This is a genomic window from Pseudoalteromonas sp. RWi3 (genome assembly GCF_054960735.1).
Genome location: NZ_JBHNYL010000002.1, coordinates 1 through 57671, shown reverse-complemented (window position 1 = coordinate 57671; position 57671 = coordinate 1). Strand labels below are relative to the sequence as shown.

Sequence of the window (57671 nt, the reverse complement as noted above, 5' to 3'; positions counted from 1 at the left end):
GAGCCTGATCAGCAATAGAGAAGCCAAAGCCAAATGGTGTCAATTTAACGCCAGACTGTGGCTGCACTGCAAAACTATAATCAGTAGCGTCATTAAATTCACTGATAGCGGCAAGATTGTTATCACCTAAGCCTTGGCGTTGCTGATATAGGCTAAACGCTGCATCCCTTAATTGAATTTCTGTATTAACAGGACTTTGCGTTGTGCCTCTGGCAATCATATTTTGATCAGCATCCACCACTAAAATAAAGCCTTCACCTGGATGTTCTGATGTATTGTTATTTTCATAATCGCTGCTAGATAACCACAGTAACAAACCCGGTGAGTATTGCTCTTTTTGCAAGCCGCTATCTATGCCTTCGTAGTTTCTTAACTGTAAATAATAATGTTTGGCTGTATCGTAAATATAAGCACCTACACGTGAAAAGCCTGCTAACTCAAAGTTAGTCTTTAGTTCAGCATTATCTTCCCAAACCACTTCCCCCTGCTGTATTAATTTTAAGTCATCAAACACAATACCAAAATAATTAACATAGCTATCAGTTACATATCGAAACTCTAATGTAACTGTTTCGCCAGCGTAAGCAGACAAGTCAAATTGATGTATTAGATAATTGTTAGGAAGCTTTGAATTGCTATTTGATAAAGAATCACCCGTTATGTAGGGCCCTAAATTAGAGTAATATGGGTTATTAGTCTTTGTGTATTGTGATGAAATCGCCTCACCATTTACAATCACCTGAGCATAGTCATAATCATCTTCAATACTATAAAAAGCGGTTAACTCGAGTAACGTTTGTTCACTCGTTGCGGGAATAGTAATTGACTCCCTCATAGTATTAATTAAGTTATTTCCACTGCCTGAGTAGTATTGAAACTTACCCTCAACAGCTGGAAAAAACGATTTTAATTTAGCAGGGAGTTTAACTTTAATTTGATTCAGGTCGTCGGTGGTCGCACTCGTGTGATGTAACAGCTGGTTTGTTTGCGCATTCACTTCGCTTAGATCAAACGTAAGTTGATTTAACCAATTACCACCGTAACGGTTTTGCAGATATTCCAATGCATAGGGACTAAACATTACGGGCTCAGAACCCCTAGGGTTTCCCGCCCAACTACCCCCTGACATCACTGACCACGATGCAACCGGTTCTCCAATATCTGAGTTATGTAAGTCATACTCATCTGGTAAACCTAAATCATGACCAAACTCATGCACAACAACACCAATACCAGCGTCGAGTGGATTAATTGTATACCCAAACAGATCGATAGGACTGTTTGGCAAGTCACTCGGCTGAAACTGTTCATTATAAACATAGAAACGATGTGACCATATCGCATCTGACCCTAGTACTCCGCCTCCGGCCTCTTCACCTACGCTTGAATGAAAAATCATTACGTGGTCAATGATGCCATTGGGTTCATTTGTAATGCCGTCGCCATCAATATCATCTAAATCTGTTAAATCGTATTGCGATAAATCAATATTAAACTGATCAACTGCTTTTTCGACGGCTTCTTTAACTAGACTTGGTGCATCAATGTCTTTATCATCCCCGACCCTTTCGCCGTAAGCTTTGGCATTTTTGTCCGCACGTACCCAACCAAATACTTCACCAGTGAAGGAAAGCGTATTACCTGAGGCTTGTTGATAATACTGATAAGCGCTATTGAGAGTTTGACCATCCGGTCCTTCATAACCTTGCGTTGAGAATAACATGTGTTGGTAATGCTGTTTATCATACAAAGGGTAATACATCGCTGTATCTGATTCCTCTAAGCCATTTTCATCGTAGGGTAAATCAGGGAAATCGACCAAAATAACCAATACCTTTACAGTAGTTGAAATGTCATTTGGTGTTAGTGAAGAAACAAATGGTTTATTAAGATGTTGTGTTTTTTTTAGCGAGGGTGAAATGCTCTTTTGCAGCTTACTTGGATAATAAGGCGTTGGGGTGCCTATAAAGCTTGAAATTGCAGCTTCTTTATTCTGCAGCTCATTCAGCTCACCTCGCTTGTTTAACCAATAAAGAATTCGTTCTTTATTAACTACCCCTATGTCCGTTGGGCTGGATTGTTGAGCTTTAGCACTTGCATGCGCTGCAAACAATGAGAGAACGGTGATTAATATCACATACAAACGTTTCATAAGAATTCCTACTACAGATTATAGCGTAATAGTAGCAAAGTTAAGCCATGTTCACATTAATGAAACGTCGCCATTAATGTTAATATGCATAAAGACTGCATATAAAAATAGCATTTCTAATTTTTAATTTAAAATATATTCATAAAAAGTTCAATAAAGAATTTTTAATGCAAATTAAACACGTTCTTAGGTTGACATTGCTCTGTAAAAGCCTTAAAAATAACCTATTAGAATATAAAACCATATATACGTTATTCGTATTGGTTTATAACCAGCTTATTTTCATAAAAAGAAACTTAAAATGAAACATCAAATTCGCTTTGTAAACGTACTCGTACTGGTCTTAGTCTTAAGTCCAGCGGGGATGTATTAAAAAGTGAAAACGCTTTTTAAAAACCCCCGCTAATAACGGGGGTTTTTTTATGCATTGAAATACGACTTGGTAAATAAAATACCATAAGAATACTAGGTACATAGAGGAATGAGGATGAGTACACAGCAATATAATGGTTCTGAGCTAGTTGTTCGGGCATTAAAAGAGTTAAAGGTTAAATATATTTTTGGCTACCCAGGCGGATCCGTTTTAGATTTATACGATGCGCTATTTCAACAAGATGATGTTGAACATATTTTAGTGCGTCATGAACAGGCAGCAACACACATGGCTGACGGATATGCCCGTGCAACAGGAGAAGTAGGTGTCGTACTGGCAACCTCCGGACCTGGCGCTACAAACTGTATTACAGGCATAGCAACAGCCTACATGGACTCAATCCCTATGGTGATTTTGTCAGGTCAAGTACCTACCAGTTTAATAGGTGATGATGCATTCCAAGAAACCGATATTGTCGGTTGTTCACGCCCTATAGTGAAACACAGTTTTAACTGTCGAAGCGCAGAGGAAATCCCGGTTATATTGGCAAAAGCATTTTATATTGCCAGCACGGGACGACCAGGCCCCGTGGTTGTTGAACTGCCAAAAGATATGCTTAACCCTGTTGTTAAATATGATTTTAAGTTCCCTGCATCTACAGAGTTACGTACATATAATCCGAACACAAAAGGTCACTCTAAACAGATACGTAAAGCTGTAAATGCCATTCTTGAGGCTAAGAAGTTAGTTATTTACTCAGGTGGCGGTATTGTTATATCTAACACATCAGAGCAACTAACACACCTGGTAGAGTCATTAAATGCACCGATAACAAACACTTTAATGGGCTTAGGTGGGATATCAGGTGTTCACCCTAACTTTATTGGTATGTTAGGCATGCATGGCAGTTTGGAAGCAAATAAAGCAATGGCTAATGCTGATGTTATCTTGGCATTAGGTGCTCGTTTTGATGACCGAGTAACAAATAATGTTAAAAAGTTTTGCCCCAATGCAACAATTGTCCATGTTGATGTTGACCCCACTTCTATTTCTAAAACAATAAAAGCACATATCCCTGTTGTAGGATGTTTAGCCACAGTCCTTGAACAACTGCAAACGGCAATTGATAAGAGCCCAATCAATATTGACCGTAGCGCGCAAGAAGATTGGTGGCGACAAATTATAAGTTGGCGCGAGCAAAAATGCTTAAGCTACAGCACCGAAGGTGAAAAAATAAAACCTCAAGCGGTAATTGAAGCAATATATAAAGCGACTAACGGCGATGCATATATCAGTTCAGATGTGGGTCAGCACCAAATGTTTGCTGCTCAATACTACCCTTTTAAAAATCCGCGCCAATGGATTAACTCTGGCGGCCTAGGCACCATGGGGTTTGGTCTTCCTGCTGCTATGGGGGTCAAGTTAGCATTCCCTGACAAAGAGTCTATTTGTGTCACCGGTGATGGCTCGATTCAGATGAATATTCAAGAGCTCTCAACCTGCTTACAATACAATCTTGCTGTTAAAGTTGTTTCATTAAATAACCGTTCTTTAGGCATGGTAAGACAATGGCAAGATATGATGTACAGCGGACGACATTCATCATCATATATGGATTCACTCCCTGACTTTGTTAAATTAGCTGAAAGTTATGGTCATGTGGGTATTCGCGTAGACACTCTGGATCAATTACAGCCGGCTATTGAAAAGGCTATGTCTATAAATGACAAACTAGTATTTCTTGATATCTGTGTTGATGAAAAAGAGCATGTTTACCCAATGCAAATAAAGCTTGGTGCAGTAGATGAAATGTGGTTGCGTAAAGGAGTAAAAGCATAATGCGTCGTATCTTATCAATTTTATTAGAAAATGAGCCTGGGTCACTATCACGTATAGTAGGCTTATTCTCGCAACGTGCTTATAACATAGATAGTTTGACAGTAGGCACAACGGACGACCACTCACTGTCACGCATTACAATTACCACACTTGGTGATGACAGAATAGTTGAACAAATTACAAAACAAGTTAATAAACTTGTTGATGTTCTTAAAATCATTGATCTTACAGAAATGGCGCACATTGAGCGTGAATTGTTGTTAGTTAAAGTTTTCGCTCAAGATGAAACTAAACGTGCTGCTGTAACTCGTGTCGTGGATGTGTTTCAAGGTGCTATTTTAGACATGGGTAGAAACAGCTATACTTTGCAACTGGTAAGTAGCACAGACAAAATAGAGTCTTTTCTAGATACATTACGACATGAAACTGATGTAATAGAAGTTGTTCGTTCTGGAGCCGTTGGTATTGGCAGGGGAGACAAAGCGCTTAAAGCTTAACAGATACTAAAAAAGGGCTTAACAGCCCTTTTTATTTATTCAGATAACTCTATTAAGGGTTAACTTGGTCTTTAAGACCTTTGCCTGCTTTGAAGCTTGGGATAGTGGCAGCTGAAATCTGAATCTCCGCACCTGTTTGTGGGTTACGGCCTGTACGTGCAGCACGCTCTTTTACAGAGAAAGTACCAAAACCAACTAGTGCAACTGAATTACCTTCTTTTAATGAAGTTGTCACTGCACCAGTGAATGCATCTAGTGCACGTGTAGCTGCTGCTTTAGAGATTTCTGCATCAGTAGCGATTTTTTCAACTAATTGAGCTTTATTCATTTGTTAAATTCCTATTCGTTATTATTTTGCCTTCGCAAAACCTATCTTTATGCATTTTTAAACTGATGGCAACAGCAAATTGCCATTTTTGCGTAAATTATTAAAAAATGTGCAAAATTTATAACTATTGTCGTCAAAAGGCGACAATTAACAACAACTCAAAGCCAAACAATACCTAAAAGTCGTCATAATAAACCTAAACACTATTCAACTTTTTCTATAACAAGGGTTACTTCACCAACCTCGATGCCAAACTTATCAATTGAAGTACGGTTTATCAACCGAGAATCAGTTACCTGATACATCCAATCATCAAAATTAACCTCAATCTGGCTACCATCGACTAAAAGCTCTAACGAATAAGTCCAATGAAATACACTGCCACTACTCGCGCCTTTAGCAATACCCAATACATCACTGGCTGTTCCAGTTAAAGTATTGTCGTCGTTTAGTGTAATAGTCCACACACGTCGCTGAGTTTCACCATCGTCGTAAATAAAGTCTTCCTCGATGACACCAACATTGCCCTCCCAGCTAGCATCCATATCAACAACGAGTTTACGGGTTAACTCCCCTTTAAAGTCTTGTACTACACCGTACGCTTTTAATTTGCCATTAAAAAACTGTTTAAAATTAAACTCTGGGGAGCTACCTTTATAATGATCAACATCAGGAGCCGCACAGCTGGCTAAAAATAAACATAAAATGAGTAAAATAGCAGTATTAAGTAATTTCATTTAGACTTCCCTATTAATTGGTTGCGCATTGCGGGCTCTGATGTATCGGGTGATAGCCAGATAGCCATAAAGTCATCTGCAAAAGTAGCGTCTTCTATTCCACCTAATTTTTTATCATTGTGATAAAAAGTGCCATTGCCTGCATCGTCTGTTCTAAAAGTAAGTGTTTCGCCCTCTTTAATATCAGGCCATAACTGAAGTAATGCATCATCGTATTTATTAATTAAATCTTCTTTACCCAGATGCGCCCACTGCTCATTTGTTGCTTTAACAATGTCTTTCGCAGCAAAGTCGCGTAAATAAGTCAAAGATAGTTCAGAGGGATGTTGCCCAAACTCATAACGCCCTGTGGGTGATGAGAGTTTGGCGTCATAGACATCCCAAAAGTAATACTCAAAACGGCTTTCTCCTACTAACTTAAATTCAGAGCTAGCAGCAGAATTAGCAAATGTTCCGAGTGAAAATAAAGACAAAAATATAAGTAATACACGCATAAAAAATCCTTTATTTGACAGTGGAAAAATACTTCTAATTTTGTGGGGAAACAGTTGAGTTGTTTATCTTCGAGCTAATTAGTTTATTTGTGGCTAAAATACAATTAAACATTACAGCCCATAATAGGCCATAAACAATCCAGAAAAACCAAATTGGCTGGATAACTGTAATTACCTCAAATCTGGCGCCTGCCCAGTAGCTTGCCGGTGCAAATACAGCGCATACAAAAATACTTAAATACCAAGGTAAGCGAGTTAAAAATTGCATTGATGTGTTAATAGTTAATATGAGAGCGCTCCACAGTAGCGCAAACCAAAGTGGGAATGGATAAGCTTTAAAACCCAACAACTCAAATTTAACCATTACAAATTCAAAAACTAAGGCAATAGCAAGCCCGAGTACCAACAAAATCATATCCTGCTTTTTTTGTTGTGATAAAAAAAGCATCAAAATAATTATGCCGAAAATTGGTAATAATGCTTTACTTTCAAGGAGTAAGGCCAAAAACCAAACCCCTTGAAATAAAACAAAATTAATAATCGAGCGCAATGCCATCACCTGAATGGGTAAAACGTGGCTTTCTAGCAACTAAATGTACAGTACTTGTTACTCGCGTTCTGAATGCCCCTTCACAATAAGCAAGATAAAATAACCACAATCTATAAAAGCGCTGATCAAACTTTGCTTTATCAATTTCAGGCCAACTTGCGATAAAACGCGAACGCCAGTCAGCTAACGTTCTTGCGTAATGCACACCGATGTCTTTAACACTGTGAACAACCATATCTGATTGATGTTTTATTTGCTTGTTCATTTCGTCAATGCAAGGTAGGCAACCACCTGGGAAAATATACTGCTGAATAAAATCAGAATTTTTTAAATAATGCTTATAACGTTGATCTGCAATGGTGATTGCTTGAATCAACATAGCACCAGAATCTTTAAGCAAGTCATTACATTTTTTGAAAAAGCTGGGTAAGTATTCATGACCAACAGCTTCGATCATTTCAATCGAAACCAATTTATCAAATTTACCCTCTAGTAATCGGTAATCTTGCTTTAGTAGCGTTATTTTATCTTTTAATCCTAGCTCATTTATTTTCTGCGCCACATAAGCGTGTTGCTCATCCGAAATAGTTGTCGTAGTAACATGACAACCATAATTCGATGCTGCGTGTATTGCAAAAGCGCCCCACCCTGTGCCTATCTCAATGACTTTATCACCTTGCTGTAAATCCACTTGCTGGCAGATTAAATCAAGTTTATGGCTTTGTGCTTGTTCGAGAGAAGCATTTTGTGAAGGATAAACGGCACTTGAATAGAGCATTTCAGTGCTTAGAAAAGAAGAATAAAGATCATTGCCTAAATCGTAATGGGCAACAATGTTTTTCTTAGAACCATCTTCAGAATTTTTATTCCTAATGTGGTTAAATCTAAAAAAGATGTTGCTAAAGAAAGCGAATTTTTTCTCAAAGGCATCTAATTGTGATTGGTTTATAGCAAAAATCTCAATCAGCTTTGTTAGGTCATCACATTCCCAATGACCCAAAATGTAAGACTCACCAGCACCAACACTGCCTGAAAGCGCAAATGACTTATACATTGCCTGATCATTAACAATCACTTTAACCGCTAGTTTTTTTTCATTATCATCGCCAAAATGAATAACTTCGTTGCCATCAATTAAAGATATACGACCAGTTTCGATGCTATTAAATGCACCAAACACCAGTTTTTTATAAATTTTTATAAGCCATCCACTGGGTTGACTGTTTGACAAACTGGATACTTTTTCCATTACATCACCTAACTAGTTTGAAGCAGACTTAACTGCCGCTTCCTGAATGACCGATAAATGGCACTCGTTTACAAAACAACTTAAATGCATGAACATAAATACCTCTAAAAATAGTCCAAGTCATTGCAGGGAACTGTTTAAAAATAGCAGATACGTTTTGTTTAGTTAACGATTGCCGTTTTAGCCTAAGTGTTGCATCAAACAACACGTTATTGTCTTTTTTATTCTCAATGTGGATTAAAACACTGTCATCATTGATACGCGTTGCCCAGTGGTAATCCATATCTAAATTCATAAAAGGTGATACGGAAAAAACTTTTTTAAAGTTCACTTTCTTTTCAAGTTCTACTAAGTAGTAGTGCCGTTCGTTCCACGGCGTATTACTTACTTCAGCAACCATATAGTTTAGCTGCCCATCGGGTTTTTCATACAAAAAGAAATTAACCGGACTAAAATAAATACCTAAACAACGAAGCTGGCCAAGCATATACACATTTGCAAACTCATCGTTTACACCTAATTCATTAATTTTATCTAGTGCACGTTTGACTATTTCTCCATTAAGCTCTTCTGTGCCATCTTTCAAATAGTCAGACTGCTTAAATTTTAATGCTTTAAATCCTGATGTGCCCAGTTGTGGGTGAATACCATTAAGCAATGATGGTTGTGATAAATCAACCCACATCATGTAGAGCGGGTACTTAAACTCATGAGATTTAACAGCAAACCTGCGGTGACGCACATCGCCTGTAAAAACAGCACTATTCAAATTCAACACCTAATTGTCGAGCTACATCGACTGCACTTCTAACCCCATCTTCATGGAAACCGTTATACCAATAAGCCCCACAAAAATAAGTGTTATTTTCACCATCTATACTGTGCTTTTGTTGTTGAGCATCAATTGAGGCTTCATTAAAGACTGGGTGGTGATAAGTGAATTCACGTAAAATTTTACTTTTATCAATACCTTGCTTGTGGTTCAAAGTTACACAAAATTGCGTGTCGCTTTGGATACCCTGAAGAATATTCATTTGGTAAGTAACCACAGCGGCTTTATCTGTGCTGTCGTTCAATAAATAATTCCAGCTCGCCCACGCCGCTTTTCGCTTAGGTAAGATTGATGTGTCAGTGTGTAAAATCACTGAATTTTCAGAATAAGGAATAGCGCCAAGCACCCTCTTCTCATCGATACTAGGGGATGATAATAACCCTAAAGCCTGATCAGAATGGCATGCAAAGACGACCTTATCAAACTGCTGTTGCTCACCATTTTTTAAATGGATAATAATTTTATCATCGAGGCGCTCAACTTCAGCGATATCACTATTAAGTTTTATCTTCTGTTCAAAACCATTAATAAGAGGCGCAATATATTCTCTTGAACCGCCTGGGATTACATACCATTGGGGTCTGTTAGTGATATCTAATAAACCGTGGTTAAAGAAGAATTTGACAAAAAATTCAACCCCAACATTACTCATTTCTTTTATGCTGGTAGACCAAATAGCGGCCCCCATAGGGAGTATGTAGTGGTATCGAAAGAAGTCATTAAAACTATGCTCATCTAAAAGCTGTCCCAGCGTTTTTTTCTCGTATACATTTTTACTGTGTAGTGATTTACATAACTTATTAAAACGGACAATATCAGCTAATAATTTGTAAAAGCGAGGACGCAAAATGTTGCGCTTTTGAGCAAATAAGCTTGTGAATGTATGTCCGTTATATTCAAAGCCTGTTTGTTCATTGTGAACACTGAAGCTCATTTGGGTAGGTTTGCGGCTGATGCCAATTCGACTGAGTAACTTTTCAAAGTACGGGTAGGTTCTATCATTAAATACAATGAAGCCCGTATCGATAGCATAATTAGTCCCTTCAATATCAACATCAACAGTTGCAGTATGACCACCAATATAGTCGTTCTTTTCAAATACCGTAACATCGTATTGTTTGTGTAGTAGATGAGCACAGCTTAAGCCTGAAATACCAGAGCCAATAATTGCAATTTTTTTCAACGAGATAATCCTTTTGCTAATTTAAGCCATAATGGTAATGGCAAAATGCGCATGCATTTTAAAATAAGTGTAAATCGGTAGGGAAAGTGAACCTCTTTGCGACGCTTTTTAACACCAGATATAATGTAATCAGCTGCTTTTTCTGCAGAAACAGCCATCGGCATAGGGAAATCGTTTTTGTCTGTAAGTGGCGTTTTAACAAATCCAGGATGGACCAAAGTGACATCGACATCATTCAAATCGACAGCTAAACTTTTAGCTAAATAACTTACACCCGCTTTAGAAGCGCCATAGGCCTCTGAACGAGGCAAAGGTAAATAAGTCACACTTGAACTGACAAGCACAAGTTGACCACCCGATTTTATTTTTGGCAGTAACGCTTCTAAACAATACCCGACAGACAAAAGGTTTGTGTTTATGACACGAGTAAATAAACTGCTATCAAAATTACGCGCATCATTTATATACTCGCAATTACCCGCGTTTAAAATTACACGGTCAAATTGGGTATAAGCTATTGTCGCACTCTTAATGTCTTGTAAATCAGTCGCATCAAATTTGCATGGCTCGATATTTTGATGTGTCGCAAGCTCTGCCAGCTTATCGGTATTACGACCACACGCAATAACAGTATCGCCTTGCGCTGCATACTGCTTAGCTAACTCCTCACCAATCCCAGATGTGGCGCCTGTAATTAACGTTATCATGACTGCGTTGCCCTTTTGTCTATAAGTTTAATAACAGCACCAACCAAAGGAATGTTACGATACAAAAGTGCTCCTACGTCAAAGTAATCCTGATGCTTAACTATTTTATCGCCATCAAACACAAGGTGACTGTGTCCATTGACGCTAATCTCTTTGCCATTTGCTAGCTTTGGATGTCTGTATTTCATTATCCAATAGACAAACGCATCATCCCCAGAGCAGTGGTGGCTCGTAATGTCAAAACCACACTCTAGAACATTACTATATAAATCTGAGAAGTAATTGTGTAAATCATCAAGACCAGTAACCTCATGAAGAGGATCTGAAAAGTGAATGTTAGGCGCATATATATCACTTAATAGGTGAAGATTATGCTTATTCAGCTGTTGATATATATTAACGAATGATTCAACTCTTTGCGTACTCATTTTATTCCTTCGTTATACCTTAAACGCGGCTAGTGCTCTTTCTCTTGCAGCTTTATGATCCACTATCGCCGGCCAGTAATCGGCTTCTCGACCAATACTCGCTAAATATTTATGCGGAAAATGAACGTGCTTATCAGGAACATTTTCAAACTCTGGTATATACTTACGGATAAATTCGCCTTTCGGATCAAATCGCTCACTTTGCGTTATCGGGTTAAAAATTCTGAAATAAGGCTGAGCATCACATCCTGTACTCGCAGCCCATTGCCAGCCGCCATTGTTAGATGCTAAATCACCATCGATAAGGTGCTTCATAAAGTAACGCTCACCTTTGCGCCAATCAATCAATAGGTGTTTTGTTAGGAAGCTTGCCACAACCATTCGCAAGCGGTTATGCATCCAACCCGTCTCGTTCAGTTGGCGCATCGCCGCGTCCACTAATGGATAGCCTGTTTTACCTTCACACCAAGACTGAAATTCGGCCTCACTCGTACGCCACTTAACCGCGTCGTACTTTTCGTTAAAGTTTTTATATTTATTTAACGACGGGAAAGCGACTAATAAGTGGCGATAAAACTCGCGCCAAACTAATTCATTAACCCATGTAAATAAATTACTTTTTGCACTGGATAGCACATCAACATGACGTTGTTGCACAAGGGCAATAAGCTGATGGGTGCTGACAATACCCAGTGCTAGGTATGGACTCAAACCGGATGTGCCTTTTATTGCAGGAAAATCACGTGTTTCTTTATAGTTCGTAAGTTTCTCATCAATAAAACGATGGATAACCTGACTTAAGGCCTCATCATCAACTGGCCACTTATGTGAACTACCGTCACCTTTAAGCAAATCGTTATCTTGGAATTGAACCGCAGAAAACGTGTTAGGCATTTCTTTAAAATAAAAATGGGTGTCATGATGCTGTTTTAACCATTCGTTTTTGAATGGTGTGAACACCTTATACATCTCACCATTTTTTGTGGTAACAGAACCAGGAGGGGCTATCAAATCACCATCATACATATGAACAGACACATCTAGCTTATCCGCTTCACAAATAAACTGTGTGTCACGATTGTGCTCATTTATTTCGTATTCTGCATTAGCGTAAATGTGCTTTACGTTATTTGATGATAAAAAATCTGACAGATCCTTTATGCAAGACGTGTAATTAGTACTTTCGATGACATGAAGTGTAATACCATGTTCGCTTAATAACTTACCTAAAAATGTTACACGCCTTTTTAGTAAATCAATTTGTATTGGCGCAACCTTATGCTGCTCCCATTGACCTGGGGTAACGAAAAAAAGGGCATTTTTACAGCCTGCTTCGATTGCATCGTATAGTGCAAAATTATTAAAAAGGCGCAAATCGCGCCTAAACCAAAAAATTGTGTCCATTAAATTCCGAAACGTAATTTTAGATCATTAGGATAGGGGTTAAAATAAACTTGCTGTTCTAAATACTCATTAGGGTGAACTTTTAGGTGATGTTTAACCAAGGTTAAGGGTACATAAAGTGGGACAATGCCTTCTCTGTATTCATCAATGGCATCACGTAATTCTTTCTTTTCTACCTTTGAAAGCACTTTTTTAAAATAGCCCTGTAAATGCATCAAGGTATTGCTGTTATTTTTGCGTGATGCGGGCTTCTTAAGCGCAGTCATCAAACCTAAAATGTATTTATCTGCAAGTGCTTCATAATCATCACCGTCGTATGTCCCTAGTAGATTGCCTAGGTCTTTATAAGCCTGATAATTATGCGCCATTAATAAATATTTGTATTTTGCATGAAACTGCGTCAAACGGTGCACAGTAATTGGCTGCTCTGTAAGTAGCTGCCAATTTTTAAACGTATAAATGCGCATAACAAAATTTTCGCGCAAATGCATATCATTTAAACGGCCATTTTCTTCGCATGGTAATAATGGGTTGTGCGCCATAATTTGTTCTGCAAAAAAACCAACCCCCTCAGAAGTGTTACCTGTACCCGCTTCGTTATAAATTTTAATACGCTCCATTCCACAACTTGGGCTTTTAGCGCAAAAAATGAAACCGCTTAAAGTAGACGCCTGCTCCATAGCGATTTTTTTTCCATACTCAGTAAGCTTTGGGCCTACATCACCTGTACCATCAGGTCTGCAAACTTTAATGGTGTCGCCCACTCTGACTTGTCTGATAGTAGGCCTAGGTATCGGTAAACCTACTGCGACCTCTGGGCAAAAACGTTGATATTCTACGTACTTCCCAAGTTCGTCCATGCAAAAGTTAGATCTTTTATGACCTGTGTCAAAACGTACTTTTTCACCCGCTAGGCATGCACTAATGCCTAGCTTTATAACCTGTTCTTGCATACCTATCCTAGTATATAAAATTGCCTATTGGATTGAGTAACTTACTTAATCCTTTATTAAAGTGTAGAGCACTACTGACAACAGTAAAGCACAAACATCCTTCTTTCGTAATTGGCGTATGGTTGTGACGACCATCGAGCATCATAAAATCACCTGGTACATACTTTCCAGTTTCATCGCTAAATTCACCATCAAGCAACAGTGTTAACTCAAAACCTGTGTGTGTGTGTTCAGGTATCTCTCCGTCTGCCGCAATATGTAGCAAGCTTGAACGTAATGGGCCATCATCTATAGCAACACGAGAACGAGATAACTTACCCATTTGCATAAACTTGCTATGTGGAATACGCGATAAGCTACGAGGTAATTGATAATCTTGCTCGTTTATACTAATCAATTGAGGTTCAACCTCGTACATGTCATCAACTGACTCGTCCATTGTAATGGCATCAAGCAAGTCTGAGATCCCTTCAAGCTCATCTTCAACTAAAAAGTCATTGATAGACTCCTCAGCAAAAACTTGTTCAGCATTTTTAGCCTCAATTGCAGCAACTTTGCTTTTACAACACGGACACATGTCAACGTGTATGGCAACTGCTACGCTGAGACTTGCGGGCAAATCTGCTGAAACAAATTGAGATAAAATTTCATCTGTTGGATGGTGTTTAATCATGACTTTCTCCCATCTCGTTGCGAAGTTTTTGTAGCGCTAAACGAAGTCTGGATTTTACTGTACCAACTGGTATGCCTAATTGATCTGCCAGTTGCTCTTGCGACATATCTTGAAAATACACGCCACGGACAACATCTCGTTGAGCTTGGGGTAGTTTTTCGAGGTAGTTTTTAATTTGTTTATCTTCTAAGTGGTCACTGAACTCATAGTTTTCAGTCTCGCTTTGTTCAATCAATGGCCAAATATCTTCACTTATGCAATCTTCCTTTGTGCTTTTCATTTTTCTAAGCATATCAAATGATGCATTTCGCATGACTGTGTAAACCCAAGTCGTAGCAGCGCCTTTGTCATTGTTATATAAGTGCGCTTTTCGCCAAACTGAGGTTAACGTTTCTTGCACAAGCTCCATTGCTTGAGCCTCAGAATTAAACTGTTTTATGCCAAAGCGCTTTATCTTTGGAGAGAAGTAAGAAAACAAATAAGCAAATGCTTTTTTGTCTCTGCTTGATGCAACTGCAAATAATGAATCTGCAAGTTCTTTGCTCGGTGTATCCGCCATGGCAGTGAAGTTACCTGTTTTAGGTTTACAACGCGTAGAAGGTTGTTGACTTACCATTGTTAGTTCCCCTTAATATTCACTTCTATCCAATACGTAGAGATAAATAATAAGATCACATTTTTAGGTAAATTCGTTATTAATTACAGTATGGAGGAAATTTTGAATATTCGCAAAGCCTGAATTGAACGCAAGCTGTTGTTTTTTATTATGAGATATTGGAATTAGTTCAAGCCAACGAGCTATAACCCATGGAAGTTCATCAAAGCACGTGGACTTATAAAGTGAAGCGAGTTCATGGTTTTCTGTAAACAATTTTTCAAGTGATTCTCTAAGGATTTGATCGTCAGAATTCAATGGTCGAGTATCACTAAGCCAGCCTGGCCCCTGTAATGGTGCAGTTTCGCCATAGCGCAATTTATTTTTACTGAAAGTAACATTACTAATTGTAACAACTGACTGAGCGCGGATATCAATCAGCAAATTGCCTTTATCGTCCTGATCAAAATCGACTATTTTTACAAGGCAGCCTGTTTCAGGAACATTACTGAATGTATGCGAATCATAATCACAAAGAACAAATTGGGCATCATTTTTTAGCGCCTCTTTAACCATATCCAAATAGCGCGCTTCAAATATCCTAAGTCGCGTATACCCACCAGGTAAAATAAACACAGGTAATGGGAAGATTGCACGTATCATATTGCCCTACTACATTAATTCAACTATGCATTACTTTACGTGCATTGCAGTGTATAAGATCAACATCAAAAATTGTTTTAATCTATCAGCCTACATTTAACCATTGAACGATATTTCTTAACAGTTCAAATGAAGCATAAGCACTTAACAAGCTAAGAACAGGTGCTAACATTAAAACAAATAATCCTAGTTCACTGCTCATCTTATTAACCCTCTACTTTTGCTGTTTCAACTGAAACAACTTGCTCTTTAGTATTGGTTTTAGCCACATTCGTTACATTATCTGCCTGCTCTGAGATCAGGTTATTTAACATATTTTGTGAATCAACAAATAATGATTGCTTTAAGTTATTTTGCAATTCATTACTGGTTTTTTCTATATATGAAGCAATATTATTTGATAGTGTCTGTGTAAGGTCTAATTGACCATCATTTGCACTTACTTGTGTAGAGCCAACAACCAATAGTGCCGCAACAGATAGTTTCATTAAGCTTTTCATAATGGTATTCCTTATTGAGTTATTAAGTTAGTCGCTATTACTTAATCAAAGGTTGTGCCAACTGAAAAATAAAAATTAACTTATTGATATATAAAGATATAAATAAATACACTTTCAGTGAAGATTCAGGGTATGGTTTTTTTAACCATCACAGTTAGTTAAATTAACCAAAATTTTGTCTCTTATTTTATATTGAAAATTTCAGCGTACACTTGTACACTGAAACTATATTTTCCCCTCAAAGAGTGTGATATGAGTGTTATCCCTTCTTATTCAAAAAAAGAAGAGCAATTAAATGTAGTTACGCACGGTGCTGGTGTTATTTTTTCGATTTATGTGCTTTGGCAGCTGCTAGTAAAGTCTGAAAACGTGACCCAAGGTGTGAGCGCAGTAGTTTATGGTGCGAGCCTTTTTTTATTATTTTTAGCATCAACCCTCTACCACAGTAGTTCCACTGAGCGAGCGCGGGCTGTTTATAAAAAGTGTGACCATTGTGCTATTTATATTTTAATTGCGGGCACTTATACACCATTTTTAGTGCTTTCTTTGTCTGGTTTAGTCTCGGTTTTAACTTTGGTATTTATTTGGTCTTTAGCTTTAGGTGGGGTTTGCTATAAATTATTTGTAAAAAATCAAAATAAAAGAGTGTCACTAACCACTTACTTATTAATGGGATGGTTCGCTATCGCTATTGTATACCCACTCTATTTAAAAGTGGATATCAATGCACTGTGGTGGTTACTCAGTGGTGGGCTATTTTATAGTTTAGGCACCATTTTTTACAGTGCCAAACACCGCCAATTCAGCCACGCAATTTGGCATGTATTTGTGATGTTAGGATGTGTTTGCCATTATATTGCAATCAGCCAATACGTTTATTAACAACTTAATTTATTGCCACTGATATATCCGCATATTGACTTTGCCATTTTTAAACACAACCCCTTCAGCGAGCAATAACTGATATTGTTTTATGTATTGCGCTGTACCTTCTGCAAAAGAGATTTTCCCTTGGCTATTTATAACGCGGTGCCAAGGGATAGTTGAATCTTTGGGCATTAGTTTTAATAGCCGCCCGACCAAACGAGCATTATTAATAAGTCCAGCCATCGCTGCAACCTGCCCATAACTTGCAACACAACCTGGTGGAATGTTTGCGATTACAGTAAAAATTTTTTCTTCTTTGGTTGCCTGATTATCTTTCATTTTTAAACTGTTCACTTGCTTGTTTAAAACCTTGCCATATTGCTCGAGCAACAGGGCCATGATGCGTTGCATGCTGCCTAAAAACGCGAATTTGTGCGCTGAACATGTGCTCTCTGTCTAGCACTTCAACCTGTTGTAATAAACCTGCGTCTAGCTCTGCTTGGCAGTGACCTATACTGATCATTGCCCAACCGGCCCCTGTGACTAAAAAAGATTTTAAAGTAGCAATGTCGTCAATTTTCATAATTGCTGAGCCTTTCGAATAAGAAAGTCGCTCAGAGTCAAAGCTCATTTCACTTTCAAACATTGCAAGGCAAGGATAGTGCTGAAGTTGCTCGTAGTTAATTTGTTTTGGTACTAAGTTATTTGCACACACAATGCCAATATCTAACTTTCCGATGGGTAGACTTTCTAAATCACCAGTTGCATGAAAAAGGTCAAACCAAGGCCCTATTCCTAAATCAGCTAGACCTTTATTCACTTGCTCTAAAGACGCAAATCGCTTACCGCTGCTTACGCTAAACTCAGTACTTTGAAACTCAGTAAATGCTTCACAGATAATATCGTTATATAACGGCGCATGACATAGCTGTTCGTAACAGATTTTAAAATTTGACTCATTTCCTAATGCAAGCTCATTCGCTAACTGACTTAAATGCGATTGAGCAATCAATAATTGAACCGCTTCCCGGTGAAACAGCTTTCCTTTTTCAGTGAGAGTTAATCTGTATTGTGTACGATCGAGCAACTCAAAACCGAGCTCTTGCTCTAGTTTTTTTACAGCAAGCGTTAGCGCGGGCTGCGTTTTGTGCAATTTATTTGCAGCTTTAGATAAGCTTTGCGTTGAAACAATCGCATCTAACATTTTTAGCTGAACAAGGTTCATTTTGCATCCTTGTTAATAACCATAATTTTTATTTATGATCTTTTTAAAATTTAATAATTTTTATTTTATATGTTTGCGGCGTATGCTGCATCTAATTTATGTTTTCATAGCCACGGAGAAGACCATGAAACTGTTGTCAGTTTTGATTTTATCATCACTCATGCTTAGTTTAGTTGCGTGTAAAGAAGCAGCCAAGAATACGACAATAGAGCAGCCTGTTCGCCCAGTGAAATTATTTGCCATTGGCGTTAATTCGGATGAAACAATACGTAGCTTCCCCGCTGAAGTTGTTGCTAATCAGGGTTCTTATTTGGCCTTTCGGGTAAATGGCGAATTACTTGAATTTCCCGCCTTAGCAGGTCAACATGTAGAAAAAGGGCAACTGCTCGCAAAACTTGATCCAGAGGACTTTAAACTCCAGTATGATGAACGTAAGGCTCGTTTTGAACTAGCTCAGTCACAGCTACAGCGGGTAAAAAAGTTATTTGATAAATCCATCACCAGTCAATCAGAACTTGATCAGGCACTAGCAAATAAACAAGTTGCTGAATCAGCATTAAAAATAGCTAAAACTAATCTCGATAACAGTGAATTACGTGCACCATTTAGTGGTACCGTTGCAAAAGTATTTGTTAAAAATTACGAGAATATTCAAGCTAAACAAAACATCTTGCGCTTAGAAACACGCGATTTAATGGATGTTGTTATTCAAGTACCAGAGAAGCTTATCGCTCGTATCGATAAAGACGCGAACTACCAACCAACCGTTGTATTTGATGGCTACCCTGATAAATCATACACCCTCACAATCAAAGAGTTTGATACACAAGCTGACCCTGCCACATTGACATATAAAGTGGTGTTTTCATTGCCAGTGCCAAAAGATTTTAACCTGCTTGCAGGAATGACTGGCCGAGTTGATATCGATTTAAGTAAAATTACACATTCACAATCGAGTTATATTTTATTACCTGTAGAGGCTGTTTTTTCTGAGCCAACAGAACAAGCTAATAGCAGCTATGTTTGGGTGTATGATCAACAAACAGGCAAAGTTAATAAGCACGCTGTTAAAGTGGGCCAATTGCATAAGAGTGGTATAGAGGTACTTTCTGGGCTTGAACAAGGTCAAACCGTGGTAGCTGCTGGTGTGCATTATTTAAAAGAAGGCATGCAAGTTCGCCCATGGCAAAAAGAGCGAGGCCTATAAAATGAGCTTTGCAGAGGTTGCTATCAAGCACAAAGTGGTTAGTTGGATGTTTGCACTGCTTTTATTGATCGGTGGTGCAGTATCTTACTTAGGCCTTGGTCAGTTAGAAGACCCTGAGTTTACACTAAAAAAAGCCATGGTGATTACACTCTATCCGGGGGCATCACCGCAGCAAGTTGAAGAAGAAGTCACTTTTCCCATTGAAAACGCTATTCAACAATTACCCTACGTTGACTACGTAACAAGTATTTCATCACCGGGTAAATCGCAAATTTCCGTTGAAATGAAAAGCACTTATCGCAAACAAGATTTACGCCAAATTTGGGATGAACTGCGCCGCAAAATTAGTGACAATGCATCCTCTTTGCCAAGCGGTGTATACCCAAGCACCGTACTGGACGATTTTGGTGATGTATATGGTGTAATGTACGCAGTCACGGGTGATGGTTACTCTTATGATGAACTCAAAGATTACGTTGATTACCTAAAGCGCGAACTAGTACTCGTTGAAGGCGTAAGTAAAGTGACCGTTAGCGGTGAACAGCAAGCTCAAGTAATGGTAGAAATATCAACACGAAAACTTGCTCAACTGGGTATTGCTCCCAATCGAATTTACCAATTATTACAGTCACAAAATACTGTATCAAACGCAGGTAAAGTGCGCGTTGGTGATGAGTCTATTAGATTGCACCCCACCGGCGAATTTAATGATGTGACAGAGCTTGAAAATTTACTTATTTCAAAACCTGGCGCAAGTGAACTTATTTATTTAGGCGATGTAGCAACGGTATATCGCGAATACGCCGAAGTACCCAATAATGTAATGCGTTTTAATCAGCAACAAGCCTTATTAGTCGGTGTGTCGTTTAGTACCGGCGTTAATGTGGTGGATGTTGGCGATAACATTCAAGCTCATTTAGCATCGCTAGAATACCAACGCCCACATGGCATGGAGATTAATACTGTATATAACCAACCCGTTGAAGTAGAAAAGTCTGTAAGCGGATTTATTATCAGCTTAGTTGAAGCCGTTGCCATCGTTATTATTGTTTTGCTGGTGTTTATGGGGCTTAAAAGTGGCGTTTTGATTGGCGTAATATTATTGCTTACCGTGTTGGGTACATTCATTTTTATGAAGCTGTTCGCTATTGATTTACAGCGCATTTCACTTGGCGCCTTGATCATCGCATTGGGTATGCTGGTCGATAACGCCATCGTTGTCACCGAAGGTATATTAATCAACTTAAAGCGCGGGCAAACCAAAGTTAAAGCCGCGGCTAATATTGTGCAGCAAACAAAATGGCCTTTACTCGGCGCAACTGTCATTGCAATCACTGCTTTTGCACCTATTGGTTTAAGCTCTGACGCCAGTGGTGAATTTGCTGGCAGCTTATTCTGGGTGTTACTTATTTCATTACTTTTAAGTTGGATAACAGCTATAACGCTAACGCCATTTTTTGCTGATTTAATGTTTAAACAGTCTGAGTTTAAAAACCAAAATACCGAAGAAGACCCTTACCAAGGCTTTATCTTTAATATTTATAAAAGCCTATTAGGCAATGCAATGCGCTTTCGTAAAACGACCTTGCTATTAATGGTGGTATTACTGGTAGGCTCGGTATTTGGCTTTAAATTCATTAAACAAGCATTCTTTCCTGCATCAAACACCCCCATGTTCTACGTAGATTATTGGCACACACAAGGCGCTGATATTCATGCGACAATGGATGGAGTAGCAAAACTTGAAGCCTTTTTACAAAAAGATGAACTGGTAGAAGAAGTTACCTCAACCATAGGCCAAGGCGCGCCACGTTTTATGTTGACCTATGCACCTGAAAAATCATACCCAGCTTATGGACAATTAATTATTCGGGTAAAAGACCGAGAAGCCGTCTCCACTATGATTGCCAAAGTTCGTGACTATGAGTATAGCCATGTGTTTGATGCCAAACTTAAAATCAAGCGGATGGAAATTGGCCCATCGACCGACGCAAAAATAGAAGCACGCTTCTCTGGTGCAGACCCCGTCGTGCTTCGAAAACTTGCAAAAAAAGCGAAAGAAGTCTTAAGCCAAGATGCTGGCGCGTTTAATATTCGTGATGATTGGCGAGAGCGTTCAAAACTAATTCGTCCTCAGCTAAACGAGCAAAAAGCACGCCGCTTAGGTATTGCTAAAACAGACTTAGATCAGTTATTACTAACTAGTTTGTCAGGCAAGAAAGTTGGCGTTTATAAAGACGGTACCCAGCAATTACCGATCATTGCCCGCTCCCCTGCAGAAGAACGTTTGAATGTAGAAAGCCTACGCGACTTACAAATATATAGCCCGGTACTTGGCGTGTTTGTGCCCGTTACCCAAGTGGTTGATGACTTTGTTGTTGAATGGGAAGACAGCCTAATAATGCGCCGCGACCGCAAGCGCACCATCACCGTTATGGCCGACCACGACGTCATTGGTGATGAAACGCCTGCTAAACTGTTTGCTCGCGTAAGAGGTGGTATTGAAGCTATAAAACTCCCTCACGGCTATGAGCTGCAATGGGGCGGCGAATATGAGTCAGCAACAAAGGCACAAAAAGCCATATTTGGTTCACTGCCTCTTGGCTACCTCGCCATGTTTGCAGTAACTGTGTTGTTATTTAACTCAGTTAAAAAGCCACTCGTTATTTGGGCCACTGTGCCATTGGCCATCATTGGTGTTAGCGCGGGTTTATTATTGATGAATGCAGCATTTAGTTTTATGGCCTTGCTTGGCTTACTGAGCTTAAGCGGCATGCTGATCAAAAATGGCATTGTGTTAGTCGATCAAATAAACCTCGAACTCAGCGAAGGGAAAGCCCCCTACCAAGCTGTATTTGATTCCGGTGTAAGCCGTGTCCGTCCTGTGGCTATGGCTGCTATCACTACTATTTTAGGCATGATCCCACTGTTATTTGATGTGTTCTTCCAGTCAATGGCGGTCACCATCATGTTTGGTTTAGGCTTTGCCACCATACTCACGTTAATCGTGGTGCCAGTGCTTTATACCGTACTATTTAGAATTAAAGTACCGAAGAAAAACTAACAAAAAAAAGGCCAAGTAATTCACATTACTTGGCCTTTTCAAAGTTTAGCACGTTACTTTTTTAAACTGAGTGTGCCTGTTCTGCGTTTTGCCGTTGCACGAGGTTTATTAAAGGACTTATTAGCAATTGCTGGCTGTTGTGACTTAGCTTTTTCAACATGCTTTTGAAAGTCACGTTTTTTAACATCCGCTGTGCCCTGTTTGTTTTCATCAAGTGAGCGTTCTTCTGTTTTACCAGAGTCTGCAATTGAGTCATTGATTAACGCCATTTCTTGCTGTGTTAAATGACGCCATTGCCCTACTTTTAATCCTTTTAGCGTCACGTTCATAATACGCGTGCGCTTTAATGTGACTACTTCATAGCCAAGGTATTCGCACATTCTACGTATTTGTCGGTTCAACCCTTGGGTCAAAATAATGGTGAACTCTTTAGCGCCGGTTTGAGTGACTTTGCATTTTTTTGTCACTGTATCGAGGATGGGAATGCCACCGGCCATCTTATTTACAAACTGACGGTTGAGGGGTTTATCAACAGTCACTACGTATTCTTTTTCATGATTATTACCGGCACGAAGGATTTTATTAACGATGTCGCCTTCGTTGGTTAAAAAGATAAGCCCTTCAGAGGGACGGTCTAGACGACCAATAGGGAAAATTCTGTCAGGATAATTAACTGCTTTAACAATATTACTTTGAATTTTACGCTCAGTAGTACAGGTAATGCCAACGGGTTTGTTGTAAGCAATGTACGCGCGTTTAGGCACTTTTTTAAGTGGTTTACCGTCAACTAATACATTATCAGTGACCGCAACTTTTACACCCATTTCAGGGCGTTGACCGTTAACAGTGACACGACCGTCTTCAATATACTTATCAGCTTCACGTCGCGAGCAAAAACCAGTGTCACTTATAAATTTATTTAATCGTTTTAAATCTGTCATGGTCAATTCGTTTTAATTTTAAAGGCCGATATTGTATACCCAAACCACCCTAAGATGCGAGTTACAGTTGGAATTAAAAGCAATTTAGACAAGGCATTGATTGCAAATGACAGTGGCTCTATTGTTAAAATCAAGACGCAATATACATCGCTTTTAAACCAACCCTGAGGGCGTTTCACAGACACTTACTTTATCGTTGTTAATTATTAAAAGGAACTAACATTGTTGCAAAATTACGCCTTGATATCATCCCCTGTGAAACGCTGAGCTAAGCATCTTGGGTTGGTCATAAGCTAGGGCTAAAGTTTTTGCGCGGTTAATTTTCATTTTGACTTTTGTCTTTACGTAATTGAGACACATCAAATACATAATTAGCCTGTTTAGTGTGAAATAAGGAAAGTTGTTTAAAATTTAAAAAAGACCAATCGTCAATATCTATAAGGTATTCATACTTTTTAATATTGTCCTGCGTTATCACCCCAAGATCAAACTCAACCTTGGTGTTATTATGCCAAAAAGGGTGCCCGTTATGATAATCAACCAAAGTAGTGAGTGCCCAACCTCCCATCATATAATGGCCCCCTACACTGGCAGTGAGTTTATTTTGCTTTATTAAATTTAAATTATCTCTGAGCCAATCAAACCCGCCAATTAAATAAGAGTGTTCGTTATTCTCTTTTACTGCGGTATAAGAACCTAATGCCATTAAATCAGATGCACTCCAAATGATATTGGTTTCAGGGTATCTTTTAAGTAACTTTTTAGTTTTATCCATCGCCTCAGGTTTAGACCAACCAGCATATACTGTTTGGTTAAGAGTTAAGTTATTCTGCTTCAAATAGGCTTTTAGCCCATCGCTTCGCGCATCCGACTCAGTGCCATAATGACCATTTATAGCTACCACATGAGGTATAAGCGCCTTCGCTGTTGCTTTTTCTAGCAGTGCCTTTGCTAACATAAAGCCTGCGGTGTAGTTATCGTGGTAAATTTCACCAAGCCAAAATTTAAATTGCTCTTGAGGGCCTAAAATAGCTGCCCGCTCTTCGCCTGTAATTGTTTGCTCTAAGGTAATAAATTTTACATTAAATTTTTCAAGCAGTGACATGGATTGCTCAGCGCCACCAGGGTAATTTAATAGTACAACGTAATCTGGAGTGGCTCTGTACTGAAGATATTTTTTAAGTTCGGCTAATTGGATATAACGATTCCCTTCACCATAAATAACATCCAGCTTTACATTATTTTGCTTTGCTGCGACTTCCATTACAGCCTGAACCTTGGCCCAAAATGGTTCGCCTTCAATTGATGGATTAACAAATAAAACTGAAATTGCATTACTTGCTGCGGCTTGTGAGCTCACAATTAAACACAGTACTACAAGCAGAATTTTCATATCGTGACCTAATCTTATATGCCAGAATTTAAGCATAGCCTACTAGCTTTACCTTGACAGTTTTCGCCACACTAATTCAAGTGGCCCTTTTTTAAAATAACAACTATAAAGCCAAAAACTAAAATATTGGATCAATGTAAGTACTGTCACTAGATACAAATAATCAATCCGATTAAAACTTAATATCCAATGTGGATACACTATTTTAAATAGCAAAAATAAGCATACCGTTTGAGAAATATAAGCGGTTAGAGACATTCGACCTAACCGCATAAAGCCGATTATGATCCAATTATTTTTATTAGCTGCTTTTACAATGATGTGAATTAACAGTAAAGCGGTAAATAGAGCGGCTAGCCAATTTAATGGCTCTTTGAGCACCAACGCCAATTGAAAATGTTGATATTCCAATAGCATTCTTAAACACGATAGTAGAAGAGCTAAAAAACCGACCGATTGCAATGAGGTAGTAGGTAAGCCATTATCAAATATTTTTAATTTATAAGTATATACGCCCACCAGCATTACAGCTGCACTCATCCATAGCGTAATTAAAGGTACTGCAATGATCATAATGACAAACATCAGAGCATTTGTGCCCAGTATGTCCCCTAAACTCGAAAATGTTTGCTCATAACTTTGCAAAAATGCACTATCAGTGCGATTGATAACAATATGGGGCTCCATTAACATTAATACCACGCTCATCAATGCGCCTATGAGAAAAAACTGCCACGCACGCCTTATAATGAGTGAATTGTCTGCGTTTAAATATCTACACGTCAACCAACCTGCGCAGGCATATATAAACAGAATATCACCCGCCCAAAGCAAAAAACCATGCAGTAAGCCAAGTACCGCCAAAACGTTTAAACGCTTCTTAAGAGTTTTGATATTTCGATGTCGCTGCCATTGTATATATAGCCCCGCACCAAACAGTATGCAGAACAAGCTACGAAAACGGCCATCAATAAAAAAGAGGTTTACAGTCTGAATTACATAATCGGATAAAGGGGGAACTGGTTGTGCTACATAGCCAAATTCAAATAAACCAAAGAAATAAACGTTCATGTACATTAAGCCTAAAACGGCTATGCCACGAATTACGTCCATGTTTTTATTTCGCATTACAGGGCTCTAGTGATATTTTTGAGTATTCGACCAGCTTAACGCATTTTCATATAATTTAGGTAACCCATCGCTTGAAGTATTTAACAATACCACTGCTTTTTCCAATGCCCACCAGCTACCAGACTCATACGCTTTTACTGTTTCCAATATATAGAAAAGTGTATTTTTTTCCGTCATCAGTGCCGATTTAATATCATCTGGGAAGGGTAATTTATCCAATAGTTGCGCCATAGGCCTATCTAAAATAGCGTCCAGTAGTGAAAATAACCCGGTTAAAAATGCACTATTAGCTTGGCTCGGGGCCACTTTTTGCGCGAGCAATTCACAAAATCGCGCGCGGATTATACACATTTTTACCAATTCAGCAGGTTTAGATTTAGACACATGCGCGGTAATTATTAAACTAACAAATTTTCTAATATGCTCTTGCCCTAAGTAAACCAAAGCCTGCCTTATTGATTCGATTTCTTTTTGCACCGGAAAAACACCGCTATTTATCAACCTTAACAGCTTAAACGCAAGGGCTGTGTCTAACTGAAATAAGCTTGCAATTGTGTTGATATTTGGGTTTTCTTTCATCGCTTGCGCATAAATTGATAAAGCCAGCGCATGATTCATATCGATATCTTTTTGTTCAATTACTTTAGGTTTAGCAAAAAAGTAGCCTTGAAAATAATCAAACCCCATTTTATGTGCTAATTGGAAGTCCTCTGTGGTTTCAATTTTTTCTGCCAATAATTTAATTTTTCTATGTTTTTTCAGCTCTGCTATTAAACCACTTAATTGTTTAAGCGGGGTAATCTGAATATCAAATTTAATTAGTTTTATAAACTTAAGGAAGCGATCCCACTTAGGCTCATAAACAAAATCATCAAGTGCTAAAACGTAGTTTTTATGGAAAAGATTGCGACAAAGTTGATAGTTCTCTTCTGTCGGCTCTATATCTTCTAATAGCTCAAGAACAACATCGTTGGAAGGTAAAAATGTGCATAAATCCATTTTTAATGAATCGGGACCTATATTGATTAATGCTTTCTTGCCTGAGGTAATGTGACGGGTGCCAAAGTTAAGCTGATTTTCCATAATAAGCTTTGCAGTAGCGACACTTTCGTCGATATTAGGAAAATAATTGTCTGTACTATTACGAAACAACAATTCATACGCAACAACATGTTGGCGACGATTGAATATTGCTTGACGCGCAACAAATACTTGCACTAGATTGCCCTTCTTCTGGATTTTTTACTACTTATTTTATAAGTAGTAAAAAATCATTAAACCGCTTTGTGTATCACAACATTATAACTAGTAAAATTATAAAAAGTAATCTTTTTAGCTTATTTGTACATAGTCTCTATGTATTGTTGTGCGACATCATCCCAGGTAAATCGGGCATTGCGCGCATTATTAACAATTTGCCGCCATTTCTGTGGCTCTTTACTATATAGTGTAAGAGTCTCAATAACGCAATTTAGGAGGTTTTCACATTGCAGCTCTAGCGTGTTGCCTGTAAAACAAAATCCATTTTCTAAATGCGTCACCGTGTCATTCAGTCCACCAACCTGATGCACTAAACATGGCTGCCCAGCACGCATAGCTAACATTTGGCTAATACCACACGGCTCAAATGAACTAGGCATTAAAAACAAATCCCCTAGTTGATAAAGTAATTCGCCAATCTTCTGCCCATAACCTTTTAAAAATAAAAGATTAGTATTTCTTGCCATGGCTTGAGTAAACACATCTTCTAATGCACTGTCACCAGATCCTAGAATAATGATCTTGCCATTAAACTTTGACAACTCTTTACATAGTTCATCTACAAGTAGTTTGTTGTTATATGGTTGGCGTAATAATAATACTTTCTGATCCGTTAAACGCCCTACACTTGTCAGCAGTGGCCCTTTTTTCTCATGTTTAATAAACGATAATAAACGTTGATGTGCAATATAATAACCTGACTCTAATTGCTTACTTTTGGCCATCCATGTGAATAGCTCGGCCTCTATTTCATCATACAAAGCGCCGAGCGAAACCGGCTTCTTTTCGTTACTTACTGTATATTCGCAGCCATTAAGCACACCCACGACTTTGCCCATAGTTGCTGCATTTTGTAAATCTTTTTCCAACCCCTCGCCACCAAAGAATCCTTTGTCTGATTCACTCGGTAACAACACCTCTTTGGCGTAACTGGGTGATACTAAATGCACTTTATCAGCGAGATTAATAGCACTGCGCATCGGGTTAAAACAATGCGGGTAACGAGGGTCGCATAACACATGACCATCATAACTAAGCGATGGAAACCAAGCCTCTAGGCTTGATTCATCACCTTTAAACGGCCTGATCCCTTGCAATGCAATATTATGCACAGTGAACACAAGTTTTGTATTGAGCAAAGTTTCAAAACGTTTATCAAACTTTAATAGTAAAGCAACACATGCACTATGCCAGTCATGTAAATGAATAACATCGGGAGATGGAATAACCCCCTGCAGTAAGCCTTCACACACAGCTGCACCAAACAAAGCAAATTTAGTGGCATCTGTTGCAAAGGGTCTACCTGGTTCATCATTACAATACACATTGCCATTGTGCTGGCTAAAATAATGATGTGACAAAACAAGTTGTCTTGATGTTGAGTTAGTAATATGCACTTGCCATACATCAACTTGATGGCTATGGCCTGCAAACGCCACGTTCAGTGTCCCTAACCGTTCTCTGTCTAAGTGACTAAATCCGTAGTCAGGAATTATAACATCTACAGAAATCCCTTTATTACTTAATGCGTTTGGGCAATCGCGTATTACATCAGCAACGCCCCCAACTTTGGCATTAGGTAACGCGTCATTTTCGGCCGCAACCATCAATACATGCATTATTTATTTACTTCCTACAGCTTAAGCTAAACGTTTCTTTTCTTGCTCTTGGCATTCAATTTTTTTGCCAAGCTCAGTTAACATGTCTCTGGTAACAAGCACAATACCTTTATTAGACACCCTAAAGCCATTTTCTTTATCGGCTTTTTTGTCAAAACCAATTTCAACACCTTCAGGAATTTCACACCCACGGTCAATTATGGCACGGCGTATTCTACAGTTACGATGAATAATTGCCCCTGGTAAAATCACTGACTCTTCAATTTCACAATAGGAACGAATATGAACATTAGAAAACAATAAGGACTTTCTGACTACTGATCCTGAAATTATGCAGCCACCTGATACGGTTGAATCAACAGCCATACCTCTTCTATCGTCGTTATCAAAAATAAATTTAGCTGGCGGTAATTGCTCTTGATAAGTCCAGATTGGCCACGTTGGATCATATAGATCTAATTGTGGTTCTGGCATAACAAGTTCCATATTAGCTTCCCAAAATGAATCTATCGTACCTACATCACGCCAGTAAGGTTGGCCTTCATGTGCGGGATCTCTAAATGGGAATGCAAAAACGTTATGCTCTTCAATAATTGAAGGAATGATATCATGACCAAAGTCACGACCTGACCCTTCATTTTCAGCATCTTTTTTTAATTGCTCAAATAGAAAGTCGGTATTAAAAACATAATTACCCATTGACGCTAAACACGTACCAGGTTTACCCGGAATAGAACTTGGAGAAGCCGGCTTTTCATCAAAACGTTTTACACGTTTTTCTTCGTCAACTGTCATCACTCCAAAGGTATCTGCCGCCTCTTCACAATCAACTTCGATACAGCACACCGTCATATCAGCGCCAGTTTCAACATGCTTGGCCAATAATGCACCGTAATCCATACGGTAAACGTGATCGCCTGACAGAATCATCACATATTTTGGTAATTCATGACGGATAATATCCATATTTTGAAATACAGCATCAGCAGTTCCGCAGTACCATTCGTCACCATAACGCTGTGATGCTGGTAATATCTCTACCGATTCACCCAGTTCTTTTTTGAAGTGGCCCCAGGCACGATTAACATGGCGAATTAATGAATGCGATTTATATTGTGTCGCAATACCCACTCGCCTGATGCCTGAATTAATACAATTGGACAACGGAAAGTCTATAATTCGATGCTTGCCACCAAAGTAAACAGCGGGTTTAGCACGCCAATTAGTTAATTCATGGAGTCGCGACCCTCGCCCTCCTGCTAAGATAAGGGCGTAGGTTTCTCTTGTTAAACTACTTATGTAACGATTTGCATAACTTGGCATAATTTATCTCCGTATTAATCTGTGCTGATGTTCGTTTTATTTGCTGTTAAAGGTGTCAAATGCCAAATTTCATCGCTGTATTGGCTAATTGTTCTATCACTTGAAAATACCCCGCTGGCGGCCGTATTTAATATACTCATTTGTGTCCAATGTGGTTGGTTTTGATACGCGCTCTCCACGTCACGCTGGGCTTTTACAAAGCTCTCAAAATCATGAGCGACTAACCAAGGATCGTGCGGGCTTTTAATCGCGCCGATAATGTCATCAAACAAGCTTGGTTCAAATAAGTTAAAGTGCCCACTTTCAAGTAGTTGCATTACATTAAGTAGATCAGGTGTAGAGTGAATAATATGCAAAGGGTTATAGTTTTGCTTAATAGATTCAATTTCTTGTGCTTTGGCACCAAATAAGAAAAAGTTGTCTTTGCCCACCGCATCCCTGATTTCGATATTAGCACCATCTAAGGTACCTATCGTCAACGCACCATTCATCATGAACTTCATATTGCCTGTTCCTGATGCTTCTTTACCAGCCGTGGATATTTGTTCTGATAAATCCGTTGCAGGACAAATAGTTTCCATTGCTGTCACATTATAATTAGGTAAAAACGCAACACGTAAATAAGGTTGGGCTAATGGGTCTTTATTAATGACTTCTGCCACATTGTTTATTAACTTAATAATGCGTTTTGCCATGTAATAACCCGGTGCAGCTTTACCACCTAACAGTACACAACGAGGCACTAAGTTTTCAGTGTCACCGCGGCGAATACGATCATAAAGATGAATTACATGAAGCACATTTAATAGTTGGCGTTTGTATTCATGAATACGCTTTACTTGCACATCAAACAACATATGTTTATCAAACTCGACGTCACAACGCTCTTTTACTAAGTCAACTAAACGCTGTTTATTCTCAAGCTTCACTTGCTGCCATTGCGTATGAAATTGTTCATCATCAAAGTAGCGGCGTAATTGACTAATTTGAGCAAGCTCACCCACCCACTCACTGCCAATTTTGTCACAAATAAGCTGAGTCAATTTTGGGTTACAATGAGCAAGCCAACGCCTAGGTGTTACACCATTGGTTTTATTATTAAACTTATCTGGCCATAACTCGAAGAATGATTTAAATAACCCCTCTTTTAATAGTTCTGTGTGCAACGCGGCGACACCATTAACAGAATAACTACCAACAATAGCTAAATACGCCATGCGAATTTGTGGCTCAGGGCCTTCTTCAATGAGTGAAAGTGCTTGTTGTTTAGCTACGTCCCCAGGCCATGCTTGCGCCACTTGAGCTAGGAAACGGGCGTTTATTTCATAAATGATTTCTAAAATGCGCGGCAATAAACGAGCAAATAACGATACTGACCACTTTTCAAGCGCTTCGGGTAATAAAGTATGGTTTGTGTACGCCATTGTAGCTGTTGTAATTTGCCACGCTTTGTCCCAATCAAGCTCATATTCATCAATAAGTAAACGCATCAGTTCTGCAACAGCAATACTAGGGTGTGTATCATTAAGCTGAAAAACATGATAATCAGCAAAATCACTAAAGTCTTCACCATGCTGTGATACCCAACTTGCAATTGTGTCTTGCAGACTCGCAGACGATAAGAAGTATTGTTGGCGTAACCTTAACTCCTTACCATTTTCACTACTGTCATTAGGGTACAACACCATTGTAATTTGTTCGGCTAAGTTTTTGTGGGCAACAGCTTCAGAATAACTACCTGCGTTGAACTCACTTAAATCAAATTCGTCGGTGGCCTCAGATTTCCATAAACGTAAGGTATTTACAATATCGTTTTTATAACCAGGGATAGGAACGTCGTAAGGGACAGCGAGTACATCATGCGTATCTAACCATTGACGGTGTTCACGACCATTTTTATCGGTATAACATTCAACGTGACCAAAGAATTTTACCCGTTTAGATTGCTCTGGCGCGCTTAATTCCCATGGGTGCCCTTCGCGCAGCCAGTTATCTGGTTGCTCAACTTGGTGACCGTTTTCAATGGCTTGATTAAACATACCGTACTCATAACGTATACCATAACCCACCACAGGTAATGCAAGGCTTGCGCAACTATCTAAAAAGCAAGCGGCTAGGCGCCCTAAGCCACCATTACCTAGCCCTGCATCATGCTCTGCTTGGGCGACATCTTCAATATTAGTACAATATTGTTGCAATGCTTGGCTTACTTGGTCGTCTAAATCTAGATTTAAAATCGCATTGCCCATTGCTCGCCCCATTAAAAACTCAAGCGAGATGTAGGCAGTTTTACGACGCTTTTCACTGTTCATTTGCTGTTTGGTAGCACGACACCGAGCAACCAATCGGTCACGAATAGTAAACGCCAGTGCGTTGTATAAATACAACTGAGACTTACCCACTTTGTCACGCCCTAAAGTGTAATAAAAGTGCCGCGATAAATCGTCTTCTAATGTACTTTCATCAATCAAAGGGGCATCTTGCCAGCCCTTTGCAACACATATTTGCTCACTGTTCTTAGCCATGACATTCGCCTTCTAAATTAGCTGAAAATACCCAACTGCTATGCGCAGCAACTTCAAATTGTTTTGTGTCTTTTAAAACACCTTCTTCAACACTTGTTATATTTAGCTGCCAGTCACCTTCTTCGGCCTCTGGTAGCGTACAAGCTACCGTTACGTCACTGGCATTTAATATAATTAGTAATGCAGATTTTAATTGTTCATCGTGCAAGCTATACATCAAAAATTGTTTGCTGCCATCATGCCAATCATTCTCTTGCATTGGCATGCCGAGCTCATTAAACCAATGCACTGCAAATCTTTTATCTGTGTCATGCAAAAATACGCGGTGTTTAAATACGCAATGTTGTTTACGTAACCGTAAAACGTCATCAATAAATCGTGTTAGCGGGTGTCGACGCTGCGAGTCTTTCCAAGCAAGCCAACTCGTGCGATTATTTTGACAATAAGCGTTATTGTTACCCCCTTGTGAGTGGCCCATTTCACTGCCTGATGCAAGCATTGGCACGCCTTTAGATAATAACAATGTGAGCAACATATTTTTTTGTTGCTGCAAACGAAGAGCTGTTATTTCAGGGTCATTACTAAACCCTTCAACACCGCAATTAAAGGAATAATTAGCACTGTGCCCATCTCGATTTTGCTCACCATTGGCTTCATTATGTTTTTCTTCATAACTGACCGAGTCAGCAAGCGTAAAACCATCATGGCTAGTAATAAAATTAATGCTATTGAGCGGGCCTCTTAAGTTATGATCAAACAAGTCACACGAACCATGTAATCGCTTAGCCAATTTAGGCAACATATTTTGTTCACCACACCAAAAACGCCTTACAACATCACGATATTTATCATTCCATTCACGCCATGGCGCTGGGAAAGCCCCAAGCTGGTAACCTCCTGGGCCAATATCCCATGGCTCGGCAATCAGCTTAACTTTTGATAAAACAGGGTCTTGGTTGATTGCTTGTAAAAATGTATGTTGCTGATTAAAGCCGTGTGCGGTTCTAGCTAAAATTGAAGCTAAGTCGAACCTAAAGCCATCAACACCCATAATTTCTACCCAATAACGTAAGCTATCTAGGACCATTTTTAAGCTGTAGGGATTATCGATATTGAGTGTGTTACCGCAGCCTGTGTCATTAATATAGACTTTAGGATCACCTTCAACAGCGCGATAGTAACCAGGATTATTTAAACCGCGCCATGATAACAAGGGACCGTCGATTCCAGCTTCAGCAGTGTGGTTATAAACCACATCAAGTATGACTTCGATCCCAGCACTGTGTAACTCGGTGACCATTTGCTGAAATTCAGCTATTTCATCATTAACAAGGTAATCTTTATGAGGGGTAAAAAAGTTTAGGCTGTTGTAGCCCCAATAGTTTTGCAAGCCTTTCCCAGTTAAAAATTGTTCACTGATAAAACTATGCACTGGTAACAATTCAAGTGTTGTTACGCCCAGCTCTCGCAAATGTTCAATAAATACAGCGTGACTTAATCCTAAATATTTTCCTCTTAAATGCTCAGGTATACTCGGGTGACGCGCAGTTGCACCTTTGACATGGCACTCATAAATGATTGTTTTGCCCCAACTATGATTAGGTTTAACACCTTGGTATGGCATTAACTGCGTCACTTTTGACTTTGGCATATCAATAGCGTTATTTACCGCGCTTAATGTACCAATGGGCATTTGGCTGTAATGACGTTCACTCCAAGTAAATTCACCAAATAAGTCTTTTGCATATGGGTCTATTAAAAGTTTTTGACTGTTAAAATGCAGGCCTTTACTAGGCTGATACTCACCTTCAGCACGATACCCATACAACGTGCCGACAGGGAGTGGGCTAATAAATAAGCTCCACACTCCGCCTTCATTTTTGTTCATCGCTAATTTAAGCACTTCGGTATGCCCGCTGGCATCAAATAAACACAGATACAATTGCTTTGCCAATGGGGCATAAACAGCAAAATTAACGCCATTACCTTTAATTGATGCACCTAAAGAGGTAATTTCCCCTAGGCTTAACTCAATTGATAGACTCATTGCATACCTTTTTCATATAAACTGTCGCAAGCGGTGGTAACGTTATTAATATACTATTTTGATAGCCATGACTTGGTGATGCTTCAGTTGCAATTAAACCGTCATTAACCTTAACCCCAGAGCCAAAAAATAACTCATCATCGGTATTAAGCAGCACTTCAAACTGCCCTTTTGACGGCACACCGATTTGATACCCTTGGTATACATTAGGTGTTAAGTTACACACCACCACAACATAATCTGAGGCTTTTTTAGCATAACGAACAAAACTAAAAATACTTTGTTGTGCGTTTTGGTTATCAATCCAACTGAAGCCCGCTGGCTCTGAATCTAATTCATACAAAGCAGGTGTAGACGTATAAACATCGTTTAATGTTTTGACAGTGTTTTGAATACCATTATGGCTTTGGTGTTCTAATAGGTGCCAATCAAGGGATTGGTCATGATTCCATTCTTTGCGCTGTGCAAACTCTCCGCCCATAAAGAGTAACTTTTTACCCGGGTGTGCCCACATAAAGGCATAATATGCGCGTAAATTTGCAAACTTTTGCCAATCATCTCCAGGCATTTTTTCAATCAGTGAACCTTTGCCGTGCACCACTTCGTCATGACTTAATGGTAAAATGTAGTTTTCACTAAATGCATAGACCATTGAAAATGTCATTTCATGGTGATGGTGTTGTCTGTAAAGTGGGTCTCGTTGCATGTAATGCAAACTGTCATTCATCCAGCCCATATTCCACTTGTAGCCAAAGCCTAAACCATCATGATCCACTTGGCGGGTCACCCCTGGCCACGCAGTTGACTCTTCTGCAACCATCATAATGCCGGGGTTATTTGCATAACTGCGAAGGTTAACTTGTTTTAAACACTCGATTGCGCCAAGGTTTTCTCTGCCACCATAACAATTGGGAACCCACTGCCCTTCTTCACGGCTGTAGTCTAGGTATAACATCGAGGCAACGGCATCAACACGCAAACCATCTATAGCAAATTCCTCAAGCCAAAACATCGCGTTTGCAACTAAGAAGCTGCGTACTTCAGGCCTGTCATAATTATAAATATACGTGTTCCAATCAGGATGAAATCCCTGTCTTGCATCAGCATGTTCGTATAGGTGTGTGCCATCGAAACAATGCAATCCGTGCGGATCACTTGGAAAGTGTCCCGGAACCCAGTCAACTAACAACCCAATATTTTCTTCGTGGCAGCGCTGCACGAAATATCTAAAGTCATCAACACTGCCAAAACGACTTGTTGGCGAAAATAGACCAACAGGTTGATAACCCCAAGAACCGTCAAACGGATACTCACTTATCGGCATTAATTGAATGTGAGTAAACCCCGTTTCTTTAACATAACAGATGAGATGTTCAGCAAATTCAGTATAGTTTAAGTAGCAATTATCAATCTTTCGTTGCCAAGAACCTAAATGAACTTCATAAATGCTGATGGGTGCATCAATAGCATTTCGCTTCGCTTTTTGCTTTAGCATTTTGTCAGTTAACTTGATGGCACCTAATTGTGGTTGCAATACAGAGGCGGTACCGGGCGCTTGTTGCATTTTAAATGCAAATGGATCGGCTTTTTCGAGTACATCGCCACTCGTTGTTGTAATAGCAAACTTATAGCACTGCCCTGCTGTAAGGGCTGGAATAAAAATATCCCATACCCCTGAACCTGGGTTAAAACGCATAAAGTGGTGATTTCGCTGCCAGTGATTAAATTCGCCAATGACTGAAACACTGCTTGCATTTGGGGCCCATACACTAAAGCGAACTCCATCAGTCTCATTAAGAGTAATAAAATGAGCGCCTAAATGACGATACGCATGCTCAAGCGTACCTTCATTAAATAAATACATTGCATGCGAATCTAGCGCACTTGGGAAGTTGTATACATCACGTTGCTGAACAGTACAATTAGGGTACTCAATTATGAGTTCATAGTCATCGCTCAGTGATGATGCTACGTGTGCAATAAATAGATCCGAATCCATGTACCGAGAACAATTAATTAGCGTACCTTTTGATTTAACACATACGCTTTGTGCTCCGGGTAAAAAGCAGCGGATACTTTGCTTAGAATTTGAATCTGTATGTAAGCCTAAAAAACTAAATGGGTCTTTAAAACAACCACGCTCAAGCGCAGATACTTGCTGATTATACTGATCGGATACTGATTTAATTTGAACAGAACTGTTCATTTAATACGTCCTTATTGAATTTATTTCACTAAGCAAATTAGCATGTTGTTTTAGTATTTCTGTACATGGCTTAGAAAGTACTCTACGCCAATTGGGGTACTCTTTATCTGTACCTGGAATATTTACAGGGAGTATTTGCTGATCCAAGTCATCTAATTGAATTGCGAAAAGTTGAGCTGGTGACTGTGCTAGACTTAATGTCAATGCGGTATATATATCTTTAGTTTGCGTATTAAGCGTGTAACCATGATGACCACTTTGCTCTAAAAATCGTAACATTCGTTGTTTTTCAACTTGACGGATTTCTAAATCTTTCACTTGCTGCGGTTCATCTATTAATTGATATTGAACCTTTAAATCTAAATCGCGGCCGTCCCACCAAGCGAAAAATGGCGGTACATCATGATTAGCAATCATTAATAAACAATGGGGGTCAAAAGCGTCGGCAGGTAAAAACTCACCATGTTGATCTTTCTCAAAGTAAAATAAGCTATTTGAAAAAATTGCTTTCTCTGCCAGTGCTGTTTTTACTTCCTGAGGTACAACCCCTAAATCTTCACCAATTACAATACATTCATTCAAGTGTGATTCGATGCTTACAATTGCCAGTAAGTATTCAAAAGGGTAATACACGTAACACCCTTCTTGTTGTCCATTATTCTCAAAGCACCACCATAATCTTCGTATGGCCATTACATGATCAATACGCAACCCACCCACATCTTCCATGTTAGATTTAATAAGTGCGCGGTAAAATGCGAAATTATTGTCACCTACTTTAACTGGGTTCAGCGCAGGTAAACCCCAATTTTGACCTTGCTCAGCCCACGGATCTGGCGGAGCACCTACATGTGCATCTTTAGCAAATAGCTGCTGTTGGGTTGAAAACTCACCACCATCGCCGGCACATCCTACGGCCAAGTCATTGATTAAACCAATTGCCATCCCGCTGTCTCTCGCTACGTTTTGACATTGCTTTAACTGAGTATGCGCTTGCCATTGTAGATAGCAAGCAAACTCGAAATCTTGTTGTTCAAGGGTTGTTAATGTTGTGCGGTGTTCTTGGCAAAATAGTGCGTATTGAGCTTTTCGCTCATCACTTCCATCAGCTATAAACTTGTTATGCAAACATTTAAGTAGTTGGTATTTGTATTGAGTCACCAAGGTATAATCAATATATTGACTATCGGTATTAAGATGTTCAGATTCTTTGAGAAGCTGATTTAACGAAGCGTTAGCATGTGCATCTTCGCTAAGTGAAACCGCAATATATAATGGATTAAGTAAAGCCCGATTGTTTGGACTGTAAGGGCTTGCTCTTTCGGGTTCGTCGGCAAAAAGTAAATGCAATGGATTAAGCAATATATAATCAAGTTGCAAAGCAGCACTGTGGCAAGTCAATTCCATTAAATCGGCAAAATCACCAATCCCCAACCCAGCTTTATTTTTTAAGCTATACAACTGAATTGATAAGCCTGTGCGTTTTTTATCAGGAATTTGATAACTTTGTTTAGGGGTTGCCCAAATTTCAGTCAAGACTGTTTTGCTATTAATAGAAACTTTAGCATCATGATAACCAACAGGGAGTGCAGGCAAGCAAACCTGCAACTCAACATAAACGACATCATTAAACGTATAATTTCCAGTACACGTAAGAGTGTTTAAATCAGACACTATTGGCTCAATATCTAAACTTTCAAAAGAAATAGTGCAAGCATGATGTATTAACCGTTTATCAATCCTCACTTTTAAAGCTGGTGCATCGCTTTGAACAAGGCTGCAGCTAGGCACATATTCTAACCACTTTGCAGCATCCAATGAGATATTTAAATGCTCTATTTGCTGAAGGTTTTCAGTATCTACGCCACAACAGCGAAGTGCCGCTGAACGTGTGTCGTGTTCAAAAAATACCTGTTCCCCTGTATATTTAGTGTATTCATAACCAATACCATGCAGATAAAACAACTGCGTAAGTAAATCCATTATATTACCTTACACACGTTGAGTATTTACAATGCTGTTTTCAGAACCGTAATTATTAGCAGCGTAACCATCTGCTTGATGATCATTATCCCAAATAGTACCGTCTATAAGGTATCTAAAGTGAAATTGTTGATTATTAGGTAAGCGTTGCTTTAATTTAAAACAGCGCTGCTTCTTATTAAATTTCATTGTAACAGGCTGCCAATCTGTAAATTCAGCAACAAGTTGCACATCTTGTGCGTCAGGGTGACTAAATTCGAACGTTACTTCAGCTTCTTCTTTAGTTTTAAAAAAACGTTTACTCAACATAGCGGGCTCCAGCTAAACTTTGTGTTTATTTATCCTTGCCACCGTGCCAGTTCAACTACTCAACATATGCCGGGGGGGTGGTTATAAGTTAATCAAACTTATATTTATGCTTTATGACAGTGCATTAAAAAATCCACCGCACAAGTATGGTGCAAAATAGCTCTATATGAGGCTATCTTTTACGTTAAATTGAAATCTGCAAGAACTAAACCATAGTTCACTTATCAAACAACTAACAGTAAACAAAGTAGATAACATATATAGATTCGTAAAGTGAAATAAACTAAATTTGAAACAAGCGAAAAATTCAACAAACACAGTAGATTAAGTACTCTAATTCATAAAATTATTTTTTTTAATACCGTGCTTGTGAAAAGTTTGTCTCTTGAACTCACACACTATATACTGAAAAAAAAGTACCAACTCCCTTAGCTATAACCATAATAAAATAGGGGGTCATAATGGCTTAATATAATGACTAAATTTTTCCGTATAATCAGTATTGCTTTAATTACTTTAATTGTCTTTTGTTACGGCTTGAATATTTTGCTGACAAAACAAGTTAATAGTATTAATCCAAAACAGTCGAATGTCGCTATTCGAACGTTTCCCATATCGCAAACTCATTTAGAAATACCCTCTTGGTATAACCCTGTTTTAAGTGGACACAGCGTTATATCAACCAACGAACATGATTATTTACTGATAAAAATCACGGATTCTGAATTTGTTACTGTGCAATATTCGTCGTTACTACTAGCCACTATTCTTTCTCCAGCCAACCTTATTATTTTAATTCTGATGGGCTTTTGGTTAACTTGGTATTTGGGGAGTCTACAACGCGCTCGTCGTGAACAAAAAGTGATCGATCAATTAAACATTCAAACTGATAAATTATTGAGTTCGTTTAAGATTCAGTTACCGTCTTTAGAAATTGTTAACCCTGTGACTCGGTTAAGTCAGGGTTTATCAGCCTTAAACACACATATCGCAACTTATACCAGAGAAACACAAACTAGTATTAGCCAAGATAAACTAACACAGCTAATTGACCGCCATGCTTACATTGAACATCTTGATCGACAATTAAATAGTGCCGAACTTGAAAATATGCACTGTGCCTTGTTGTTTATTGATTTAGATGGCTTTAAACAAGTTAATGATTCTTTTGGACATAGCTTTGGTGATGAAGTTTTAATCCAAGTTGCTGAGCGACTGGCCAGCGTATTACGCAATCACAAACTAAATGATATTAATCCAACCAGTATGCTAGAGCAAAACCTAGCACGTTTGGGGGGAGATGAATTTTCTATTTTTATCAATAACATTGATAGTGAAAGTAAGACATTAGACGTTGCGCAAAATGTATTGAGTGAAATAGAACGTGATTTTGTTTTAGGTAATAAACTGATAAAAATAAGTGCTAGCGTGGGTGTGGCAGTTTACCCTGACAGTGCATCTACTCCTCATGCCTTATTGCAAATGGCTGATGTTGCAATGTATAGAGCAAAAACTGACGGGCGTGGAATTTTTAAAGTTTACTCACCTGAAATGGGTAATAAAATGCGCCGCTATCACTACCTGCTTGAAGAGTTGCGATTAGCTATTGCTTGTCAAAACTTTCACCTTTCATTTCAGCCAATCGTTCATGTTGAAGATTGTGCTATAGACTATTTCGAAGCATTGGTTCGCTGGGATCACCCGGTAGAAGGAATGATATCTCCCGTCGAATTCATTCCTATTGCTGAAGAGTCTAACCTCATATTAGAGCTCGGTGATTGGATTATGCTTGAATCATGTAGACAAATGTCAGCTTGGCATAATGCAGGTATGCGTAAAGTAAAAATCTCAGTCAATGTCTCGGGAATTCAACTAAAACACCGACCACTGCATGACTGGGTAATGCAAAAACTTGATAAAACAGGCTTACCACCTTCTGCACTTATGCTCGAAATAACTGAATCAACACTGATTACAGCTAGCAATAGTATAATCAGAGAATTAGAAAAACTCAGAACAAAAGGTGTCACTATCGCGATTGATGACTTTGGTACCGGATTTAGTTCTTTAAGTACATTGGCTGATTTACCTATCGATGTTTTAAAAATAGATAGGCTCTTTATTGCTCAAGCAAATGAAAATCCAAAATATAATGAAATTTTAAACTCAATCAGCGAACTAGGTACTAAATTAGGGCTGAAGATAGTGGCTGAAGGTGTTGAAGAACTGGCACAATTTGACCTTGTTAAACGCTTAGGGATCAGCAGTGTGCAAGGGTATTTAGTCAGCCGACCAGAGTCTTCTATTAATGTTGGCAACAAAGTTTTACAAGGCAACGTTAACCACGTAGCTGCTACAGGCACGGGGGTATGGCAAATTGACTCTAATGGTTGAGCCTCCAAGTAGTAATTATTACGTAAATACAGCATAATAGCGGGATATTAATATCTTTTTATAAAACCAATGCTCAAAAAAAGTTTCTTTTCTCTCATCATTTTTGCCGTACTGATTACAGCTATTACTATTGGTTCATCTATTTATACCCTTTACAGTAAAAAGAAACTTACTGTAGATGCGCGTCTTAAAGAAATATCAGGTATCGAATTTGATAAATCCAATCAACTTTGGGCCATCAATGATGGCGGCGATGATGCAAAACTTTACCGTCTAAGTGAAGATGGCTCTATCTCAAAAGAAGTACTTGTTACCAACGCTAAAAATATTGATTGGGAAGACTTAACCCAAAATGACTTTGGCCATTTTTTCTTAGGTGATTTTGGCAATAACAAGCAAGAGCGTCGATGGCTGACTATTTATAAAATTGAAAACCCCATTGATATAAAAGGTAATTCTACGCAAGCTGAAATTATTAAATTTACGTATCCTGAGCTCAATGACCAGCCAGTTGCACCTAATAAACGAAATTATGACTTAGAGGCTTTTGTTGCATTTGGTAGACATTTGTACCTTTTTACAAAAAACAGAACTAAACCATTTGATGGCATAACTAATGTTTATAAAGTGGGCGACCATGCAGCTAACTTTAATGCACAATTAATTGATTCATTTCAAACGTGTACCACAATGGAAAAACTGTGCTGGATAACATCGGCGGCTTTAAGCCCAAGCCGAAAAAAACTCGTCTTACTCGACTCAACTAGTATCTGGCTATTCGAAAACTTTGAAGGAGATAAATTTTTCTCTGGTGACGTATCTCAAATTGACTTAGGGATTGTGACTCAAAAAGAAGCAATAACCTTTTACGATGAAAATACGCTAGTATTTACTGATGAGGAATTTAAGGGCATAGGAGGTAACGCCTATGTCATTAAGCTGGACGAAGCAACAAAAAAGGTAATTAAAAAATCACCTCTTCAGTTAAAATAAATCAATATCAGATTGTTTTTCTTTGGTATCTATTAAGTTTTTTGTGACTAATTCATCATAAAAACATAATTGATCACGCCCATTTCGTTTAGCGTAATATAGTGCTTTGTCCGCATTTTCTACAACAGAAATTGGAAAGTCATAGGGGCTGATTCTAGATAAGCCAATACTCAAAGATAGGTTTGAAACGAATGGAAATTTTGTATTTCTCACTAAATCTAAAAATGTATTTAACTTAGCTTGGATAAAATCATAATTTGTTGGTTCGAATACCAATACAAACTCCTCTCCCCCAAATCGAAATATCAAATCTGATGAGCGAAAATAGCTTTTCATTTTTTGTGCTAACAGTAATAAAACTTCATCACCACAAACATGGCCGTACTCATCATTGACTTGCTTAAAGTGATCAATATCAACAATCGCGAGCCATGAGGAAGAACCTGAATGCTTAGAACGTTTTTCATCTGTTTTGATAACTTGGTGCTGCTTCGCCATTTGCTTTTCTATCAGTAGCTTGATCTTCTTATCAAACGTTTGACGATTCAATAGCCCTGTCAGTTTATCCGTTTCACTTTCATGTAAAATTGCTAAGTAATTTTCAAAGATACGACAAAAAGCATTCAGCAACACTTGGTCTTCACTTTCTAAATGCTGTGATAAAATAGCAATAACAGCAACGGGTTTATCACGCACATTGATAGGTAGCCACCGACGTTCTTTATTGTTATCTGATTTAACAGTGATAATGCAAGAGGAACTGATACATGAAACTAGTTCAGCATCGGGCTCTTTAATGACATCTTTATCTTGCCAAATAAAATCACTTTGAGATAAAAACTTTAAAGAAGCACTTCGTTCAATCCGCAATTCTCCAGCGACTTCTAAATCTTTATATATCGATATTTCTTCGCACTTAACGAACTCTTGAATCGTAGAGATTATAGTATACTCGAGTGAGTCTACGTCTTTGTTTTTCGTAATCTTAATAATTGAATTTAGTAAACCGACTTGCATAAGCCCTCAAAAGCCAAATCTTTGTGCAAAACACTATTTGACACTAATATTATTAAGCTTTATTGGAACTAAGTGTAGTTCCTTTAAAGCTATTTACACTAAATTTTAATGACTAGTTTTAGACTTAGTATAGTGATTTATTTACTATTACTCTAACGATTAAATTTAGTTTCTAGAATTACTGAAGATGTAGTGCGCTCAACGCCATCTAAATTGCCAATATCGTCCAGTAAATGACTTAACTTTTCTAAATTTTGTGCCTGTACGACAGCAATTAAATCAAATTCCCCACTGATCGCATATAACTGCGAAATAGCATCAATTTGCTTAAGCTCTAAATTTGTTTTCGTTGTTAGTTTTTGCTTAACTTTAATTGATACATGAGCAGCAACCATCGCATTGAGGTATGCCTCTCCATAGTCAACACTGTAGCCTTTTATAACACCCGTTTCTTCTAACTTAAGCATTCTACTTTGTACAGTTGAACGGGATAAATTCAGCGCTCTTGCTAAATCAGAAATACTTGCACGGGCGTTCGTTCTCAAAATTGCAAGTAGCTTTTCATCTTGCTTTCCTATCACTTTGCCAACCCTAATCGTTAATATGACTTTTATTATAGTCATTTTTAACAATTTAGCACTGCAAATTTAACTAACGAAGCTAGATAATAGATTAATAACAATTAAATGCTGTTTCTAGCAGCTAAATGATATTTAGTAACACGTTTATTCATTTTTCTATTCGCTATTTAAGGTGCGTCAAATGCAAGTTTCTCGAGATTTATTCAACGATGTCATGGTCCCAAATTATAATCCCTCTGCTGTAATCCCTGTGCGTGGTGAAGGCTCTCGCGTATGGGATCAAACAGGTAAAGAGTTTATCGATTTTGCAGGTGGAATTGCGGTTAACTGCCTTGGTCATTGCCACCCAGCACTTGTTAGTGCGCTTAAAGAACAAGGCGAGAAGATTTGGCATTTATCAAATGTAATGACGAATGAGCCAGCCTTACGATTAGCAAAAAAAATTACTGATGCAACATTTGCAGATAAAGTTTATTTTGCTAACTCTGGCGCAGAAGCAAATGAGGCCGCTCTTAAGCTTGCTCGTCGTTTTGCACTGGATGTGCACGGTGAAGAAAAAACACAAATTATTGCTTTTAACAAAGGGTTCCATGGTCGCACTTTCTTTACTGTCACTGTAGGTGGTCAAGAGGCCTATTCAGATGGCTTTGGCCCTAAACCTGCGGCTATCGATCATTGTGACTATAATGACCTTGCTGCTTTTGAACAGCTAATTAGTGATAAAACCTGTGCCGTGATGATGGAGCCACTGCAAGGTGAAGGCGGTATCATTTCCCCGACTAATGAGTTTATTAAAGGCGTTCGTGAATTATGTGATAAACACAATGCATTATTAATATTTGATGAAGTGCAAACAGGCGTAGGCCGTACTGGCTCTTTGTACGCTTATCAAGATTTAGGTGTTACACCAGATATTTTAACAACAGCAAAAGCGCTTGGCGGTGGTTTTCCAATTGGCGCCATGATAACAACAACGGAAATAGCAGCTCATCTTAAAATAGGTACTCATGGCTCAACATACGGCGGCAATCCTTTGGCATGCGCCGTTGCTGAAGCTGCATTTGATACTGTAAATAATCAAGGTGTTTTGGCAGGCGTTAAAGAGCGTGAACAGTTATTCCGTGACGGTTTTGCCGCGATCAACGAAATGTATGACGTGTTTAGTGAAGTTCGCGGTAAAGGACTATTATTAGGCGCTGTACTTAATAGTAAATTTGAAGGTCGAGCTAAAGATTTTTTAGTTACCAGTATTGAACATGGCTTAATGAGCTTAGTAGCTGGCACAAATGTAATTCGTTTCACACCATCATTAGTGATACCGCTTGAAGATATAAAAGAAGGCCTTTCGCGTTTTGAAAAAGCCGTAGCTGATGTAGTAAACGGTTAATTTAGTTTAGCGCTCTTTTAAGAGCGCTAATGGAGCTTTAATAAATGCATGTATTACGCCCTATTAAGAACACTGATTTTGAAGCGTTAAAACAAATTGCCATCGAATCTGGTCATGGTTTCACGTCGCTACCCGTTGACGATACATTGTTACTTGAGAAAATTGCCCGCGCAGAAAGTAGCTTTTCTAAAGACATCAGCCAACCGCTTGATGAGAGCTATTTCTTTGTCCTTGAGGACACTGACACCGGAGAGGTCATTGGTACAACAGCTATTGAGGCTGCTGTGGGTCTTAACGTCCCTTTGTATCATTACCATTTAGGTAAAACAGTCCATCATTCACCTACTTTAAACGTTTATAACACAGTCGATATTCTGAGTATGTGTAATGACTACACCGGATGCTCTGAAATCTGTACGTTATTCTTACGTGAGGATAGTCGTAAAGGGCTAGCTGGACGTTTCTTATCTCGTTCACGTTTTCTATTTATGGCACAACACAGTGAACGCTTTGCTGACACAATTATCGCTGAAATGCGTGGGGTAAGCGATGAAAACGGCCATTCTCCATTTTGGCAGTGGCTAGAAGAGCATTTTTTTAGTATCGAATTTCCACAGGCAGATCACTTAGTAGGCTTGGGGGATAAAGTTTTTATCAGTGAATTAATGCCTAAATACCCTATCTATGCGAATTTGCTGAGTAAAAAAGCTCAAGACGTGATTGGTAAAGTGCATGAGAAAACTAAACCTGCACTTAAATTACTAGAAAAAGAAGGGTTTGAACACAGAGGCTACGTCGACTTGTTTGATGCAGGCCCCACTGTAGAAGCAAAACTTGGGAATATTCGCAGTGTAAGGGATTCAATAGTGTGCCCGATTTCTATCGGCGAGCTTGATTATGTAGATGAACAAAGCTCTGATACCTTGGCAATTTGTAATCAAGGGGTAGCGGATTTTAGAGCAACGTTTACCAAGCATGCGCATTACAATCACGCTAAGCATACTCTAATCGTGAGCAAAGACGTTGCACACGCCCTCGAACTAAAACAAGGCGACGCAGCGAGATTTTTTCGCCTGTAAACAAAGTAGGAATTTTATGAGTCCTGAATCTCAAAACAACCAACTAATAAATAATCAATGGCAAATAGGTCTGGGTCACAGCTTTAGCTCGATAAACCCAAGTAATGGCGAACTACTTTGGCAAGGCTTAAGCGCAAGTCCAGAGCAAGTTGATAACGCAATTAAAGCCGCACGTAACGCACAGATTAGCTGGGCTGATACGCCCATTGCTGAACGCATCAGTATACTTGAAAATTTTGCCGCTTTGTTAAAGAAACACAGTGAAGAATTCGCCACAATTATAGCCAAAGAAACTGGCAAGCCAATTTGGGAAACCCGCACTGAAGTAGGTGCTATGACAGGTAAAGTTGCTATTTCAGTTAGAGCCTATAACGAACGTACCGGCACCACTGAAAACCCTATGCCTGGTGCTAAAGCCTTCATTCGCCATAAACCCCATGGCGTTGTTGCAATATTTGGCCCTTATAACTTCCCAGGTCATTTACCAAATGGTCATATTGTACCGGCAATTTTAGCTGGCAATACGGTGGTGTTTAAGCCTTCCGAGCTGACTCCTTATGTTGCACAGTTTACGCTTGAATTGTGGCTAAAAGCAGGCTTACCTGCTGGCGTAATTAACTTAGTTCAAGGTGAAGTCGATACAGGAAAAGCACTTGCAAGTCATCAAGATATTGATGGGTTATTCTTCACGGGTAGCTCAAACACCGGGCATATATTGCATAAACAGTTTGCAGGCCACCCGGGGAAAATTCTTGCACTCGAAATGGGAGGGAATAACCCATTAATCGTCAAAGATGTTGCTGATGTAAATGCTGCTGTTCACGATATTATCCAATCAAGTTTCATAACATCCGGTCAACGATGTACTTGTGCACGTAGGCTATTCATTGAAAATGGAGCAAATGGTGATGCTATTTTAGCTAAGCTTATTAGCGCAACAAGGGACATTGTTGTCGATGAAAGTTTTGCTGAGCCTCAACCATTTATGGGCGCAATGATCAGCGAGCAAGCTGCTTTAGGCATGGTGTCGGCACAGCAAGCTTTAATTGATTTAGGAGCAAAATCATTAGTTCAATTAACACACTTGAAAGCAGGCACTGGATTTGTAAGCCCTGGTATTATTGATGTCACTGACATTAGTGAATTACCAGACGAGGAACACTTTGGCCCGCTCATAAAGGTATATCGTTATGACGATTTTGATAATGCGATAGCACAAGCAAACAACACCTCGTTTGGTTTATCTGCAGGCTTATTAAGTGATTCACACACTGACTATCAACACTTTTTAAAACGTATTCGTGCCGGTATTGTTAACTGGAACCGACCTATCACTGGCGCTTCAAGTGCTGCACCTTTTGGTGGTATAGGAGCAAGTGGTAACCATAGAGCAAGCGCATATTATGCTGCTGATTATTGCGCATACCCTGTTGCATCCGTGGAAGCTGAACACGTTAATTTACCTTCGACCCTTGCGCCGGGCTTAATCATCGAATAATTAGCAGACGCTATACTCAAAAAATTAAGGAATTATAATGCACACAAACGTAAATACATTATTTGAAAACTTATGGCAAAACTACTTAGCTGTTACTCCATCAGCGGTAAAAGTTCACGAGTTACTTGGTTCTACGCAAAAAGATGACATCCTAAATGATCACATCGCACTGCGTACTTTTAACCATGAAAAAATTGGCCTTGAAAAATTAGCTGCTCATTTTTTAGCGATAGGATATAAAGAATGTGGTGAATATCATTTTGAAGCTAAAAAACTCTATGCAAAGCACTATGAGCACCCAGACACCACGCAACCAAAAGTGTTTATCTCTGAGTTGCTGGTAGAAAAATGCTCACCAGAGCTACAAGCTATCGTTAATGATATGGTTGACAGCATTGATGAAAGTGCTGTTACGGCAGAAAACTTCTTATATTCAGGTACACATTGGCAAGTCAGCTCTGACACCTACAAAAAGCTACTTGCAGAAAGTGAGTACGCAGCATGGATGTCTGCCTGGGGTTACCGTGCAAACCATTTTACAGTTAGCATTAATGAACTTGCCCAGTTTGATAATATTGAAGCCGTAAATACAGCCCTTAAAGATGCTGGCTTTGCATTAAATACTTCTGGCGGCGAAGTTAAAGGTTCACCTGAGGTATTGCTTGAACAGTCATCAACGCTGGCTGATGACTTTGCAGTTCAATTTAGCGACACAAAAATGAGTGTACCAAGCTGTTTTTATGAGTTTGCCCTTCGTTATAACAAACCAGATGGTGAGCTTTATACTGGTTTCGTTGCCGCTTCTGCAGATAAGATATTTGAAAGCACGAACGCACGTTAACACAGCACTCAAATAGCGACATAAAAACCTCACTTTTTGTAAGGTTTTTATACGTATATCGGTCCAAAAGAGTTGGATAGAATAATACTATAAAGATTAAGGCCTATCTTTATTTTCCAATTACTTAAAAGATATGTTACCAATAAATCGACCTAAACTAAGCCATGCAACAATACCCCGTAAATCTTTGAAGTGTAATGACACAAATTTAGATTCGTCTATTTAAATTTCAAAGTGATATTAAGCATTCTAAACAAGATATTTAAAAAATAATCACCTATATTTTATTTACTATAAAAAGCATTATGATAGCCATTATTAAACCAGATTGACTTTTTTAACGTATATGTCAGAAAAGGAGGGCTCGTGAAAAACGAAATTGAAGGTAAACAAATATTAGCTGTTTATGAACAAATCATTCAACACGGCGAGAATACACAAGAAGGCAAGCTGTACATGGGGTTAACTGCTTACTCCGATATTGATGGATATACAATTTATCTTAAAGGCAGTGGCGTGTTATTGCGCTTTGGTTTTCATAACACATATCACTTAGATTATGAGCACGATAAACATAAAGATGACTTTCTCAAAAAGCTTTCAAACATACTCAATGATGCCTAGGAGGTTAAGTGCCTAGAGTAAAGCGAAGACAACGCCCAACATCGCGCAGACACTCTCTTTTTATCAATCAAGTTGTTGTTAACTTAAAAGCTGATCCTAGTAAGCTCAACATTATTCGTCGTAACCTTGATGAGTATAGGCAACAACAATTTTTAAAACGCGGTTTCCTATTAGCAATTGAACGATTTGATTGGGTTTTTGAAGCAAGTAATGATGTTAACCAGATTTGTGAACAAATATTGGCTGATGATTATATAGGCAATAGGTTAAGGCGTTACCCCCTTTTATTTAAAGGGGTGGTTAATTAAACATACATTCAACGTACCTAACAAGTAAGCTATCGTTTATAGGTGATACCTCAGCTTAAAAATGGTAAATTGCGGCAATTTTTATAATTTTGAGTAATTTGCTATGTCTAAAGCAGTTGACACTGCAAACTCAACGGAAACAAAAAAAGAATCGGGCTTATTTAACCGATTTTTATCAACTGTTGAGTTTTTGGGGAATATGTTGCCCCACCCTATCACTTTATTTGCCATGTTTTGTGTGGCGATCATCGTCTTCAGCGGTATAGCTGATTGGTTTGGCTTAAGCGCTATAGACCCTCGTCCCGTTGGTTCTGCAGGCCGTGATCCTGATGGTGTTATTGAAGTTGTAAGTTTATTAAGCGCCGAAGGTCTTCAGCGTATCGTCACAGGTTTAGTAACGAACTTCACAAGTTTTGCTCCTCTAGGCACCGTACTAGTTGCATTACTTGGCGTTAGTGTTGCTGAGCATTCAGGCCTTTTATCTGCAGCAATGCGTGGCATGGTTATGGGCGCATCTAAGCGTTTAGTAACATTTATGGTGGTCTTTGCAGCTATTTTGTCAAATACAGCATCTGAGCTTGGCTATGTTGTATTAATACCACTAGCAGCAATGATCTTCCACAGCCTTGGCCGCCACCCTCTTGCTGGCTTAGCTGCCGCATTTGCAGGTGTATCGGGGGGGTATAGTGCAAACTTATTACTCGGAACTATCGATCCACTTCTTGCAGGTATAACCACACCAGCCGCACAAATGATTGACCCTACATATCAAGTAGGCGCTGAGGCCAACTGGTATTTTATGATGATATCGGTACTGCTTATTGCGCTTTTAGGCACCTTTGTTACTGAAAAAATTGTCGAACCACGTTTAGGAAAATATAACCCTGATGACGCCAGCGCCGATCTAGCTGATAACAATATTGAAGGTTTAACAACATTAGAAAAAACAGGCTTGAAATGGGCTGGGGTTTCTTTACTTTTAGTCTCTCTTCTATTGGCTTGGACTATCGTACCTGCTGATGGAATTTTACGTAACCCAGAAACAGGCCTTGTTGCTCACTCTCCATTTTTAAAAGGCATTGTAGTCTTTATATTCGTTACGTTTGGTATCCCTGGTTTTGTCTATGGCCGTGTAGTCGGCACCATGAAAAACGATAAAGATGTCATTGATGCTATGAGTAAGAGCATGAGTTCAATGGGTATGTACATCGTACTTGTATTCTTTGCTGCACAGTTTGTTGCATTCTTTAAATGGACAAATCTCGGCACTATTCTGGCAATTAATGGCGCTGCATTATTACAAGCGCTTAATTTAACTGGTCCTGAGGTGTTTGTATTGTTCATATTTATGTGTGCACTTGTAAACTTAAGCCTAGGCTCTTCCTCTGCTCAATGGGCTGTTACTGCACCAATATTTGTTCCAATGCTAATGTTGATTGGTTACGCGCCTGAAACAATTCAAGCGGCTTACAGAATTGGTGACTCTGTAACAAACTTAATTACTCCAATGATGAGTTACTTTGGCCTCATTCTCGCTGTTGCAACTAAATATAAAAAAGACATGGGTATAGGTACACTCGTTGCAACAATGCTGCCTTACAGCATGCTCTTCTTTGTTGGTTGGGTTGTATTGTTTTATTTATGGGTATTTGTTTTAGGGCTACCGGTTGGCCCAGGCTCCCCTATTTATTACACGCCTTAATACCGATAAAAGAATACCAGCCTAGGCTGGTATTCTTTTGTTTACTGATGTTTAAAAATAACTGAGCCTAACCTCACTTCTCACGGATAACACCCACATTCAACCTAGCATGTCGTATGCTGCACATTCATACAGTTACAACCAATTACACTGACCATATATAAAGGGCTGGTTATTCCTCTAATGGCAAACTGCACAGATAAGAGGTCTATTTAATTTCAAGAAGATTGCGCTTTAATGAGATTCAAATTTATCTCTTGTTGTTTTAAATAAAATTTTTAACGGCGGTGTAAAGTGATTTAATTTGTTATGTTGTTCAAATATTAGTGCAGCATGTTATAAGCTTTAGTGCACATTAAATTCAACTAAGTGTATTCATATTGTAAACAAGGATTGTTACACTATGCATACTAAACTTATTAATAAAATGGACTTTACTAATGAAAAATGCACTTTTTCTTTTATGCCTAATTAGCTCAAACGTGTTTGCCCTAGAGCTACAAAAGTACCCTATAGTGTTAGAATCGCCGCTTGGTGAGCAAGTGACTATTGTCGAAAATCACGATAAAACACAAGCTTTAGTCAAAGTTGTAGGGGTAAACCACCCCATTGATGAAGTGGTGTTTTTAACTGATCTACTCCCACATGGTAGTATTCAAGCGTATAAATACACCTACGATGGTCAGCAGCGTGCGTTGGTTACCCGTGAGCAAGGTTACAGCTGTTGTAGTTATTCGTTATATTTACCGGATACCAGTAAAGCTATCTATTTATCTGAATTAAAAGACAAACGTAATAAAGCGATCAGTGAAGACACATACGCTCAATACAAAATGCAATTAGAAAAAGGTGTTCAAGCTCAGCTTGCATTATTTGATAGAGAACGAGCAATTGAAAACCTCGCATCTGCTTTAACAGATGCAGATGAAGAACTAGCCAAGCATTGTGGCCAAAATATCAAAACTAAAGTTAACTGGCATGAGTTGGATAATAGTACCTTACAAACCTATGCTGTAGGAGCATACTGTGCTCAAGTAGCAAATGTATTGGTAAAGCAATGTCAAAAATCAGCACTATTTAAGTCAAAAATAAAACCATTTAAATCTGTTGATTGTACTTTTAGCGACGAGCTGAAATTACGTCACACTCAAAACACTATTAACTTCAAAACAGCTCCAAAAGAGCCAAACCAAGTCCAGTTTGTAGAAGCCTATTTTAGGAATTTGTAATAACTTGCATCAATAAAAACGAGCCTAAGAAGGCTCGTTTTTATTTGCATTATTTATAACTAACCTGAACTCTGGATAATAAATCTATCTCCAGCGGCTACTTTCAACGCTAACTGCGTTAAATTTACTTGCAATAGGCTAGCTATTGACGCGTAAATTCGCCTTGTTATCGCTAAAAGTCTCCTGCTGGAGACTAATAAATATAATTGTGATTTAATATCAATACATTAGTACATCTCTTAACCAGAGTTCAGGTTAACTAAAGCTGCCATGCGTAGCTTAATTTTGTGAAGAATGTTCGTTGGTCTCTTTCTAGGTTTTTTAACCCATCATTTTGGAAACCTTTATCAGAATAACCGAGGAAAAATAAGGTCTGCGCATTTATCTTATATGAATACACTAGTTGGCTTCCATACTCTTTATTTAACTGGCTTACGCCAGAGTAATACGCATCTGGGTTTCTATCTATATCTTCAAACTGTAAGATCAGTTTGAGCATAGAGCGCATATTGAATTTATAATATACCCTCAGATCGGTTAAGTTCGCAGTGAATACGTTTTCACCTTGAGAATTATCTAGACGGTTATAGCTATGCTCAATTTGCACCTGCCAGTGGTCATTTATATCCCATGTCATTTCAGGCTCAATAATAAACTGATCACCCAGTTGTTCGTTACTGTAGTCAATTTTACTGCCAAACTCACTGTATAAATTAAGCGTTATGTCTTTAGTTGGTTTAAACCCGCTCCAAGCATAGCCAATATTTTGATTGTAAAAAGTATCATAGTAATTTTCTTTACGGTGGATAAAGCCAAACTCTAAAAATGATTGCATTTGACCTTTTAAGTAAATATACCCTTCATACTCTTCTTCTAGTAAAGTGCCGTCTTGCGCCCACGTTTTATCCCAATCTAAGTTATATGAATATTCCGTAACTAGATTATTCGCATCCAAGTACCATGATTGACCACCACCCACTAATGCTTTCTTATAATCAACTTTTGCTTGATAGCCTAAATCAGTGCGGTAGTCTTCGCCAATGTCTTCATAACTTGCAAATAATTTATAATCACGCTTTTCACGGGTAAACTCTACTTTATACGCTTGATCAGACTGCTCGTCTTCTAATCCATAAAAATCAACGAGGTATTTCGAGTTTTGGCTGTCAGAACTGGCTATTTGATAAAGTATGCTGTCGGTTTGATTAAACCAATAACTACCATCAAGCGAAACCACACTATTTTTGTAATTATCAGCTTCACGGTGTGTTGTTGTAAAACCTATTGTGCCTTTATCACCTATATCATATTGATAACGACCCACGGCAGATTTAGATTTTTCAGCTAAGTTTGCAAAACCAGAGCCCTGATTGGTAGGTAACAAAATACTGGTATTTTCATCATCCGCATACATAAATGCATAACTATGAGCGTCTGACTTACCTGTTATTTTTGCGCCGACTTTCGGCTGTGCAATTGTACGGGTATAAAGTAGCTCAAATAAGCTACTTTTAAAATATGACGCACCATCAAGAAAAAATGGACGTTTTTCAGCATAATAGATTGAATAAGTGGTATTAACATCAAGCTCTAAACTATCAGCTTCTACTTGTGAAAAATCAGGATTAATTGTTGCATTGATAACGGCGTCTTGGCTGATACCCCAACGTAGGTCTAACCCAGCCTCGGTATCAATGTCACCATTGCTCCAATCCCCAGGTACGGTATCTTTCACATCATGTCTAAGTGCTGTAACCGTTGGTGTTAACTGAATATTTTTACTTGGCTCCATGGCATTAAAACCAGTTATTTTGTCAAATTGACAGAAGCTGCATTTTACATCACGGTCAAAGCCCACATTCGCTAATTGGTACATTACATCGCGCGGATAGTTACGCCACACAGCAATACTCCATGTCATGTCCGCTTTGTTTTTTGGAAATCGCAATGCTGTAAAAGGAATACGCATTTCAACTACATACCCCTCGTCGGTTACTTGCCCAGCACTATCCCAAATCGCATTCCAAGATGGATCTTCACTCCAGCCATCGGTATCCGTCATGCGCATATCTCCCTGCGCACCTAATGGGTTAACATAGAACTCATAGCCTGTTCTTTCATCATTAAATGTATCTATCATTAAGGCAACGTTATCATCTGCCCATAACGTGTCTCGGTCACGTAATGCTGCTCTTATATTCTCAGGGTTATCGTCATAAGCCATAAACGCAACATATAAATATTGTCCATCTTCATATAAATACGCATCAGTTTTAACTGGAGGAACCCCTTTTTCGTTAGGTTCATTTTGATAAATTAATGGGATCAAAGTGGCCCTTTGCCAATGCGGCTCATCAAGTTCACCATCTAGGTCTATAGACTGTTCAATGTGGGCTAAAGTGAAGTGTTGTTTCTGGGCTATTGAATCCGCGCTAAAAATCAACACGCAGATGATCAGAAGAGTTTTTATTATTTGATTATAGTACTGCATAAACATCCATTTAGATTCGATTACTCAGAATAAGTAACTTAACGCGTGGATTGTAATTGAGCGAGGTACATTTGTTAACATTTTTATGGGTAAAATGTTAAATATAATAATAAATTCGCAGATATTTTTTAATCGGTTATGTTTCAATAAGCTTAAGCTTGTTTTGGACACCATTCCAATTGTCAGCATCACTCGGGGCAGACTTCACCTCAGTAATACGTGGCCAAATAAGGGCAAGCTCAGCATTAAGTTCTGTAAACTCGATTTGATCTTTCGGTAACTCATCTTCCTGATATATAGCCTCTGCTGGGCATTCAGGAACACATAAACCACAATCAATACAATCAATTGGGCTAATAGCCAGAAAATTAGGGCCTTCATAAAAAGCATCAGCAGGACACACAGCCACACAGTCAGTGTATTTACACTTTATACAATTTTCTGTGACTACAAATGCCATATTCAGTGTGCTCAAGGTTAATAAAATTTAATCGCAAGATCATACCCAACCACAGCAAAAATACAATAAATAATCACTGCCATCAGCGCTTAAATTAACGTAAAATACTTATATATTGTGAGCATAGCTGAAGAGTTATTGCTAAGACACCTAACAGAGATTAAATATGATACGTTTAACCGAAATAAAGCTACCGCTTGATCATGACGAGAATGCCCTACAACAGGCAATTTTAACCAAACTAGGCATAGAAAAAGCGCAGTTAAATAGCTTTAATGTATTTAAACGTGGTTATGATGCAAGAAAGAAAACCGCTATCTTACTAATATATACCCTAGATATTGATGTTGAAAATGAAGCCATTTTGCTCGAAAAATTCAGTAAAGACCAACATGTAAAAACAGCCCCCGATACACGCTACAAGTTTGTTGCTCAAGCACCAGCCAGTTTAAACCAAAGACCAGTAGTTATTGGTTTTGGCCCGTGTGGTTTATTTGCTGGATTAGTACTAGCACAAATGGGCTTTAAACCCATCATTTTAGAGCGTGGCAAAGAAGTAAGGGAGCGAACAAAAGATACCTTTGGTTTTTGGCGAAAACGTACCTTAAATACAGAATCAAATGTTCAGTTTGGTGAAGGCGGCGCTGGTACTTTTTCAGATGGTAAATTATACAGCCAAGTTAAAGATCCTAAACACTATGGCCGTAAAGTTATTACCGAGTTTGTTGAAGCCGGTGCACCCGAAGAAATTATGTATGTCAGCAAGCCCCATATCGGGACCTTTAAATTAGTCACTATGATTGAAAAAATGCGTGCTCGTATTGAAGAGCTTGGCGGTGAAATACGTTTTAGCACTCGCGTTGACGATATCTTACTCGATGAAGGACAAGTTACAGGTTTAAAACTCTCTTCGGGTGAACAAATTGACACCCAGTATGTTGTACTTGCTGTGGGTCACAGTGCACGTGATACATTTAAAATGGTCCATGACAAAGGTATTTATGTTGAAGCTAAGCCTTTTTCTGTCGGTTTTAGAATCGAACATAAGCAGTCAATGATTGACGAATGCCGTTTTGGTGATAATGCCGGAAACCCAATTTTAGGCGCAGCTGATTATAAACTTGTTCATCACTGTGATAATGGCCGCACCGTTTATAGTTTTTGTATGTGCCCAGGCGGCACTGTAGTTGCTGCAACCTCAGAAGAAGGTCGCGTTGTAACCAATGGTATGAGTCAATACTCGCGTAATGAACGAAATGCAAACAGCGCAATTGTTGTTGGTATTTCGCCTGAAAAAGATTTTCCAGGTCATCCACTTGCAGGCATAGATTTGCAGCGTAAATTAGAAGAGCAAGCTTATGAACTTGGCGGAAGTAACTACGATGCACCAGCGCAATTAATTGGCGATTTCTTAAAAGGAAAAGATTCAAGTGATATCGGTGATGTGAAGCCCTCTTATACTCCCGGCATTAAGCTCACTGATTTAGGAAACGTTTTGCCTAAATTTGCTATTGCAGCAATTCGAGAAGCCATCCCTGCATTTAACAAACAAATTCGTGGGTTTTCTACCAATGATGGCCTGTTAACTGGTGTGGAAACACGGACCTCTTCACCTATTTGTATCAAACGCGATAAAACCATGCAGAGTATTAATACCCAAGGTTTGTACCCTGCAGGTGAAGGTGCGGGTTATGCAGGTGGTATTCTATCGGCGGGTATTGATGGCATCAAAGCAGCCGAAGCACTTGCATTATCAATGCTTGAAAAGCATAGCTAAACATAGCCTTGACTCACACTACTTGAGTCAGTT

49 protein-coding genes (1 of these 49 running past the window's edge) are annotated in these 57671 nt (G+C 38.8%); 16 read left to right on the top strand and 33 right to left on the bottom strand.

Annotation, left to right across the window (positions count from 1 at the left end):
• Positions 1-2152, bottom strand: the 5' portion of a protein-coding gene (locus ACFI4Z_RS03875; protein WP_462669404.1) for an immune inhibitor A domain-containing protein. Its footprint begins 833 nt before the window's first position; the window shows 2152 of its 2985 coding nt (coding positions 1-2152); it begins with the start codon at positions 2150-2152; the stop codon falls past the left edge of the window.
• A gap of 487 nt (positions 2153-2639) precedes the next feature.
• Here ACFI4Z_RS03875 and ACFI4Z_RS03870 point away from each other — a divergent pair, with 487 nt between their 5' ends.
• Complete coding sequence (locus ACFI4Z_RS03870; protein WP_462669403.1) at positions 2640-4364, top strand: acetolactate synthase 3 large subunit; 1725 nt, start codon at positions 2640-2642, stop codon at positions 4362-4364.
• Positions 4364-4861, top strand: a complete 498-nt coding sequence (ilvN, locus tag ACFI4Z_RS03865) for an acetolactate synthase small subunit (RefSeq protein ID WP_099293450.1) — start codon at positions 4364-4366, stop codon at positions 4859-4861. The genes ACFI4Z_RS03870 and ilvN overlap by 1 nt, the downstream gene beginning before the upstream one ends.
• Positions 4862-4913: 52 nt before the next feature.
• Here the strand turns inward: ilvN and ACFI4Z_RS03860 are convergent, their stop codons facing one another.
• The 15 genes from ACFI4Z_RS03860 to ACFI4Z_RS03790 all read right to left on the bottom strand — a co-directional run bounded on the left by ACFI4Z_RS03860 (position 4914) and on the right by ACFI4Z_RS03790 (position 16157).
• Positions 4914-5189, bottom strand: a complete 276-nt coding sequence (locus tag ACFI4Z_RS03860; RefSeq protein WP_058559313.1) for an HU family DNA-binding protein — start codon at positions 5187-5189, stop codon at positions 4914-4916.
• A gap of 203 nt (positions 5190-5392) precedes the next feature.
• The gene (locus ACFI4Z_RS03855; protein WP_462669402.1) at positions 5393-5926 is read right to left on the bottom strand and encodes a DUF3833 domain-containing protein; all 534 of its coding nucleotides are present in this window, start codon (positions 5924-5926) and stop codon (positions 5393-5395) included.
• Positions 5923-6420: a chalcone isomerase family protein gene (locus tag ACFI4Z_RS03850; protein WP_462669401.1), complete on the bottom strand. Its 498-nt coding sequence runs from the start codon at positions 6418-6420 to the stop codon at positions 5923-5925. Before ACFI4Z_RS03850 ends, ACFI4Z_RS03855 begins: the two co-directional genes overlap by 4 nt.
• A 34-nt stretch (positions 6421-6454) precedes the next feature.
• On the bottom strand, positions 6455-6976 hold the full coding sequence (locus ACFI4Z_RS03845) for a DUF2878 domain-containing protein (protein ID WP_462669400.1): 522 nt from the start codon (positions 6974-6976) through the stop codon (positions 6455-6457).
• Complete coding sequence (locus tag ACFI4Z_RS03840; protein WP_462669399.1) at positions 6954-8219, bottom strand: class I SAM-dependent methyltransferase; 1266 nt, start codon at positions 8217-8219, stop codon at positions 6954-6956. The genes ACFI4Z_RS03845 and ACFI4Z_RS03840 overlap by 23 nt, the downstream gene beginning before the upstream one ends.
• Before the next feature lie 28 nt (positions 8220-8247).
• On the bottom strand, positions 8248-8988 hold the full coding sequence (locus tag ACFI4Z_RS03835) for a DUF1365 domain-containing protein (protein WP_462669398.1): 741 nt from the start codon (positions 8986-8988) through the stop codon (positions 8248-8250).
• The gene (locus ACFI4Z_RS03830) at positions 8981-10234 is read right to left on the bottom strand and encodes an NAD(P)/FAD-dependent oxidoreductase (protein ID WP_462669397.1); all 1254 of its coding nucleotides are present in this window, start codon (positions 10232-10234) and stop codon (positions 8981-8983) included. The genes ACFI4Z_RS03835 and ACFI4Z_RS03830 overlap by 8 nt, the downstream gene beginning before the upstream one ends.
• Positions 10231-10941 (bottom strand): SDR family NAD(P)-dependent oxidoreductase, encoded by a 711-nt coding sequence (locus tag ACFI4Z_RS03825; RefSeq protein ID WP_099293464.1) that lies wholly within the window; start codon positions 10939-10941, stop codon positions 10231-10233. Before ACFI4Z_RS03825 ends, ACFI4Z_RS03830 begins: the two co-directional genes overlap by 4 nt.
• Positions 10938-11369: a nuclear transport factor 2 family protein gene (locus ACFI4Z_RS03820; RefSeq protein WP_135473622.1), complete on the bottom strand. Its 432-nt coding sequence runs from the start codon at positions 11367-11369 to the stop codon at positions 10938-10940. The genes ACFI4Z_RS03825 and ACFI4Z_RS03820 overlap by 4 nt, the downstream gene beginning before the upstream one ends.
• Before the next feature lie 12 nt (positions 11370-11381).
• A complete protein-coding gene (gene phrB / locus ACFI4Z_RS03815; RefSeq protein ID WP_462669396.1) occupies positions 11382-12773 on the bottom strand; it encodes a deoxyribodipyrimidine photo-lyase in 1392 nt (463 codons plus the stop codon).
• Complete coding sequence (locus ACFI4Z_RS03810; protein ID WP_462669395.1) at positions 12773-13726, bottom strand: YbgA family protein; 954 nt, start codon at positions 13724-13726, stop codon at positions 12773-12775. The genes phrB and ACFI4Z_RS03810 overlap by 1 nt, the downstream gene beginning before the upstream one ends.
• Before the next feature lie 7 nt (positions 13727-13733).
• Complete coding sequence (locus ACFI4Z_RS03805) at positions 13734-14399, bottom strand: ChrR family anti-sigma-E factor (RefSeq protein WP_099293472.1); 666 nt, start codon at positions 14397-14399, stop codon at positions 13734-13736.
• The gene (locus ACFI4Z_RS03800; RefSeq protein ID WP_099293474.1) at positions 14392-15015 is read right to left on the bottom strand and encodes a sigma-70 family RNA polymerase sigma factor; all 624 of its coding nucleotides are present in this window, start codon (positions 15013-15015) and stop codon (positions 14392-14394) included. Before ACFI4Z_RS03800 ends, ACFI4Z_RS03805 begins: the two co-directional genes overlap by 8 nt.
• Positions 15016-15078: 63 nt before the next feature.
• Entirely contained in the window at positions 15079-15657 is a 579-nt protein-coding gene (locus ACFI4Z_RS03795) for an LON peptidase substrate-binding domain-containing protein (RefSeq protein WP_462669394.1), read from the bottom strand.
• A 206-nt stretch (positions 15658-15863) separates the two neighbouring features.
• Entirely contained in the window at positions 15864-16157 is a 294-nt protein-coding gene (locus tag ACFI4Z_RS03790; protein WP_462669393.1) for a hypothetical protein, read from the bottom strand.
• Positions 16158-16409: 252 nt separating this feature from the next.
• Here ACFI4Z_RS03790 and trhA point away from each other — a divergent pair, with 252 nt between their 5' ends.
• On the top strand, positions 16410-17039 hold the full coding sequence (gene trhA, locus ACFI4Z_RS03785) for a PAQR family membrane homeostasis protein TrhA (protein ID WP_462669392.1): 630 nt from the start codon (positions 16410-16412) through the stop codon (positions 17037-17039).
• 9 nt (positions 17040-17048) lie between these two features.
• Here the strand turns inward: trhA and ACFI4Z_RS03780 are convergent, their stop codons facing one another.
• On the bottom strand, positions 17049-17363 hold the full coding sequence (locus ACFI4Z_RS03780) for an MGMT family protein (RefSeq protein ID WP_135473626.1): 315 nt from the start codon (positions 17361-17363) through the stop codon (positions 17049-17051).
• The gene (locus ACFI4Z_RS03775; RefSeq protein WP_462669391.1) at positions 17353-18249 is read right to left on the bottom strand and encodes a LysR family transcriptional regulator; all 897 of its coding nucleotides are present in this window, start codon (positions 18247-18249) and stop codon (positions 17353-17355) included. Before ACFI4Z_RS03775 ends, ACFI4Z_RS03780 begins: the two co-directional genes overlap by 11 nt.
• Before the next feature lie 124 nt (positions 18250-18373).
• On the opposite strand from ACFI4Z_RS03775, the gene ACFI4Z_RS03770 reads away from it, so the two are divergent.
• Positions 18374-19456, top strand: a complete 1083-nt coding sequence (locus tag ACFI4Z_RS03770; RefSeq protein ID WP_135473628.1) for an efflux RND transporter periplasmic adaptor subunit — start codon at positions 18374-18376, stop codon at positions 19454-19456.
• 1 nt (position 19457) lies between these two features.
• Positions 19458-22520: an efflux RND transporter permease subunit gene (locus ACFI4Z_RS03765; protein WP_462669390.1), complete on the top strand. Its 3063-nt coding sequence runs from the start codon at positions 19458-19460 to the stop codon at positions 22518-22520.
• A 53-nt stretch (positions 22521-22573) separates the two neighbouring features.
• Here the strand turns inward: ACFI4Z_RS03765 and rluF are convergent, their stop codons facing one another.
• From rluF to ACFI4Z_RS03710, 11 genes are all read right to left on the bottom strand, one after another.
• Complete coding sequence (gene rluF, locus ACFI4Z_RS03760) at positions 22574-23461, bottom strand: 23S rRNA pseudouridine(2604) synthase RluF (RefSeq protein ID WP_462669389.1); 888 nt, start codon at positions 23459-23461, stop codon at positions 22574-22576.
• Between the two features lie 316 nt (positions 23462-23777).
• Complete coding sequence (locus ACFI4Z_RS03755; protein WP_462669388.1) at positions 23778-24854, bottom strand: ABC transporter substrate-binding protein; 1077 nt, start codon at positions 24852-24854, stop codon at positions 23778-23780.
• Between the two features lie 48 nt (positions 24855-24902).
• Positions 24903-25982 carry a DUF418 domain-containing protein gene (locus tag ACFI4Z_RS03750; RefSeq protein ID WP_462669387.1) on the bottom strand — a complete coding sequence of 360 codons (1080 nt, stop codon included), beginning with the start codon at positions 25980-25982 and terminating at the stop codon, positions 24903-24905.
• Between the two features lie 9 nt (positions 25983-25991).
• Positions 25992-27203 (bottom strand): EAL and HDOD domain-containing protein, encoded by a 1212-nt coding sequence (locus ACFI4Z_RS03745; protein ID WP_462669386.1) that lies wholly within the window; start codon positions 27201-27203, stop codon positions 25992-25994.
• Positions 27204-27322: 119 nt separating this feature from the next.
• Positions 27323-28864, bottom strand: coding sequence for a glycogen synthase (locus ACFI4Z_RS03740; RefSeq protein ID WP_462669385.1), 1542 nt, complete (start codon positions 28862-28864; stop codon positions 27323-27325).
• Between the two features lie 21 nt (positions 28865-28885).
• Positions 28886-30187, bottom strand: a complete 1302-nt coding sequence (gene glgC, locus ACFI4Z_RS03735) for a glucose-1-phosphate adenylyltransferase (protein WP_462669384.1) — start codon at positions 30185-30187, stop codon at positions 28886-28888.
• A 14-nt stretch (positions 30188-30201) separates the two neighbouring features.
• Positions 30202-32712, bottom strand: coding sequence for a glycogen/starch/alpha-glucan phosphorylase (locus ACFI4Z_RS03730; protein ID WP_462669383.1), 2511 nt, complete (start codon positions 32710-32712; stop codon positions 30202-30204).
• Entirely contained in the window at positions 32705-34759 is a 2055-nt protein-coding gene (gene glgX / locus ACFI4Z_RS03725) for a glycogen debranching protein GlgX (RefSeq protein WP_462669382.1), read from the bottom strand. The genes ACFI4Z_RS03730 and glgX overlap by 8 nt, the downstream gene beginning before the upstream one ends.
• Positions 34743-36965, bottom strand: coding sequence for a 1,4-alpha-glucan branching protein GlgB (gene glgB / locus ACFI4Z_RS03720; RefSeq protein WP_462669381.1), 2223 nt, complete (start codon positions 36963-36965; stop codon positions 34743-34745). The genes glgX and glgB overlap by 17 nt, the downstream gene beginning before the upstream one ends.
• On the bottom strand, positions 36966-38948 hold the full coding sequence (malQ, locus tag ACFI4Z_RS03715) for a 4-alpha-glucanotransferase (RefSeq protein ID WP_462669380.1): 1983 nt from the start codon (positions 38946-38948) through the stop codon (positions 36966-36968).
• 9 nt (positions 38949-38957) lie between these two features.
• Positions 38958-39257, bottom strand: coding sequence for an isoamylase early set domain-containing protein (locus ACFI4Z_RS03710; protein WP_462669379.1), 300 nt, complete (start codon positions 39255-39257; stop codon positions 38958-38960).
• 474 nt (positions 39258-39731) lie between these two features.
• Between ACFI4Z_RS03710 and ACFI4Z_RS03705 the strand changes: the two genes are divergently transcribed.
• Both ACFI4Z_RS03705 and ACFI4Z_RS03700 read left to right on the top strand, forming a co-directional pair.
• On the top strand, positions 39732-41651 hold the full coding sequence (locus tag ACFI4Z_RS03705) for a putative bifunctional diguanylate cyclase/phosphodiesterase (RefSeq protein ID WP_462669378.1): 1920 nt from the start codon (positions 39732-39734) through the stop codon (positions 41649-41651).
• 69 nt (positions 41652-41720) lie between these two features.
• Positions 41721-42644 carry a hypothetical protein gene (locus ACFI4Z_RS03700; RefSeq protein WP_462669377.1) on the top strand — a complete coding sequence of 308 codons (924 nt, stop codon included), beginning with the start codon at positions 41721-41723 and terminating at the stop codon, positions 42642-42644.
• Here the strand turns inward: ACFI4Z_RS03700 and ACFI4Z_RS03695 are convergent.
• Together ACFI4Z_RS03695 and ACFI4Z_RS03690 are read right to left on the bottom strand one after the other, a co-directional pair.
• A complete protein-coding gene (locus ACFI4Z_RS03695; protein ID WP_462669376.1) occupies positions 42636-43661 on the bottom strand; it encodes a GGDEF domain-containing protein in 1026 nt (341 codons plus the stop codon). The two genes, ACFI4Z_RS03700 and ACFI4Z_RS03695, sit on opposite strands and share 9 nt — an antisense overlap.
• Before the next feature lie 152 nt (positions 43662-43813).
• A complete protein-coding gene (locus ACFI4Z_RS03690) occupies positions 43814-44242 on the bottom strand; it encodes an Lrp/AsnC family transcriptional regulator (protein ID WP_099293519.1) in 429 nt (142 codons plus the stop codon).
• 181 nt (positions 44243-44423) lie between these two features.
• Here ACFI4Z_RS03690 and ACFI4Z_RS03685 point away from each other — a divergent pair, with 181 nt between their 5' ends.
• From ACFI4Z_RS03685 to ACFI4Z_RS03650, 8 genes are all read left to right on the top strand, one after another.
• A complete protein-coding gene (locus tag ACFI4Z_RS03685) occupies positions 44424-45629 on the top strand; it encodes an aspartate aminotransferase family protein (RefSeq protein WP_462669375.1) in 1206 nt (401 codons plus the stop codon).
• 44 nt (positions 45630-45673) lie between these two features.
• Positions 45674-46708: an arginine N-succinyltransferase gene (gene astA / locus ACFI4Z_RS03680; protein ID WP_462669374.1), complete on the top strand. Its 1035-nt coding sequence runs from the start codon at positions 45674-45676 to the stop codon at positions 46706-46708.
• 16 nt (positions 46709-46724) lie between these two features.
• On the top strand, positions 46725-48206 hold the full coding sequence (gene astD / locus ACFI4Z_RS03675; protein WP_462669373.1) for a succinylglutamate-semialdehyde dehydrogenase: 1482 nt from the start codon (positions 46725-46727) through the stop codon (positions 48204-48206).
• A gap of 37 nt (positions 48207-48243) precedes the next feature.
• Entirely contained in the window at positions 48244-49047 is an 804-nt protein-coding gene (locus ACFI4Z_RS03670) for a 2-oxoadipate dioxygenase/decarboxylase family protein (RefSeq protein ID WP_462669372.1), read from the top strand.
• 366 nt (positions 49048-49413) lie between these two features.
• Complete coding sequence (locus ACFI4Z_RS03665; RefSeq protein ID WP_462669371.1) at positions 49414-49671, top strand: DUF3081 domain-containing protein; 258 nt, start codon at positions 49414-49416, stop codon at positions 49669-49671.
• A gap of 8 nt (positions 49672-49679) precedes the next feature.
• Positions 49680-49979, top strand: a complete 300-nt coding sequence (locus ACFI4Z_RS03660) for a hypothetical protein (RefSeq protein ID WP_462669370.1) — start codon at positions 49680-49682, stop codon at positions 49977-49979.
• A 103-nt stretch (positions 49980-50082) separates the two neighbouring features.
• Positions 50083-51681 (top strand): AbgT family transporter, encoded by a 1599-nt coding sequence (locus tag ACFI4Z_RS03655; RefSeq protein ID WP_462669369.1) that lies wholly within the window; start codon positions 50083-50085, stop codon positions 51679-51681.
• A gap of 440 nt (positions 51682-52121) precedes the next feature.
• Positions 52122-52910 carry a hypothetical protein gene (locus tag ACFI4Z_RS03650; protein WP_462669368.1) on the top strand — a complete coding sequence of 263 codons (789 nt, stop codon included), beginning with the start codon at positions 52122-52124 and terminating at the stop codon, positions 52908-52910.
• Between the two features lie 259 nt (positions 52911-53169).
• On the opposite strand, the gene ACFI4Z_RS03645 is transcribed toward ACFI4Z_RS03650, so the two are convergent.
• Positions 53170-55401 (bottom strand): carbohydrate binding family 9 domain-containing protein, encoded by a 2232-nt coding sequence (locus tag ACFI4Z_RS03645; protein WP_462669367.1) that lies wholly within the window; start codon positions 55399-55401, stop codon positions 53170-53172.
• A 136-nt stretch (positions 55402-55537) separates the two neighbouring features.
• Entirely contained in the window at positions 55538-55861 is a 324-nt protein-coding gene (gene fdxA / locus ACFI4Z_RS03640) for a ferredoxin FdxA (protein ID WP_462669366.1), read from the bottom strand.
• 166 nt (positions 55862-56027) lie between these two features.
• On the opposite strand from fdxA, the gene ACFI4Z_RS03635 reads away from it, so the two are divergent.
• Positions 56028-57638 carry an NAD(P)/FAD-dependent oxidoreductase gene (locus ACFI4Z_RS03635; RefSeq protein ID WP_462669365.1) on the top strand — a complete coding sequence of 537 codons (1611 nt, stop codon included), beginning with the start codon at positions 56028-56030 and terminating at the stop codon, positions 57636-57638.
• Positions 57639-57671 lie beyond the last annotated feature (33 nt).

Bases quoted from the DNA above. Each gene is read 5' to 3' on its own strand.
- ACFI4Z_RS03870 (WP_462669403.1), top strand. From the start codon at position 2,640: ATGAGTACACAGCAATATAATGGTTCTGAGCTAGTTGTTCGGGCATTA.
- ilvN (WP_099293450.1), top strand. From the start codon at position 4,364: ATGCGTCGTATCTTATCAATTTTATTAGAAAATGAGCCTGGGTCACTA.
- ACFI4Z_RS03860 (WP_058559313.1), bottom strand. From the start codon at position 5,189: ATGAATAAAGCTCAATTAGTTGAAAAAATCGCTACTGATGCAGAAATC.
- ACFI4Z_RS03855 (WP_462669402.1), bottom strand. From the start codon at position 5,926: ATGAAATTACTTAATACTGCTATTTTACTCATTTTATGTTTATTTTTA.
- ACFI4Z_RS03850 (WP_462669401.1), bottom strand. From the start codon at position 6,420: ATGCGTGTATTACTTATATTTTTGTCTTTATTTTCACTCGGAACATTT.
- ACFI4Z_RS03845 (WP_462669400.1), bottom strand. From the start codon at position 6,976: ATGGCATTGCGCTCGATTATTAATTTTGTTTTATTTCAAGGGGTTTGG.
- ACFI4Z_RS03840 (WP_462669399.1), bottom strand. From the start codon at position 8,219: ATGGAAAAAGTATCCAGTTTGTCAAACAGTCAACCCAGTGGATGGCTT.
- ACFI4Z_RS03825 (WP_099293464.1), bottom strand. From the start codon at position 10,941: ATGATAACGTTAATTACAGGCGCCACATCTGGGATTGGTGAGGAGTTA.
- ACFI4Z_RS03820 (WP_135473622.1), bottom strand. From the start codon at position 11,369: ATGAGTACGCAAAGAGTTGAATCATTCGTTAATATATATCAACAGCTG.
- phrB (WP_462669396.1), bottom strand. From the start codon at position 12,773: ATGGACACAATTTTTTGGTTTAGGCGCGATTTGCGCCTTTTTAATAAT.
- ACFI4Z_RS03810 (WP_462669395.1), bottom strand. From the start codon at position 13,726: ATGCAAGAACAGGTTATAAAGCTAGGCATTAGTGCATGCCTAGCGGGT.
- ACFI4Z_RS03805 (WP_099293472.1), bottom strand. From the start codon at position 14,399: ATGATTAAACACCATCCAACAGATGAAATTTTATCTCAATTTGTTTCA.
- ACFI4Z_RS03800 (WP_099293474.1), bottom strand. From the start codon at position 15,015: ATGGTAAGTCAACAACCTTCTACGCGTTGTAAACCTAAAACAGGTAAC.
- ACFI4Z_RS03795 (WP_462669394.1), bottom strand. From the start codon at position 15,657: ATGATACGTGCAATCTTCCCATTACCTGTGTTTATTTTACCTGGTGGG.
- ACFI4Z_RS03790 (WP_462669393.1), bottom strand. From the start codon at position 16,157: ATGAAAAGCTTAATGAAACTATCTGTTGCGGCACTATTGGTTGTTGGC.
- trhA (WP_462669392.1), top strand. From the start codon at position 16,410: ATGAGTGTTATCCCTTCTTATTCAAAAAAAGAAGAGCAATTAAATGTA.
- ACFI4Z_RS03780 (WP_135473626.1), bottom strand. From the start codon at position 17,363: ATGAAAGATAATCAGGCAACCAAAGAAGAAAAAATTTTTACTGTAATC.
- ACFI4Z_RS03775 (WP_462669391.1), bottom strand. From the start codon at position 18,249: ATGAACCTTGTTCAGCTAAAAATGTTAGATGCGATTGTTTCAACGCAA.
- ACFI4Z_RS03770 (WP_135473628.1), top strand. From the start codon at position 18,374: ATGAAACTGTTGTCAGTTTTGATTTTATCATCACTCATGCTTAGTTTA.
- ACFI4Z_RS03765 (WP_462669390.1), top strand. From the start codon at position 19,458: ATGAGCTTTGCAGAGGTTGCTATCAAGCACAAAGTGGTTAGTTGGATG.
- rluF (WP_462669389.1), bottom strand. From the start codon at position 23,461: ATGACAGATTTAAAACGATTAAATAAATTTATAAGTGACACTGGTTTT.
- ACFI4Z_RS03755 (WP_462669388.1), bottom strand. From the start codon at position 24,854: ATGAAAATTCTGCTTGTAGTACTGTGTTTAATTGTGAGCTCACAAGCC.
- ACFI4Z_RS03750 (WP_462669387.1), bottom strand. From the start codon at position 25,982: ATGCGAAATAAAAACATGGACGTAATTCGTGGCATAGCCGTTTTAGGC.
- ACFI4Z_RS03740 (WP_462669385.1), bottom strand. From the start codon at position 28,864: ATGCATGTATTGATGGTTGCGGCCGAAAATGACGCGTTACCTAATGCC.
- glgC (WP_462669384.1), bottom strand. From the start codon at position 30,187: ATGCCAAGTTATGCAAATCGTTACATAAGTAGTTTAACAAGAGAAACC.
- ACFI4Z_RS03730 (WP_462669383.1), bottom strand. From the start codon at position 32,712: ATGGCTAAGAACAGTGAGCAAATATGTGTTGCAAAGGGCTGGCAAGAT.
- glgX (WP_462669382.1), bottom strand. From the start codon at position 34,759: ATGAGTCTATCAATTGAGTTAAGCCTAGGGGAAATTACCTCTTTAGGT.
- glgB (WP_462669381.1), bottom strand. From the start codon at position 36,965: ATGAACAGTTCTGTTCAAATTAAATCAGTATCCGATCAGTATAATCAG.
- malQ (WP_462669380.1), bottom strand. From the start codon at position 38,948: ATGGATTTACTTACGCAGTTGTTTTATCTGCATGGTATTGGTTATGAA.
- ACFI4Z_RS03710 (WP_462669379.1), bottom strand. From the start codon at position 39,257: ATGTTGAGTAAACGTTTTTTTAAAACTAAAGAAGAAGCTGAAGTAACG.
- ACFI4Z_RS03705 (WP_462669378.1), top strand. From the start codon at position 39,732: ATGACTAAATTTTTCCGTATAATCAGTATTGCTTTAATTACTTTAATT.
- ACFI4Z_RS03700 (WP_462669377.1), top strand. From the start codon at position 41,721: ATGCTCAAAAAAAGTTTCTTTTCTCTCATCATTTTTGCCGTACTGATT.
- ACFI4Z_RS03695 (WP_462669376.1), bottom strand. From the start codon at position 43,661: ATGCAAGTCGGTTTACTAAATTCAATTATTAAGATTACGAAAAACAAA.
- ACFI4Z_RS03685 (WP_462669375.1), top strand. From the start codon at position 44,424: ATGCAAGTTTCTCGAGATTTATTCAACGATGTCATGGTCCCAAATTAT.
- astA (WP_462669374.1), top strand. From the start codon at position 45,674: ATGCATGTATTACGCCCTATTAAGAACACTGATTTTGAAGCGTTAAAA.
- astD (WP_462669373.1), top strand. From the start codon at position 46,725: ATGAGTCCTGAATCTCAAAACAACCAACTAATAAATAATCAATGGCAA.
- ACFI4Z_RS03670 (WP_462669372.1), top strand. From the start codon at position 48,244: ATGCACACAAACGTAAATACATTATTTGAAAACTTATGGCAAAACTAC.
- ACFI4Z_RS03655 (WP_462669369.1), top strand. From the start codon at position 50,083: ATGTCTAAAGCAGTTGACACTGCAAACTCAACGGAAACAAAAAAAGAA.
- ACFI4Z_RS03650 (WP_462669368.1), top strand. From the start codon at position 52,122: ATGAAAAATGCACTTTTTCTTTTATGCCTAATTAGCTCAAACGTGTTT.
- ACFI4Z_RS03645 (WP_462669367.1), bottom strand. From the start codon at position 55,401: ATGCAGTACTATAATCAAATAATAAAAACTCTTCTGATCATCTGCGTG.
- fdxA (WP_462669366.1), bottom strand. From the start codon at position 55,861: ATGGCATTTGTAGTCACAGAAAATTGTATAAAGTGTAAATACACTGAC.
- ACFI4Z_RS03635 (WP_462669365.1), top strand. From the start codon at position 56,028: ATGATACGTTTAACCGAAATAAAGCTACCGCTTGATCATGACGAGAAT.